A 57,671-nucleotide genomic window follows, 5' to 3' on the forward strand; every position below is an offset into this window, starting at 1 on the left:
CGTGGTGATTGGATTGGTGATCATTTAACTATTCGATATTTGGGATTTCCAACATTCTTCTTTTCTAAGACCGTGGATGGCTTAAACAATAAAATATTCCAAACTGAAGTGATTCCTGAAGAAAAAGTGGCGACGCTTTATCAACCGATGATGGATGAGAATCAACAAGCGACAACATCGAATCTAGAATCCGAGGATCAGTCTCAGCAACAACTGCCCAATATTATTTTTGTCATGAGTGAGTCGCATTGGGATGCTACAAAATTAGACAAAAGCATTCCTCGGAATATCACCCCAACAATCAATAAAAATCAGGTTTCTACTGTACTTTCTCCAAGCTTTGGGGGTGGTACTGCCAATGTTGAATTTGAAGTATTGACCAGTTTAAATACCTATTTAAATCACAATGAATTGGCTTATGTATCAAAGCTCAAACGCCCAACCTACTCATTGCCGATGTATTTAAATAGCTTAGGTTATGAAACAACAGCTATGCATAATAATGGTAAATATTTTTATAACCGTAGCGCTGTTTATCAAAATCTAGGTTTCAACCGTTTTACCTCGATTGAAAATATGATCAACATGGCTGACCGTGCCAAATATATCAATGCTGCAGGTTGGGCAACAGATGATTTGATTTATAGCAGTATTGAAAATCAACTGAAGAATACAGATAAACCGCAATTTATCTATGCGATCAGTGTTGAAAACCATCCGATGTATAGCGATGATCGTTTTGGTAAAGACCATTTTAAAATCACCAAAGACGGCATCAGCGATAACAGTAAACGTGCACTGAATACCTATTTAACAGGGATGCAGCGTGCAGATGATAAATTGAAAATGCTGATTGAAAATGTCAAACAGCTTGAGCGTCCTACGATTGTCATATTCTTTGGTGATCATTTGCCAAATTTACAAAAAGTATATGATGAATATGGCTTTTTTAAATCTGAACAAGAAAAAGCTGAAAAGAAAGATGTGCGTTTCTTTGAAACACCACTTGCTGTATGGGCAAACTTTCCTATTGACCGAAAGCAATTTAAAGGACCTTTTGTTGCTGCACACTTCCTTGCACCTAAAGTGCTTGAAGCAGCACATGTTCCCCTTTCACCCTATTATCGCTTTGTGAACAATGTCAGCTCTTGTTATCGCACTGTTCATCAAACAGGTATACAGACACAAAAATCTTGTGAATTTAATCAAGCTGAGATTTTACAGCAGTACAAAGACATGAATATGGATGTCTTGAATGGCAAGAACTTTACTTACCAGATTTTAAAATCGAAAGCTGAAAGCTAATGGTTGGTTCAGGAAGATTCTGCTGAATCTTTCTGATCAACTTTTTGTTCAATCTGCTGTTGTTGATCATTGTTTTTGACTTCAAATTCTTTGCTTTCAAAATCCTCCCGGCGAGGATCTCCTGCCATCAACATAAAAGTAATCACTGCAAATAGAAAAATCAGAATTTTCATAAAATGCCCCAACAACTCAATAAAATTTCACCTATTCTAAAAAGACTTGTTTCAAAACCCTTGAAGACTCTGTAGATAAAACATAGGACATTGTGCTGATTTATGTATCTATTGAAGTAAATAGATGATTGGAAGCTTAAACATGTAATTTTGCGCAAATAATGTGGTCTTTGATCAACTCAAAAAATAAGGTGCAAAACGCACCTTATTTCAAGCTGAACAATCAAATACTGAAAGATTAAGACTCGATAAATCCCATATATGGATCAGAGAAAGAGTCTTTACCCGTTTCAATACGTCCAGCAAAACGGCGTTTAAAGGAACTGTCGCCCTCGATCGTGACAGTAAAATCATACCAACCACCAAAATCAGACATATTCCAGTTCAATTCCTTTTCCGTTGATGCTGTTTCAATATTCCACGTTTTATTCGGCAGATAGGCATTGGCTTTTACCATCAGTTTTGCAGGTTTACTTGCATCATGACGAACTTTTAGATAGATCTTTGGATCACACTCTTCAACACACACCCGCACTTCTGCCAACGACTCAACCTGTGCAGATTTAGTCAAATCTCCAGCAAAACCACGGTGAAAACCGTTAGGTCCCAATACCCACAAATCATATTTTCCAGTGGTGGTGTTCCATACGTCATCCAACTGCTTTCCTGCTTCAACCATATAACGGCGAGGGATTGCTTCAAGATTCAACTGATCATAAACATGGAATACTGCTGCGTGTGTTCCGGTATTAGAAAACATTAATTTGACTGTTTTTGCCGCCAAATCGACTTTCGCACTGCTATGTAAAATGTAAGGTAATGCACGGGATAAACGTGTTCCGATCTCTTGAACTGGGTAAACCTGACTCAAAGGGCGTGAAACTTGAGGCAATAAAGCCTGTGCATTTCGAATTGCATCCGCTTCACTTTTGGTTTTCTTACCCATCAATTCTTCAATCGCAAGTGTATTTGGATTCTTAAAATCAAATGCTGTTGTCAAATCTCCACATACTGCCCTGCGATATGGACTAATATTGGGTTCTTCTACCCCAAAACGCTGTTCCAAGAATCGGATCACCGAAGAGTGATCAAAAACCTGTGAATTCACCCAACCTCCACGACTCCACGGCGATATCACATACATCGGCACACGAATTCCCGGACCATATACCCCAACACCATTACTGATTTTTGGGTCAGTAAAGTTTGGTTGCCCAGCTGAAGCTTTTGCATGTGTTGCATATTCATAAGAAATTTGTTCATCGGTCAATGTGGTTTTACCTTGCATTTGACCTGAACTGTCTTTAGATGGCGCACTTGGTGAAGGAACATGATCAAAGAATCCATCATTTTCATCAAAATTCACCAATAAAACGGTTTGACTCCAAATTGCAGGATTTTCGGTCAACGCATTTAGCACTTCTTGAATATACCAAGCACCTTGAACAGGGCTTGATGGTCCAGGATGTTCACTGTAGGTTGCAGGAGCGACCATCCAACTCACTTGTGGCAATTGACCTTTGGCAATATCTTCTTTAAAGGAACCCAGAAATCCACCATCAGGCATGGTATTGGCAATCCCTTTATACAAAGGCTGTGTTGCATCAATTGTAGGATCGTAGGCTGGACAAACGGTACTATTATTGACGGGTTTACCTGACAACTCATTGGCACGACGATATTGCTTAAATCCAGCCAAAGGATTGTCGGTAAAGTTATCTGGCATATTTTGATAAACTTTCCAAGTTATACCTGCTTGTTGTAAACGCTCAGGATAGGTCGTCCAATCATAGCCCGTGGTTGATGGACCAATACTATCCAAATCATTCACCACACTTGCCACACCCGCAGCTTTAGGACCATTCGAACCCGTCCATAAGAACATACGGTTAGAGTTCGTACCTGTGTGCATGGCGCAATGGTATGCATCACATAAGGTAAAGGCATTGGCAAGTGAAAACTGAAATTCAACTTCTTTCTGTTTGTAATATCCCATTGATTGAGGCTGTTTATATTGCACCCAGTTGCCCATACGCCCATGGTTCCAAGCAAACTGACCATCAGTCCATGAATGGGGTGTACCACTGACACGTTGTGCATTGCCACGAGTACTATCTAAATGGTAAGGAAAAATTTTATTTTTATCTTTGTCGTATTGTTCCCAAACTTTGCGGTTGTCTGATAGTGGAATCGTAAAACGATCACCAAAGCCTCGAACGCCTTTGAATGTTCCAAAATAATTATCAAATGAGCGGTTTTCTTGAGTCAAAATGATGACATGCTTTACATCTTTAATTGTGCCTGTTTCGACTTTGGCATCAATCGCTAAGGCTTTTTGAATGCTGGCTGGAAAGCTAGCTAAAGCGGCTGTACCAAAGATTGTTTTTGTAGAATTGATTAAAAAATCACGACGTTTCATGTCTATTTCCTTATATTTTTATTATGGTGCGCAATGTACTTTACAAGTGGGTGCTGGCGGATTCGTCGTTGATGTTTCGTTGTTATCATCATTACAAGCACTGAGCAGTACACTCAGACTCGTCACTGCAATCAAGAGGAAATTTCGCATTGTCCTATCCATGAAATAAATGTAGCCATAGTCAATATGATCCCAATGACAATAGGGTGAAGTTTTAATGGCAATTTCATGACGATCAAAATACACCACTATATTTTTCACATAAAAAAACGCATCCGAAGATGCGTTAGATTTATAGCAATTTAGATGATGAAGGAATTACCAACCCAAGGCTTCTTGCTGCTTTTTGACCAACTCTTGGATTCCTTTTTCAGCCATTTCTAACATTGCATTGGATTGAGCACGGGTAAAAGGTTTATCTTCTGCTGTACCTTGAATTTCAATAAATTCACCCGCTTGAGTCATCACTACATTCAAGTCAGTTTGACAGTTAGAATCTTCTTCATAACAAAGATCAAGTAACACTTCATCTTGATAAATCCCGACTGAAATTGCAGCGACCAAGCCTTTTAGTGGGTCTTGTTTGATTTTTTTCTTTTCTAACAACACATTCATCGCATCAATCAATGCAACCGCAGCACCAGTAATTGAAGCAGTACGTGTCCCACCATCCGCTTGAATCACATCACAGTCAATTGTAATCGTATTCTCACCCAACTTTTTCAAGTCAACCATTGCACGTAAGCTACGACCAATCAAACGTTGAATTTCTTGAGTACGCCCTGATTGCTTTCCACGAGCCGCTTCACGATCACTACGGGTATGGGTAGAACGTGGCAACATGCCATACTCAGCAGTTACCCAACCTTGTCCTTGTCCTTTTAAGAAACGAGGTACTGAATTGTCAATACTTGCAGTACACAGCACTTTTGTATGACCAAATTCAACCAATACAGAACCTTCCGCATAACGTGTGTAGTTACGAGTAATTTTAACTTCACGTAATTGATCTAATGCACGTTGGTCGATACGCATAGTGTGTCCTTATTGGATTCAGAAATAATGCGGCTAAGTATAACAGATACTCTAGTGTTGGTTTTGTTACAAGATGGTGGTTTTTGAAATTGCTGAGTCTACGTTGCTGACTGACAGATTGGTCCAAACCACTTGCATGCGACGGAGCATCATCTTAAAAATAATTGGATCAATGTGAAAGTTTTCATACATCACGATGCCGAAATAAATTTATGCATAAAGTCGCCACACTACAAATCAATAATACTGCTGCCAAATTTTGTCCCCAACCAGCCAAAACTAATCCCCCACCTAATAATAAATAATACATCAAGCCCAACAGTGCGCCTGCTGTACCTAAACATTCAGCATAGTGTTTAAGTGCTGTCGCAAGAAGATTAGGGATGGCAAGCCCATATGCAACCATGATCAACAGTACAGGAAAAATAAATAACCAACTCTTGATGGCTAGAGTGATACAGATCAAAATACTCCCCAAAATCGCAATCAATGCCGCAATGGACACCAAAGTATGGGGATTTACATTTTTATTAAGCAAAGATTTATTCAGTAATGCGCCAAAAATGGCGCCTAAGGTCAAACACAGACCGCTCAATCCAAACACCCATGATGAGGCTTCTAATATTTGAAAATAGAAAGGAGACAACTGATAGTAAGCAAAAAGATTGATATTAAAAAGTGCAACCAAAAATGCGTTTTTCCAAATCTCATTATCTTTAAGCATGGCAATAAGAATATGAAGAATAGGAACTTTTTTATTGTTTTTAACAAGCGTCTCAGGGAGCTCAAATACACACCAACACATAAGCAGGATTGAAAATAGCGCTAAACCTAGAAATACACCTTGATATCCCCACCATGTTGTGATGAATGCACCAAATACCATACCTAGAGCTGGGCTAAGCGCAAGTAGAATACCAATAATGGAAAAAATCTTGACCAGCTCCTTGCCTTTGAAAGTATCTCGAATAATGGTTTGTGTTCCGATGGAACCCACAGCAGCGCCAAATGCCGAGAACATTCTGGCAATGATTAGATCATCAAAAGTACGACATAAAATCGCAGCAATCGAGGCAATCGCATAAATCAATAATCCACCCAATATCGATTTTCGTCTTCCTAAAATGTCACACATCTGCCCCCAAAAGACGATACCCAACGCAAAGGCAATGAAATATAAAGAGATCGTTTGACTCGCCTTTTCAGAACTTATATGGAATCCATGTGCAATATGAGGCAGTGCTGGGCTGTAGATCGTCTCAACAACTTGGGGAAACATCATCAAAACAGCCAGTAAATAAAATATAGATTTCTTTAACATTTTCTTTTGAATACGTTGAATTGAACCATCGAGAAAAATAACAAAATCAAATTTTGAGAGATATAATCATAAAAGACATATTATTTATAAAATCGGACAAACAATGGCATGGTTAGCAGCGGATGCTGATTTTAATCCCGATCAACTCGGATTAAATGTGATCGGTATTGCTTCGGAAATTGCTCGACATGATTCGGGAGAACATGCCCACAAAATGGGACAACTGCTATTTACCAACAGTGGCAGCATTAGAATTACCTTATCTGGTCAGCTATGTATCCTGCCCCCTGCACATATCGCATGGATTCCACCAGACACAACTCATCGTGCTGAAATGAGCCAAGTGACTGGCTATCGCTCGGTATATATTAATACCGTTCAATACCCAGTACTTCCTAAAGAAGTCAAAGTCTTGCAAGTTAGTGCTTTATTAAAAGAAATATTGGAGAGAATCGCTTTCGCTGATTTTGATACGGACTGGAGCAAACGACCTTTTTTGGATTTATTTAATGTTGGATTGAATGAAATTGAAACTGCACCATCAGTATCGGTTATTCTACAATTTCCAACTGATCGTCGATTAAGAAAATTTTTAGGTACTGAGCTATTACCGCATTTAAATGTATTTGCAGATCTGGTTGGACTCAGTGAAAAAACCATTGGCAGAATTTTTTTACGCGAAACAGGTTTGAATTATCAGCAATGGCGACAACAATGGCGTTTTCTGAAAGCGATAGAATTATTATCTAAAAATGAAAAAATATCCGTGATCAGCCATCACTTAGGTTTTTCCTGTGAGAGTGCCTTTATCGCCTTTTTTAAAAGAATCTCGGGGAAATCACCAAGGATGTTGATTAAAAAAGATCAGTCATGATTGGACCCAAAGCTGAATTTTAAAGTTGAGTTTTTATATTTTAAACAAAAGAACCTTGTCGCTCTCAACAAGGTTCTTTTGGACTTTCGCCACCACAAAAGGGCTTTGTAAGATAAAATCTAAGCAAAAATCCCTTTCACTTTCTGCACTGATTGACTAATGCTTGTGGTCCAGTGATTAGGTAAAGAACATTTCGCTAAACGTACCCACACACTACCAAACTGTTTAAAGAAATTCGCTTCATTATAATTGATGTCATATTCTGCACATAACGCCTTAATTTTAGGAGCAACTTCCGCATAACGGTTCGCAGGCATATCTGGAAATAGATGATGTTCAATCTGATGACTTAAATTACCACTTAAAATATGCAACCAATCGGTTCCAGTAAAATTGCTCGAACCACGAATCTGGCGTAAATACCATTCTGCACGTGTTTCATTTTCAACATTATCCGCTTCAAAGGTTTCGGCATCCTCAGTGAAATGACCATTGAAGATCACTGCTGAAGACCATAGGCTACGAATCACATTGGCAATCGCATTCCCTGCCAAAACAGGTAAAGCATTTGGTCCTGCGATCAATGGAAAAAACACGTAATCTTTTAAAATCTGACGGCGCGCTTTTTTACGAAATTTTGTAGCATCTGCCCAAACTTGTTTCCACGTTTTGGTTTTGTAAACCAAAGCATCTTCTAAATGCAGATTCTGTACACCGACATACCATTCAAAAAATACCATCAATTGAATCGCCAATGGGATATTGAATAAAAAGCGCGGTTCCCACTTTTGTGACTCACTGACTCGGAGTAACCCATAGCCAACATCATGGTCTTTCCCGACAATATTGGTATAGGTATGATGCACATAATTATGGGTATATTTCCAATCATCACCTGTTGCCATGGTATCCCAGTCATAGTTTGCCCCATTCAAACTTGGATCATTTAACCAGTCGAATTGTCCGTGCATGACATTATGTCCAAGTTCCATGTTTTCAACGATCTTGGAAATACCCAACAACCCTGTGCCAATGACCCAAACTGGTGGAATCCAACCCCCAAACATCAACATTCCACGGGATGCTATTTCACTATAACGCACAAAATTTCGGATTTTATAAATATACTTGGCATCTTGTTCCCCCAAGCTTTCCATCACTTCACGGCGGATTTCATCCACCCGACGACCAAACTCTGCTGTTTGTTCAGGGTTTAAATGTTTCGATTTACTGTTTGGAAAATTGACTGACATATTCATTGTTTTACTCCTCAGCGCTTCATTTTTAGAAGCTTTCGCTGAATTTTGGGTACAACTTCCTACACCTAGCTTCAACAGAGAAAGAAGTTGCTTAAATTTATTTAAATTTATTTAAATGATTACTTTAATTTACAGATTAATGACCACAGGACTAACGGCCTGACTGATACACAATTTAATTTGAGTGTTGCTGTCATGGTCAGTTTCACCCGTGAGTATATTCTTGGTTGAACCACTCACTTTAGTACATGTACAGGTATTGCAAATCCCCATACGGCAACCATGGGTTGGTTTTAACCCGGCATATTCAGCACTCTCAAGAAGGTTAGAACGCGCTTCAAACTCTTGTTGTGAGCGTAAAAAAACGATTGGTTGTGCTTCTAGGCTTTCGTCTACTGCAATCTGGAAATATTCCTGTTTTAAGCGCGCTGTAATATTCAAATCCTGATAAATTTGATTGATGCTTTGCATCATGGCATTCGCACCGCAGGCATAAGTTTGACGTTGCTGAAAATCAGTAACTAAACTTTGCAATAGCTTGATGTTTAAATGCTGTTTTTGCTGAACTGTATTGATGTAATGATAATTAAACTGTGGGTATTGCTGAAAAAGCTGTTCCAAATCTGCATGATATGCTTCATCCCGACTAAAATAAATCAGATCTACAGGACGATTTGAATCAGTCAATGCTTCAAGCAACAGCGAGTAAATTGCGGTGATTCCACTCCCAGAAGCCACCAATAATAATGGGGTATGATCTTGGTCTAAAACAAAATCACCTTGAGGTTGAGACAGTTCAACCACACGTCCAAAAGCCAACTGGCTTAATGCAGTAGAAACCTTACCTTGTTGCTTAACAGCGATAATAATGTCGCCATTATTCAAAAATTTCACGACAGAATAACTGCGTTGTTGACGTACACCTGCAATTTCTACAGTGACTAAAACACTTTGACCTGCTTTAAATTGCTGATGTTTAAAATTACGATTTGGTCGTAATTGAATTTGATAAAAGTCAGTGCTCAACGCACGTGTTTTAACCACTGTGGCTTTGACCTTTTTCCAAGCCCAAATAGGATTGATTTTTTCTGCGATAAAATCGACAAAATCCTCACGAACCCATTCTGGCTGATACTGCATATAGCTACTCATGTGACGTTCCTCTTTGTGCTTGCTATTTATTGAGTGAACAAACGTTCTTTTAGTGAACATATGTACACTATAATCATTTTTTTAATTCAGTCAACACCTGTACACTGACATTCGTCGTTTAATTTGTTTTTATTTTTGATAGACTCATCACAACAAAAATCTTTGGATATCCAAATGTCGATACGCGATGAACGTAAACAACAGAGCCGTCAGGCTTTACTTGATGCTGCTTTAACCTTAAGCACATCGGGTCGTTCATTTTCGAGTATCAGTTTAAGAGAAGTTGCCCGTGAAGTAGGTTTGGTACCAACAGCGTTTTACCGCCATTTTCAAGATATGGATGAGTTAGGTAAAGAGTTGGTCGATCAAGTGTCCTTATACCTTAAAAACGTGTTACATCAATTGGGCAAAGGACTTGCTCATCCAGAAGCTAAGACCAAAACCAGTATGGAACTATTCTTTGAAGCTGTAGACAGTAGTCCCCAACAGTGGATTTTTATGATTTCAGAACGTTGGGGTGGTTCAGAAATTGTTCGTCGTGCCATTTCACGCGAAATCGATTTTTTGAATGATGATCTTGCCAGTGATTTAAAAAAATTTGAAGTGATTGATAATTTTCGAGATGAGAGTGATTTAAAAGTCATCACCAACATTCTGATTAATCTATCTTTTACTTGGGCAATGTCTTGGATTAGCCTGTCTCGCCAGTATTCAGGTATCGAACTTGAATTACAGAAAATGGTGTTAAAAAAGCAAGCTGTGACTCAAATCCACTTAATTTTCAAAGGGATTGAAAATTGGGAAGTCAAAGCATCTTAAACACCCTCACTTAAATTTCTAGACGAAGGTTGACACTGGCTTAAGTTAGTGCAAAACTTATTGGAACAATCGTTCCAATAAAAACATTCTATGCGTAACAAAGAATTTGAACCAGATGAAATTGCCGATGCTGCCATGCAAGTCTTTTGGCAAAAAGGCTATGCTGCAACTTCTGTACAAGACCTTGTAGATGGTACAGGGCTGTCACGCAGCAGCTTATACAATACCTTTGAAAATAAACATACACTTTATCAAGAAGCATTAAAACGTTATCAGGCAATCACTACTGCAAATATTCAAAAACTGACTGGAGATGCGTCTGTTCAAGAACGCATACATCAATTATTGCTTTCAATTCTTGAGGATGAATTAAAAGATCCACAACAGAAAGGCTGTTTGGTTGCCAATGCTGCTTTAGAACTTGCTGCACATGACTCAGATGTTGCTCAGCAAGTACAACATAATTTTCAACGTCTTCAGCAAGCTTTAGCACAGATCATTGTTGATGGACAACATAGCGGTGAGATTTCAATTGATAAAAATCCAAAAGCATTGGCTTATTTTTTGGTCAATACCATTCAAGGAATGCGAATACTGGGTAAAGGTAGTGATTTAGCAGAAAGACAAAAAATTTTACAACATGTCATTGATATAACAATGTTATCTCTCTAATTCGACAAGTCAAAATGCTTTCAAGATTTTGGCTTTTTATTTCAATCTTTTTGGAACAATCATTCCAATAAAAAGACAACAACACAGTGATGTTGCTATAACAAGGATTAAATATGATGAAAATTTTCACACCCAACCATATGAATAAATTTAATTTATCAATATCTATTGATCATGCAAGGGAGATCACAACAAACCCATTACAAGCTCAATGGACTAGACAGGCATGCCACCTTATCACAGCACAGGAAATCCCCCATGTCTGATCATCAAAAATCTCAAAAGCAGCCATCACCCAACAAAACTGTTGAAAAGTTACCTGTATTGCAATTGCTTGCTTTTACCTTAGCAGGCTTTCTCGCCATCATGACAGAAACCTTACCTGCTGGATTACTACCACAAATCAGTCAGGGACTGGCAATCACAGAAGCTCAAGCAGGTCAATTTATTACGCTTTATGCCTTAGGGTCTGTGATTGCCGCAATCCCTGTCATCACCTTGACACGAGACTGGAACAGGCGCCCTTTATTTTTATATGCAATTACAGGTTTATTGATCTTTAATAGTCTCACCGCAATTTCAATGCACTATTATTTTATCTTGGTGGCGCGCTTTTTTGCAGGTATGTCAGCAGGTGTGATTTGGGGACTACTGGCAGGTTATGCACGGCGCTTAGTTCCTTTTCATCTACAAGGTAAAGCATTGGCGATTGCCAGTGTCGGTCAGCCTTTAGCGCTTTCTCTGGGTGTACCCTTAGCAACATGGTTTGGTCATTTGTTTGGCTGGAATCAGGTCTTTTGGGCAATGTCTGTACTCGCACTGATCCTAATCATTTGGGTACGTGCCATGATTCCAGACTTTCAAAGTCAGCCCCAGCAACACAATAAGTCGATTTCACAAGTATTTTTCAGTGCTGGGATTTTGCCGATTCTGACTGTCTTACTATTTTGGATTTTGGCACACAATATTCTCTATACCTATATCGCTCCTTTTTTAACGTCTGTGGATTTAAGCCAACACCTTGATCTTATACTGATGCTGTTTGGGGTCTCTTCTATTCTTGGTATTTGGTTGGTGGGATTATGGATAGATCGACATTTAAGAAAGCTCACCATAATCAGTTTGATTGTTTTTGCTCTAAGTACGATATTGCTTATTTTGAGTCATGATGCGCTGATCATTGTGGTTTGTATCGCAATTTGGGGAGTAGCGTTTGGTGGAGCACCAACGCTATTACAAACTGCACTTGCCGATGCTGCTCAGGAAGATGCCGATGTTGCACAATCGATGTTGGTCACTGTTTTTAATTTAGCAGTCGCAGCTGGTGGATGGCTCGGTGGCATAATCTTGAATCACACAGGGGCTTCAACCTTCCCACATTATATGTTGGGTTTGCTTATTGTTTCGCTATTGATTGTGAGTTTGAGTCATCAACATGCTTTTAAAAGCGGTCAACGAAAACTGGCTTAAACATCGTCTAAACACTTTAGATATAAAAAAACCCGCAAACATTTGCGGGTTTCTGAACTGATCAGGCTTATTTTCCTGTACGTTCTTTATTTACAAGATAGTCAACAACTTGTGTCACTTTAGCATCTTCACCTTGAACCACATATTTACCGTTGACCACAACTGCCGGTACACCAGAAAGTTGATATTGTTGTGCCAACTGGTTTGATTCAGCAATTTTTGCTGTGATCGCAAATGAACTATACATGCTGTTGAATTTTGCTTCAGGTACGCCATATCGCGTAAAGAATTTAGCAAAGGCATCTTTTTGGAGAACTTGTTGATTACCTGAAAAGTTAGTATGGAACAAAGGCAAATGTGTACGTTTGCGTACACCTAGTGCTTCACTGACATAGTATGCACGTGCACCTTGTTCCCATAATGGATTCATCGCAGCAGGTGTACGAATAAAGTTAACATCCTTAGGAATCTTCTTTAACCACGTTTGCATATGTGGTTCTAATTTGAAGCAATGTGGGCATCCGTACCAAAAAAATTCACGTACTTCAATTTTACCTGGTACTGCAACCTTTCCAGGATTTTGAACAACGGTATAATCTTTGCCTGCAACAAAATCAGCGGCCATGGTGTTTGCAGAAAATGCCATCACCATTGCGGTCATGCCACCTAAAATAAATTTTTTCATTGACTTTATTGTCCTCTAAGTCGTCTTGTATAGCTTATGCATTCACTATAAAACAAATATGAGAAAATCGTTTTCCTTCTGTGAAGTTTTTTACACGATTCATCGCTTTTTTCGGATTTATGGTTACACTAGGGTCTGTCGAGAATGAATCTATGGTTTCAACAATCGGTATTTTTTAGTCATACAAGGCATTCATAATGAAATTTAGTTATGCTAAATAAATTATTCATCACCGAGTCATGTCAAAACATACCATTGTTTCCAAGACTTTTGGCAAAGATCACCCAAACCTCGCTATGGAACTCGGTAAGGGAATAGCCCTTAACTCGGTTACATATCTGTTTGAATAAATTTTAGCCTAAAGTACAACCAAGGTATCAAATCTCAACAGACCCTAACATAACTGAACTTAATTTTTGATTAAAACAATTCACTTAGAGGTGACGAACATGTCGCAACTTAATGTTGATCCACAAGAAATTGCTAAATTTGAAGCATTAGCTGCTTTATGGTGGGATCAGCACTCTGAGTTCAGACCCTTACATCAAATCAATCCATTACGTTTAAATTGGATTGACGAACATGCCAATGGTCTTACTGGCAAGAAGATCCTCGATGTTGGTTGTGGTGGCGGCATTTTGGCTGAAAGCATGGCTCGTCGTGGTGCAGATGTTTTGGGTATCGATATGGGTGCAGCGCCACTCAATGTGGCACGTTTACATGCAGAACAGGAAAATGTTTATAATATTGAATATCGACAAATCCCTGTAGAACAACTGGCTGAAGAGCAAGCAGGTCAGTACGATATTGTGACCTGTATGGAAATGCTGGAGCATGTGCCTGATCCTGCTTCGATTATTCAAGCATGTCAAAAATTAGTTAAGCCCAATGGTCATGTGTTTTTCTCCACCATTAACCGTAACCCAAAATCGTATTTATTTGCGATTATTGGCGCAGAATATGTCTTACGTCTATTGAAAAAAGGCACGCATGACTATCACAAATTCATTAAGCCTTCAGAACTGGCTCATGACATTCGTCAATCTGGCTTAACACTTAAAGATATGACAGGTTTACATTACAACCCGCTCACCAAACACTATTGGCTCGCAGCAAATGTAGACGTGAACTATATGGTATATACCGTGAATGAAGGTGTCTGATGCAAGCTGTTCTTTTTGATTTAGACGGCACCTTGATTGATACTGCCGCAGATTTTATTCGTATCATCCAAGACATGTGCCGAAATGAAGGACGTGCTGTCGTCGATGCAGATTTGATTCGCACTCAAGTTTCCGAAGGCGCGCGTGCGATGGTCAAACTGGTTTATCCAGAACTTGAAGTTGATGACCCGGTTTTTCTCGCTCATCGCCAACATTTTTTGGATTTATATGGTGCAGACATTGCCGTTGATACAGATCTCTTTGCAGGTATGTATCCGCTTTTAGCGGAGTTGGAAAGCAATGAGATTCCTTGGGGTATTGTGACCAATAAGCCTCGATGGCTTAGTGAGTCGTTACTTCAAGCACTCAATTTAACTGAGCGTTGTGCTGTATTGGTTTGCCCCGAAGATGTGAAACAGACTAAACCTGACCCTGAGCCAATGTATTTAGCTGCAAAACAGATTGAAATTGCCCCAGAACAATGCATTTATGTAGGCGATCATCCTCGTGATATTGATGCTGGACGAAATGCGCAGATGTATACCATCCTTGCTGCTTATGGTTATTTACCATTACAGTACAAAGATGATTTAGGTGCTTGGCAAGCGGATTGTATTGTGGATAATGTTGATGAATTACATCAAGTTATCAAGAAACTTGTCAACATTTAGAATTGTTAAAAATTCTTTAATTGTTCTAACAAGATAATAAAAAGGCACTGAAACATCTTGAATATGATGTTTCAATGTTTTTATATTGAAACTCAAATCACATCATAACAACTATAGGAGGTCTCCCATGAAATATTCAGAATATCAACCTCGCCCAGATTTATTGAAGGATAAAATTATCCTGATTACGGGTGCGGGAGACGGTATTGGGCGTGCAGCAGCACTCAGCTATGCCTTACACGGTGCCACTGTCGTTTTACATGGTCGTACGCTCAATAAACTTGAAGTCATTTATGATGAAATTGAATCATTAGGTGCGCCGCAGCCGGCGATTTTACCTTTACAACTCTCAACTGCTTCCGCTCGAGATTACGAACTTTTGGTTGATACGCTTGAACAGCAATTTGGACGTTTAGACGGTATTTTACATAATGCGGGTATCTTAGGCGAACGTGTGGAACTGGCAAACTATCCCGAAGAAGTTTGGGATGATGTGATGGCAGTGAATTTACGTGCTCCTTTTGTTTTGACCCAAGAACTCCTGCCTTTATTACAAAAATCTGAACATGCCTCGGTGGTCTTTGCAAGCTCAGGTGTTGGACGAGAAGCACGTGCACAATGGGGTGCTTATTCGGTATCAAAAATAGCGATTGAAGCGGTGAGTAAAATTTTTGCCAAAGAAAATACTTATCCGAATATTCGCTATAACTGTATTAATCCCGGTGGTACACGTACGGCAATGCGTGCCAAAGCCTATCCTGATGAAGATCCAAAAGTGCTACCGTCACCAGAATCGATTATGCCAGCATATCTTTACTTGATGGGTGATGACAGTCTTTCATTAAATGGCGAAAGTATCGACGCACAAGACTGATTGATTTTCCCCTCACCGCGTTTTTGATCAGTGAGGGGAAAATATTGTTGAGTGAATTTTTTATAAACATCATCAAAGTTTAGATTTAGAAAACAATTTAAATCGATTTATTCAATTAAAAATATAATTATATCCAGTTTTTCAAATTACATAAGGTCCTTTATAGTTTTCCTCAACAAAACCAGATCTGGAGAGGAATGAATCATGACTGATTTAAAATATAAAGTAGAGATCATCCGTTCAATCGAACAATTACAACTGCCAAATGATTTTATTCAAGCACTGGATGATGCTTATCAAGCAGAAAATATTATCAAAGCGATCAATTGTCTCAAGGATATGAATGACCAATGGTACTAGACCGTTTGATCAAAGCTGAGTTAGCGCTACGCTTCAACTCAGCTAAAAACAATATTTATAAATATTTACATTTTTTTAATCATAAAATGTGCACTAAAGAAAAGTACATGAGCGTTTGTGGTTCAAAGCATTACGATAACCCTTTTCACTTTTTCAGAAATATGTTTTGATTATGTCTGTATTTTTTAATGAAAAACTGAATTATCTTCACAGTTTCTCTGCAATTTAGCAGTACAGTAGTGAGGTCAAAATAAACACACTGGATAAGCGAGGATGATTATGAAAAAGATTTTAGCGATCATCGCAGTCTCTCTATCAACACTGCTGACGACTCAAATTACCATTGCAGGTCCTCATTTTGACAATGACCATGGTTATGACCAAGGTAAGCGTGATCGCGGTGAGCGTGGGCGTAATTTTCGTGGGAATGACGATGATAATATTCAAGAGCAACGTCGGGAGCGAGAAGAACGTGGTGTAAAGCGTTTACAGCAACATAAATGGCAAATGGGTTATGTAATGCCACAACATTACAGAGGAAACAGCTATAAAGTTGATTATAAGGATGAGAATCTACCAAAACCCTCACGTAATCAACAATGGTATAAAATTAATAATGACTATATCCTAGTTGATTCTGATAACAATAATATTGTGAGTATCCGTGGTATGTAGTCTGTGTAACACTGATCAATATTTAAATTTCATAAGCTCAAACACCTTTTTCGTTTGAGCTTTTTTTTTGCTCAATTTCTGCTTTTACAAGCGATGAGAATAATTTATAGAACTTGCATGCAAATTCACAATTCAATGATATTTCTCCATTTTTTATCTCAAATTCGGGAGTAATTTTGAATCATCGGATAGATCATCCGTTTTATAAGGTCAATTCAAATGAAAAAAGTTATCAGCGCAATCACGCTCTCTCTCAGTGCCTTAATCGCAACCTCAGCAATGGCAGATTGGGATCATGGTCGTGATCATCGCCCTATGGCTAGTCATGAAAAATTTGAATGGCGAGAAGGTGTAATTTTACCTGAACGCTACCATGACAATCATTACTATGTGAATGATTATCGTGTTTATAAAAACCTTCACAAACCAGCCAAATTTGAGCGTTGGTATAAAGTTGATGGTCGTTATGTACTTGTGAACGAACGTACCCACCATATTATTCGAGTCATCCGTTAATATTAAAATGATCAAAAGCACAGTCCCTATTCTGTTTGCTTTATCCATCCGTTAAAACTCAACGCCTTCCTCACCCTCCTTTTCCCAAGGAGGGTTTTTTTATTAAAATTAACTTCAGATTGTTCGTTTTATTTTCAAGCTCATTGAGCAATTGATCGTTTTGCGTATCAAGCCTCTCATTTTGTCGATTTCCACAGCAGAGATACGACTTTGAGATTTCTAAGGACCGAGAAAAATAAGGATATTGGCTGCCTTCATCAAATCTTCATACATTTCACAATTCAACTAAATCATCCTCACCATTTATCTCTAATTTTTGCGTAATTTGAAAGCATCAAAGGACACAAGTTAAATTCAGGTGAATCAAATGAAAAGCATTTTAACCACGATCACACTTTCGATGGCGGCACTGATAACCACTTCAGCTATGGCAGCCCCACATGTAGACCATCGAGATCAACAGCACCGTTATGAACAACAGCGTTGGGATCATCGAAATGATCATCGTTGGAACAACAATAAGCATTATGGCAATACCGTTATTCCAAGTCGTCATTGGCGTTCAGGTCAGTATTTACCTTCTCAATTTGGCTCTTCTCGTTATCACGTCAACTATAAAAACTATCGTCATTTATCCAAACCAGGAAAGTATCAACAGTGGTATAGAATCAATGGCGACTATGTATTGGTAAACCAAAAAAATCATCGCATTATTCGTGTCATCGGCTGATATTTTTAACATAAACTAAAACCCAACTGTGCTTGGGTTTTTTTAATATTTTGAGAAATACATGACAATTCTATTGAATTAACAATGCTTTCAACTACATATTTTCATGGATATCTTCATTATTTCTCTATATTTCAGGATTAAGTTTATCCATAGATCGAAAGGAAATGTGTTGATACCGGAGCTTCAAATGCAATGTCAATCACTTCCTTTTTAATATGTGAACTTTCATCTTATATTCAAGATTTAATTGTGAAATGAATAACCCTTTTGCACTCGTCCTCCCACGTTCGAGTGCTTTTTTTATTTTGACTATTATTTCTCAGTTATTTTTGTTTAGAATCATCATATAGCAATCAACAATACTGAGATAGGTATGCAAACTGACAATCCAGAAACAACGCAAAGCATAGCGCAAGAATATGTGCATTGGTTTCGTCATTCTGCACCTTATATCAATGCCCATCGGGGCAAGACCTTTGTATTGATGTTTGGTGGTGAAGCCGTTGAACATCCAAATTTTCAGCATATTATTCATGATATTGCACTATTGCATTCACTAGGTATCCGACTCATTTTGGTCCACGGCGCGCGCCCGCAAATCAATGCAAATTTGCTCCAAAATAAAATTCAGAGTCCGATTCATATCAATCGTCGCATTACCACACGTGCTTCTTTACCCTGTGTGATGAGTGCTGTAGGTTCGATTCGACTACAAATTGAAGCCTTATTGTCTATGGGGCTCGCCAACTCACCGATGTTTGGTGCTCGCATTGATGTTGTATCGGGTAACTTCGTGACGGCAAAACCTTACGGTATTCGAGATGGGATTGATTTTCAGCTCACTGGTGAGGTTCGAACCATTGATACTGAGGCGATTCAACGTCATCTAGACAATCAAAATATTGTGCTATTAGGTCCAACAGGCTATTCAACCACTGGTGAAGTGTTTAATTTACTCGCAGAAGAAGTGGCAACAAAAACCGCCATTCACATGCAAGCGGATAAGTTGATTTTCTTGGGTAGTCAACAAGGCTTGATGGATGAGTACGGTCAATTAAAACGTGAAATTACCCCACACCAACTTGATAGACACATTGAAAAATATCAAGATTCAAATTTTGAAATTGCATTGCATTTACACAATGCCAAACAGGCATCCTTAAAAGGGGTCAATCGCGTGCACCTCCTTTCATATGCATATGATGGCGCTTTAATTGAAGAACTCTTTACCCGAGATGGGCATGGCACCATGATCACAGATGCACATTATGAAGAAGTGCGTATGGCAAATATCGGTGACGTAGGTGGTTTAATCAATTTATTACGCCCATTAGAAGAAGAAGGGATTTTGGTCTATCGTTCACGCGAACGACTTGAAACTGAAATTGATAAATTTGCTGTCATCGAGCGAGACGGTACAATTTTAGCGTGTGCCGCACTCTACCCAATTCCTGCTTCAAATGATGAAGTAAGCTCCGCTGAAATCGCCTGCGTTGCTGTCCATCCTGGCTATCGTAAATCGAATCGAGGCAGTCAAATTCTCCATTTCCTAGAAGAACATGCACGCCAGCAAAGCATTCAACAACTGTTTGTTCTCACTACACGAACAGCACACTGGTTCTTAGAGCATGGTTTTGACTTGGCGAATGTGGATGACTTACCAGAAGCGCGGCAAGCCCTATATAACTATCAACGTAATTCAATGGTATTTAAAAAACGGATTGCCTGATCCTCAAAACAAACTGAGTTCTATGAATTATCACATTTACATCTAAACTTATCTAAATAGATTCCATGACTGAGATGTTTTGCTTATGCATGATCATGGAATCTATATTCCTAATCTAAATAGAAACAATAAATTTATACTTTTCATATTCTTATAACTTTCTATTTTTATAGAATATTAATTTTATATTTCTAATTTAACGATAACTTTAGCATTTAATCATTTATCTTTTTTTTTCATTAGCAATCATCAAAAACTTATTTTTTTGAAAATACAAAGCCTTTTAAGCTGATGCTCATTCTTTTTACATTACACAGGCATCGTGACTCATGGCGCACTTATTTCAACCTTCATGGAAAAAAATCTCCTTTCTAAGTGCAAGCCTTGCCACCATCATGATGCTGACTGGATGTTCTAAACCACAAGAAAGCACGACTTTAAATATTGGTTTTCAAAAATATGGTGTATTGCCGATTATCAAAGCTCGTGGTGACCTAGATAAAGCACTTAAAGAAAAAGGGGTCAATGTCAAATGGGTTGAGTTTCCTGCTGGTCCACAATTGCTAGAAGGTTTAAATGTGGGGAGCGTATCTTTTGGCGAATCAGGTGAAGCACCTCCTATTTTTGCTCAAGCGGCAAATTCCAATCTGGTCTACGTTGCCAATCAGCCTGCTGCACCTTTGGCTGAGGCACTGATTGTCCCTAAAGATTCACCTATTCAATCGGTACAAGACCTCAAAGGTAAACGTGTGGTCCTGAACAAAGGCTCTAACGTACATTACCTTTTACTCAAAGTATTGGAGGCAAATCACTTAAAATTGGATGATATCCAAGTGGTCTACTTACCGCCTGCCGATGCACGTGCTGCTTTTGAAAAAGGTGCAGTCGATGCGTGGGTTATTTGGGATCCGTTCTTTGCTGCTGCTGAAAAACAGCTCAATGCAAAAGTGATTGCTACTGGTCAAAATGTGGTGAATAACCATCAATTTTATTTGGCTGATCGTAAATTTGCAGAACAACACCCCGATGTTTTAAAGGTCGTGGTGAATGAATTGAACACCACCACACAATGGGTATCTCAACATCAAACTGATGCAGCAAAACTTTTAGAAAAACCAACAGGCTTACCGCTTGATGTACTCAATACATCCATTTCACGGATGGGTTTTGGGGTAAGTCCGATTTCTAATGATGTGGTGAAAAAGCAACAAGATGTCGCTGATGCTTTTTATCAACAAAAACTTATTCCAAACAAAATCAATATTCAAGCGGCTGTATTAGCCCACTAATTTCGCACAATGCGATGTAATGAGGACATCAAAATGACCCAACACTTTGTACAACACAAAACATCATCATGGTTCAATGCTCCTACACATGCAATGACAACAATGTTGATCTGTAGTGCAATGCTTGGGTCAACTTCGGTGTGGGCAATCGACCCAACAGTGAAAGAATTGCGTATTGGTTTTCAAAAAAGTTCGATTAACTTTGCAATTGCCAAACAACAGAAACTCTATGAAAAGGAATTTCCCAATGCCAAGATTTCTTGGAGTGAATTTCCAGCAGGACCACAGATTCTTGAAGCTCTTGCCGTTGGTTCACTGGATGTAGGTGTCACAGGAGATACGCCACCAGTCTACGCACAAGCAGCCAATAAGCCTTTGTATTATATTGCCTATGAAGCGGCCAAACCGTTGGCTTCGGCAATTTTAGTACCGAAAAGCTCAAAAATAACCAAACTCGGCGAATTAAAAGGTAAGCGTATTGCACTACAAAAAGGTTCGAGCGCTCACTATTTACTGGTTCAAGCTGTACGTAAAGCTGGCTTGCAATGGTCGGATATTCAACCCATTTGGCTCACTCCTGCTGATGCACGCGCCGCTTTCCAAAAAGGAGCCGTCGATGCTTGGGCGATTTGGGACCCATTCTTTGCTTCTGCGCAGATTGAAGATCAAGCCCGTGTACTTGCTTCAGGGCAAGGTTTAAGTCCGAATTATACTTTTTACTTGGCGTCACCTGAATTTTTAAAAAAATATCCTCAAGCAGTCAAAGGCATTATCCAACAAATTAATGTTGCAGATAAATGGGTGCAGACCAACCGTGTTGCCACCGCACAATCAATTGGTCAAAGCACGGGCTTAAAACCACAAGTCAGTCAGACTTTTATTGATCGACGCCCTCGCCCCTCAGGTGCTGCTCCACTTTCAGCCAAAGTGATTTCAGACCAACAACAACTCGCAAATCGCTTTAGCGAACTCAAAATTATTCCAAATAGCATAGAGATTAAACAAGCTGTTTGGACTGCGAAATAGTATTTGAATTTTTTTAAGGATGCATGATATGAAAATCTTCTGGTTTATTCCCACTCACGGTGACAGTCGTTATTTAGGAACCAGCAAAGGCGCACGACAAGTCGATCATGCCTATATGAAACAAATTGCTGTTGCAGTCGATAATTTGGGTTATGAAGGTGTACTTATTCCAACAGGTCGTTCATGTGAAGATCCATGGATCACGGCAGCAAGCTTAATTGATGCCACTAAAAATTTAAAATTCTTGGTTGCTTTGCGCCCAGGTGTAACCACACCTGCCCTCGCAGCACGTATGGCGGCTACTTTTGACCGTTTATCCAATGGTCGTGTTCTACTTAACCTCGTTACAGGTGGTGATGAACAAGAATTAAAAGGTGATGGTTTATATGAAGATCATGCTACACGCTATAAAACAGCAGCGGAGTACACCACCATTTGGCGTGAAATTTTAAAGCGTTCACATACGGGTGAATCTTTTACATTTCATGGTGAACGCCTGAATGTTGATGATGCCAAACTGCTTTATCCTCCTATTCAAGCCCCTTACCCACCGCTTTGGTTTGGTGGCTCTTCTGAAGACGCCATCGAATTGGCAGCTGAGCAAGTCGATACTTATTTAACTTGGGGTGAACCACCTGCTGCGGTAAAAGAAAAAATTGCAGTGGTTAAAGCACGTGCTGAAGCCAAAGGACGCCAGTTAAGTTATGGTATCCGTTTACATGTGATTGTTCGTGAAACCAATGAACAAGCATGGCAAGCAGCCAATGAACTGATTCAGTATGTCGATGATGCAACCATCGCAGCTGCTCAAAAGAAATTTAAACAAATGGATTCTGTCGGTCAGCGTCGCATGGCAGAACTACACAATGGTGATCGTAGCAAACTTGAAGTTTCTCCAAACCTTTGGGCAGGTGTTGGATTGGTTCGTGGTGGTGCAGGTACAGCATTGGTGGGCGATCCACAAACAGTTGCAGACCGTATCCAAGAATATGCAGACTTGGGTATCAACACATTTATCTTTTCTGGCTATCCGCATTTGGAAGAATCCATTCGTTTTGCTGAGTTGGTATTCCCATTGCTTCCATTGGAAACACGTAAAAAACTCACCCAACCAAATTTAACTGGACCATTTGGGGAAATTGTTGCCAACAACTACACACCTGAGGAAAATAAAAAGCCCTTAAAGGAGCTCGCATGAATGCCATAGCCAAGCGGAACCCTAACAAGGAAAGTCATATCGTTTCACGTGGAACAAAGCAATTTGGGCAGCGCTTGCTGCCTTGGATTGTTCCAATTTTACTCATTGTCATTTGGCAAATCGCCTCGAAAACTGGCTTACTTGAAAGTCGTGTTCTTCCAGCACCTACAGCTGTTGTATCGGCATTTTGGACATTATTGGTCAGCGGTGAACTTTGGCAACATGTCAAAGTGAGTGCAGGACGTGCCTTACTCGGGCTATTGGTTGGGGGTGGCTTAGGTCTGATTTTAGGCTTACTCAATGGCTCTTCGAAAGTTGCATCCAATCTACTTGATACGACCTTGCAAATGATTCGAAATATTCCTGCTTTAGCACTCATACCGCTTGTGATTTTATGGTTCGGTATTGATGAATCTGCAAAATTATTTCTAGTGGCTGTTGGTGTATTTTTCCCTATTTATATCAATACCTATCATGGCATTCGCTCAGTCGATCCTCAGTTAATTGAGATGGGGAAAAGCTATGGTTTAAATCACTGGCAATTGTATAAAGAAATTATTTTACCAGGCGCAATGCCATCCATTTTGGTTGGTTTACGCTTTTCATTGGGCTTAGTTTGGGTCTTACTTATTGTTGCAGAAACTATTTCTGCTCAATCTGGAATTGGTTATATGACCATGAATGCCCGTGAGTTTCTACAAACAGACATCGTCCTTGTCGGTATTTTACTGTATGCCCTTCTCGGCAAGCTTGCCGATGTATTCGCACAATTCTTAGAAAAATATCTATTGCGTTGGCACGCAGGTTATCAGAAATAGGAGCTTAAAATGACCGATTTAAGTATAAGCCAATATGCCAATGATCTTCTTCCAAACCCAGACATTATTGAACAAGATCAGACAAAAATTGGCGCAGAAATTTCGATTGAACACCTGCATAAGTACTATGGTGAAGTTAAAGTTCTTGAAGATTTAGACTTACATATTGAAGCAGGAGAGTTTGTTGCGATCGTAGGGCGCAGTGGCTGTGGTAAAAGTACACTCTTGCGTTTAATTGCTGATTTAGAACAACCGAGTTACGGTGAAATTAAATTTAAGTCATTGTTGAATTTCCGTGAAGGTATTATTGCAGATGATATCCGGGTGATGTTTCAAGACCCGCGTCTTTTACCTTGGAAAAACATTTTAAAAAATGTGCAATTGGGTCTCACCAAAGATCAATTTCCCAAAGCTGAGCAATTATTAGAAAAAGTCGGGTTAAAAGAAAAGTCTGGATTATGGCCTTCTCAACTTTCAGGTGGACAACGTCAACGAACAGCACTTGCACGTGCCTTGTCGCACACACCACGAGTATTGCTTCTTGATGAACCTTTGGGAGCTTTGGATGCATTAACACGCCTAGAAATGCAAAGCCTGATCGAAAAACTGTGGTTAGAACAAGGATTTACTACTATTCTGGTCACCCATGATGTCAGTGAGGCTGTGCAATTGGCAGACCGTATTATTCTTTTGGATAAAGGGCATATCGCACAACAGTTTCAAGTTGATTTAGCCCGCCCACGTCAAAAAGGAGTTGCCTTTGCTGAGCTTGAACAACAAGTGCTTGCTGCGGTGCTTGCGACTTAAAAATAGCGTGCTGAAAATTTATCTATAAAATATAAGGGCATAAAAGTTCGTGCCCTTATTCCAGATTGAATCCTATATTTTTATCAATATACCGAAGTTTTATCCATTTTTATCGGCGAAAACTTCATTATTAAATAAATAAAATCATCCGTAGAGATTTTTCATTCAAATATAATCGAGTGCTTTTAAATCAAAATGACTTTCTTAAATTAAAATTAAATAACAGCATTCATGGTTCATTATTTTGTAAGTGACTCAAAAAATAGCCTTATACTAAAAAATGTCACAAAATTTAAATAATAAGCCATAACTGACATAATTTTTATATTAATTTTGCTCTAGTTTAGTGCAATTTTAGATAATAGTGAATTACGATTGATTTAATAATAAAACTTCATAATTATTTATCAGAAATATACCAAAATAATGTTGCTTTCTGTGCACAAATCAAACATTTTACCGTACAATTTAATAATCATTTATTTGATTTAAAGATGCGATGGAACAAAAAAAGAGTGCTCAAAAACGGCAGCAGTTACTTAGTGCTGCACTTGATGTGTTTTCTGTCTATGGTTTCAACGGTGCAAGCCTAGACGAAATTGCGCAGTTAGCAGATATGCATAAGTCGAATATTTTCTATTACTATGAAAATAAAGAAGCTTTATACGTTGAAGTCCTGACTACCGTGATGCAGAAATGGTTAGCACCATTACAATCGCTTGAATCGGAATTGGAACCAGCTGAGGCTTTGTCACATTACATTATGACAAAGATCGAAATCTCAAGAACTCAGCCCAAAGCCTCTAAGCTTTTTGCCTTAGAAGTAATTCAAGGTGCGCCACATATTTTATCCATCCTCAAAGGTCCGCTTAAAAAGTTATTTAAACGCAAAGCGAAGGTCATTTTGAATTGGCAAACTCAAGGTAAAATCTCAGATCAGATTGATGCTGAATTACTGATTATCAATATTTGGGCATTGACTCAAAACTATGCTGATTTCAGTACTCAAATCGAAATGGTTACAGGTAAAACTTTACGCAATAAAAGTATGTGTCAACGTGCAATCGAACATACGATTCACATGACTTTATATGGTGTTTTACCGCGTAATTAATCATCCAATATAACAATATTGGTTATTTTGGCAAACGACCATAGTTCCCTATGGTCGCCTGAACTTAAATTGAAATTCTAAAGATATTCAATTTGTTGTTTTTCTAATCTAAAGACTGATAAAGTTTTAATAATTTCTGTGCGCCTAATAATAAATTTTCTTCCCAATCTAAATGCGCAGTATCGTTGGCACCATCGGTAATATACTTCACGGAAATTAATCGCACGTTGAGCTTTTTACATACTTTCGCCAATGCATAACCTTCCATATCAACTAAATTACAATTGACCTTTGGCTGCCCTGTTTCAAAACTATCCCCTGTACCACAAATGCCTTTTGATAAATGAGGAAAATAACAGTCTAAATGAATTTCTTGAGGAAAATGCTGATCCATTGGCGTCACACCCACTTCAAAGCCGAGTGGAGAAACATCCATATCTCGCTGTACAAAGGTTTTTACTTCGATCAATTCATGGGCATTAAAAGTTGAGCTTCCTGCACTTCCGAGGTTCAATATGGTTTTGCAACCTGTTTTTTGAATGACATCATAAGCTGTGAATGCTGCATTGATTTTGCCAATTCCACTATAGTGAATGGGAATTCCTGCTTGTTCAAACAAACCTTTAGATTCATTGGGTAAAGCCATGATTAATGCTAAATTATCTTTCATCACTGTTCAAAATTAAAATTTTACTTATTAAAATTGAAATTTTATCCTAGATCAATTTAATTCTTTTTTAAAACAATCTGCCCACCACATTCAATTTAAAATCATATACAAATCACTACGATACTCTACATTTTGATTGTTCATAATAATGATGAAATACATAAATAGAGATGACAATAAATGAATATCCAAATCATTGTGGGCAGTATTCGAGAAGGTCGTGTTGCAATCAAAGTTGCAGAATGGCTACACAAAGAAATTAACAAACTTGAATTTAATACTTTAAATGTTGAAATCGTAGATTTAAAAGAATGGGATTTGCCTTTCTTTGCAGGGAAAAACTCACCTGCATCTGGTATTTATGACCAACCTAAGCAGCAGGAATGGGCAAAAAAAGTCGCTTCGGGAGATGCCTTCATTTTCATTACCCCAGAATATAATCATGGATACAGCCCTGTACTGAAAAATGCAATTGACTATGTATATAAGGAATGGCAAAGCAAACCTGCAGCGTTTGTGAGTTATGGTGGAACCAACGGCTCTCGTTCTATTGATCAAATTAAACAGGTATGTGCCTTTATTGGTATGGTCGACTCCAATGCTGTCATCGAAATTCGTGATATTGGTCAACGTGGTAAAGCTGAAATTTTTAAAGGTAATGAATTTGATCAGAAAGCTGTAAAATCTGTAGTCAATAAATTGATTCAATATGCCAATGTTTAAAGTGATTAATGTACGCTTTAGCTTACAATGATTGTTTGATTTTACGACTTGGACGATCTAAAGAATTTATCTATTCTAGAGTCATAGGGAACAGGAAGTTTCCCAGACACAAAACAACAATAATCGGTCTGAGCATCAGGAAGTGAGGTAGAACAGGAGTTTACCTAACGAACCAATACGAAAAAGCCCCGTCAGGATGATGGGGCTTTTTTTATCCCTGAAGAATCGTTAATTCTGCCCAACTGTTAATGATTGATCACCAATACATTTACAACCACATGATAAAGGTGAATTGTGTTGTGCCGCAGCCTTGCCCATCACCAACATATGATTATCACCTGCCACAATCGTAGCTACACACTTATGCTTAGGGCATGTTGCTTTGTCTCCGACACAGGCAATTGCCTTTCCATCAATCAAAAAAGATGATTGGGCAGAAATGATTTTTCCACCACCTGTGGTTGGAGATCCTAATGTAATATATGGAAGTGCCATAAATTTTACCTTTTATTGTTTTGTTATTCAGAAAGCATTTTATAAAACATCAAACTCAATACGGCGGTTCTTTCTACGCCCCTCATCCGTTGCATTGTCAGCAACAGGTTTAGTCGAACCTAATCCTGCAGTACTTAGGCGAGTTGGTGCAATACCTTTAGTGGTTAAATATTGTTTTACAGCTTCAGCACGTTGCAAGCTTAATGCTTGGTTTTTTTGTGGATCACCCTGACTATCAGTATGCCCAACAATCTTAACATTCTTACCCTGAACCTTATTTAATGCAACCACCATCTCGTCTAAGATTTGTGTACCTGCTGGAGTCAAAACTGCTTTACCAGATTCAAATTCAATAATTCGATTTTTTAATGCATTATCAATAACCGATTGCTCCGCAGCATTCACGGTAATTTGTGCATTGAGTCGGTAAGGCGGTTGAACCAATGACTGAAATAATGTGGTGGTAGGTTGAATATCAGTTTGAACACCCATTTTCCCCATCAGTTCAACTTGCGTACCTCGTACCGAAAGCTTACCTTGGCTAATTTTTTTTAGATCCGGTGTGATGACTCGGGTCACTGAATCGCTCCAGCCATTCGGCGCAGATACAGGACGAATTTGAATTTTATCAACCACCTGATCATTACCATATACCGCTTTTAACTTGGCTAAAATCGCTTGTTTGGTCATATCATTGGGTACAACACCCTCAACCACGATCGGTGCAGCAAATACCTGTAGTGAATAAAATAAGCTCGAAATAATCGCAAATTTTTTCAATATTTTTACTTTTTGATTCTTCATATCATTATTCATCTATAAAGGTTTGCCGAAAAATTTTCATACCTTGCGTTAAACTTAATTGACGCTGGCAGAGCGATTGCTCAAGCGCTGCAAGACCTGCATTCTGTTCAAGATAAGCATCAATCCATAATGGTTGTACCAAAGACACCCAATGATCATTTTGCATATTTTGAGTAAAAATATTACTTAATGCAGTAATGTCAGCACCTTGGAATCCAAACAATAAAATCGGTGACTCTTGGTGCAAAATACCGATCAAAATCTCTGTATTGTTTTTTTCCAAGAAACGTCCAATTAAATTGACCCAAAATGCAGCAATTTCATAGCAATAACTTTGGTTATTGATGGGTAAAATTAATACTTTTGATAATTTACTGGTGCCATGTTTCAGTACAGGTTGCAGCAATAAACCCAAGCCCAGCATACTTTGCGCCAATTCATAAGGCGTGATCTTCATCATTTGCGCAAATGAATGCATTGTATGATGTTCGAAGAAGTCTTGTGTTTTTAGCTCAGACAGTACCTGAACCTCGCGATCAATCAAACCGAGTTTATTCACCAATAACTCAGGATCAGTTATGGTTCTAAACATGCGATTCTTTTGAAAAAGATCAATCAGTACAGGTTTATATTTAAACGGCGCATACAATAAGTTTTGAAAAGGATTTTCAATTTCCAATAATTGGCTCAAAACCATTGGAAACTGGCGCCCTGAACTGTCTTCACTGGTCACCATATTGGCGGCAAGAAACATTTTTTCTTTCGGATTGGCAATAAAGAAATCTAATGGTGCTAAAGATTGATAGGCTTCATTAAAATTTTCTTCCCGCATCGCCATTTCTAGTGCTTCAGTAATCCATTGATCAATCACTTGGATCAATGCATATTGCCCTTTGGTTTTTAAAAAGTCACCGCGCGCAGGGCATTTTCCATAATACAATGGTGTAGACTTTAATGTTTGCATACTTTCATCCCTCGCACTAAATCGTTCCCTAAGATCATTGAGCTCCCCCATTTGTTGCAGGCTGCGGTGCTGCATTTGCTGCAGGCGCCTGCGGTTTAGGCGCTGCTGCCGATGATGCTGCGCCACCAAATGGCGATGAAGCTTGTGGATTAGATGCTGTTGCAGGTGCTTGCTGTGCTGCAACCACCAATGCCGCTTTAGGGCTAGTGACTCGATCTACCAGTTTTAAGCCCACATAACCACGATTTGAACCAATTGGGTTAGAAGCATTACCACTAATCAAACGGAACTGAAGTTTCACAAACAAATCACTGTTTTGTTTGCTGGTCCATGTCATTTCAAAACTACCATTGAGTGGCTTACGTTGTGCACTGTCAATTAATTTGTTGATACCATACTCGCCTGGTTCTTCAAAGATCGTATGAGTTTGACCATCTAAATCAATTGCTGTGATGCGCGCACCCGGAATTGCTCCAGGATTTGGCCACATAAAGTTCACCCATTGTTGAATACCATTTTCATAAACTAAACGCTGTCCATCAATATCAATGCTATAAGACAACAATTTGTTATTTGGAATTGGATAGAACTGGAAGTTTGATTGGTTGGCTGCTGGGGCACCACCGCCTGCCGCACCAGCTGATGCACCATTGATCGGTGTAGTATATTGCTCAAAATTCATCACAAATTCTGGGTTCAGCCCCACACCCATATTCTTCCAAGTTTTTGAAGATAAGGTATAACCACGACGAATCACGAATGGGTCTAGCGTCTCTTTAACAAACTTGGAAATACTTCCGTTGTCACCAAAAATTTGGCTAATTTCATTACTGGTCGCTTGAATTGTTCCTGATGAATTAAACGGAACTTTTTGCGAAAGTGTTTGACTAAATGGTTGGTACGCTTGTAAGGTCCAAAGTTTGTTGATCTCATCTTGTGCTGGGGTCAATAAGCTATCGAACGATTGCGTCAGTGGGCTAACCAAAAGCTTTTGAACCATTTGCTGATCTAGCTCGCCCAAGCCTACTGTGAGTTTTTCATCGACAACTTTTTGGGTCGCATTAAAGACTGAACTTTGATCATTGATTGTTTGTTTCGCTAAAGCCAAAGCACTTGGACCAAAATCACCCGCGCTACGAAGGTCATTCAGTTTACTTCTCACTTGAGCCATGTTCTGTAAATAGTCGTCGAGCAAGGATTTGTCTTGTAAATCATCACGCTTACGTACCAATTGATAGAACACTTGGAACTGTTGAGAAATTTGTCCTTGTGTCTGGTTAGACGCGCGTTGGATTTCATCCGATTTACCCTGACCGAGTACTTTACGTTTGAACCAAGCAACAAAACCTGTTTGTGGTGCGGCAAGCTCTGCTTGAACCACAGGGTTATCCCAGCTGGTTTCTTTCGCGACACGATCAATATAAGTTCGGATTGGAGAGTTTTGTGGTTCACCCAACACATCCATGATCTTCGCTTGCTGAACAAAATCAGGACCTTTTGCATAATGGGTAGCGTTAATAAACTTTTTCCATTCTGCAATATATTCTTGTTTATACAGTTGCGTCAGCTGTTTACGAATTTGATCTGGACTGCCACTAAATGTTAAATCGTCAGACTGAGTACTATTCAATACCCAATCTTTGGTATCTGTTGGTTTGTTTGCAGCTTCTTCAATGGCTTTGTCAACATATTCATCCCAAGCTTTCTGGGTGAATATTCCTGGTAAAGCATAACCACCCAACATCACGTTACGATTGGTTTCACCCACAATTTGTGCCACAGTGACAGCAGGATAACGTACGGCTGCACGCATTTTGATTTCGTTATAAACACGATCACGTGCTGGCATTCCTCGAACCACTGAGAGCAATACTTGACGAGTTTGATCCACGAGCTGAGCATCTGACTCTAAAACTGGGAACTTTTTATCATTGGCTAATGTCATTGAATAGCTCAAGATTTTTTCAGCTTTTTGAATCATTTCTCCACGCGGCATTTGTCCACGGTTGGCATCTAACCACGAACGCCAGAAGCGGGTAACTTGATCACTTAAATGACTTGCGTCCATATATTGTGGATTACTCATCATAAGATAAGCTTTCAATGCATTATAAGCATCTTGCGGATTTGTGTCTGAAGGCTCTGATGCAATCTGTGTAGAAGAGGTTTGTTTAATTTCCACATTAACATGATTTTGCTTGAGTGTTTGCTCATTGCCTTTAACACGTTGCAAATACTGCGCAATGTTTTGCTGACTCGGCGCTAAGACAATCTGTCTCACCCCTTTTAAATACTCCGCTTTTAATTTTTCTTTTAACTCATTGCCTTGATATAAACCAAACGAGAATTTTAAAGGGCGATGCTGATCAAAGTCATCTAGCTGCTCTAACCGTTGTTGCAAAATCAGTAAAGCATCAATTTGGGTTGAAAGCTCTTGACCTGTGGTTTGTTCCATTTGAACAACTTTATTGAGATCTGCTTGTACATCTGCAATTAATTGCTGGTTATTTCGATAAGACCAAACCCATAAGCCTAAAATAATCGACACACCCAATAATGATGCGATAAATGCCAAGTAGCGCTTACGTTTTGTATTTGGATTAATATGTTGTTTAACTAAATTCTTATCTTTCAGAATAACTTCTGAGAATAAACCCTTTAAGAAATAACCATGATTCTGAGAGATTGAATTTTGTGGAATACCATGTTCACTGTTGGGGATCTTAGCCAGTTGAAAATCATCAACGATTTGTTCTGTCATTGGACTTTCAATCACACCCTCTTGTAAAGCACTGGTGAAATAGAAACCACGGAATACAGGTTTAAACTGGTATGGATTTTCTTCAAACAATGTCCCGATAAAAGTTTTTAATACAGGTTTTAACGTCTTAAATTCAAGCGGGAAAGTCATCACACTTGGAGAAATATTTTGTGCATGACGGCGACTTAAATGGGTTGTACTTACGCCTTTTAAGCCATCATATAAAATGTTGTAGTGTTTCTCGAAGTGTTCAGCTGCATTTTGTGATGATTCTGGATCATAAGGTAAAGTCGCACCCCAGACTTGATCAAATTCTGCTGCCTCATAGCATTCAAAAAACTCGGTGAAGCCTGCGATCAAATCCATTTTAGAGAAAACCAGATACACTGGCGCAAAGATCTCTAAGCGTTCAGTTAAGTCTTGGATCCGCGCTCTTAAACTTTTCGCTAATTTAATTGATTTTTCAGGGCTTTGACTGACCAATTCAGCCACACTTACAATCACAATCAATCCATTGATCGGTGCTTTTGAGCGATTCTTTTTCAGAATATTTAAAAAACCTAACCATTCTGAATGATCTTCTGAATATACAGAATAGCGCCCTGCGGTATCGAGCAACACTCCTTCTGTAGAGAAGAACCAATCACAGTTTCGCGTACCACTGAGCCCTGAAGACACCACTTTTTGATGGGTTTCTTCGAATGGGAATTTCAAACCAGAATGATAAATTGCTGAACTTTTCCCCGCGGCAGGGTTACCAATCACCATATACCACGGTAATTCATAAAGGGCAGCGTTTCCGCTTTTGTCACCCAATTTAGATTTACGAATCAATTGGATCGATTCTTTCATCTGTTGGTTGATCAGGTTTAATTCTTCTTTGTCTTTTTGTTTTCCGTATTCAGCTGTGTTGTCTTGCTCAATGGCTTCAGCCAAAGCTTCACCTTGTTCAGCATGCTTACGGCGTTGAATCAACCAGTAAATTCCGTAAATCACCAACCCAAGGATATAGGCAGCGAGCATCATAAAGAAATACTGACGTGGTACCACACTGTACGAAGAAATTATCGCAACAAGGATTGAAAGCGCAATCACAAGCTTTGGATTTGTGATGTATTGCCATGCATAGCTTAAAATTGTTTGTATCATTTTCTCGATTTCTTTCTAAATTTGTCTGTAATCTCTATGCAAACTCAGTCCCAACAATTACTTGGGTTTGCTGATGTTCAGCACTATAAACATAGCCATACAACTCATCTTTAAGGTGCAGACCCAACATAAAACCAAAAACTTTGGCTAATGATTGGGTATGACCTAAACTACTTTTACAATAAAGATAGTGATGTGCTTCAATCGGTGTTTCTGCAAAATTCTGTTCTAATCTTTTTAACAGTTTGACCTCTTTAGGATCATCTAAAACCAAAACAAAAGGTTGTTCTTGTTCAAATTGTTCTACTTGAGCCAAATTCAACTCTTTTAAGGACCTAGATGCCTGATCAGAATTTAGTGCAATTCGAATATACTTTGTTGGCTGTAAATTTTGCAATTCAACCTTTTCATTGGTCATACAACAGGTACTGATATATTCAGAAGGAATATATTTTTCTGTCATCCATGTTCGATCATCAATGGTTTCTTGATCAATTTCAGAATCAACTACAATAAATAACGAAACTTCTGCATCTAATGATTGTGTTCTTTTCAGCAATTTCATCCAATCATGATATGCCGTTGTTTCCCCCCAGTAATGATATTCAGTATGAAACTGCTGATCAATGATACCAAGCTCTGTAAAATACTGTTGAATCAATTCTGCACCTGAGTTTTCATCCCATGTGTGAAATAAATTTTCAGGCAAAATAAGATGAATATTGAGGCGATTCAATTGTGGTACAGCTTCTGCAACCTGTTGTTCTACAGGTTCATCTTCATATTCTTGATGCGGGTTAATCCAGGCAGGATGCATACGATATTCATGTGCAAGTTTAGCATCATAGAACAGTGCTGAATTCTTTAAATGCTCCGCAATTTGGTGAAGCATGTCGGTATTCTGTTCAAGCTGTTGCTGAATTAAGGCTGTGATCCGTTTCTGACGACCCGATAAACTTGATGAATCTTCTTCTTGTTCTTCAAGTGTTTGTATACGCAATGATAAGATGGGTAAACCATAACTATTGATGAGTGCTTGATCAAGTTGGGGGCTGACCACATCTTGCAGCTGCTCAATATGAACTTCATTTTCACCCATTGCACTTAAACTGGTTGTTGAATAGACCTTTAAATTTACCCATTCAATTTCTGCATCTGGCGTTTCAACGATATTTTGCTGTTCTGAGCGTTGCTCTTGTTCAAGTTTTTGCTGCTCTTTCTTGTCTTGACGACTTTGATAGAACTTCTTCAGCAACATCGGTGTCACAAGCAACAATGTAATTGCAGCAGGGATTAGTCCAAAGAAAATGACAAAATCCTGTCCACTTGGATTGTATTTAATATCACGCCAATAAAATACGACAATTGCTGAGACCAGTAAAATGACACTGATCAATGTTGCTAAAATTATTTTAATCATTTATGAAGCTCCAATCAGCGCATAACAGGTTTCATCATTATCACTTTGCATCTTCGGCATCACAAAAGCACCTTGTGCCAAACCGACTTGTGCTGTTGAACTCAACTGCAAAGGCTGAACTTCTTCTTTAGCAAGCACCAACCGCAAATCAACCAATAAGGTTGGACTACACCAACTCTGAAGTATTTTTTTTAATTTTTTACTTAACTTCTTCTTCGGTAAAAACTCTAAATATTGAGCATGAGTTAATGGACCAATTTGAATTTCTATTTTTCCATCTATTTGTCGAATAGTTTCCCCACAAAAAGTATTTACCCCCAAAAGAAAGGGTTGTTTGCCCCCTAATTTGGTTCTCTGCTCATCGCCTAGCTTAAACTTCTCAGTAATATATTCTTTGACTTCAACAGGATGATTAAAGACACAGGTCAACATCGTTTTCAACGCATGTGCAGTATTGTTTTGTCCCTGCATCAATCCTGAAAACTCAGCAAAATAATCGTCTAAATCATCTTGCTGATGCTGTGTTCGAATATATCCATTTAACGCATGTAAAATTTCTAAGTAATTATTTTCTTTTTCAATTTCATAACGTACAGGCAGGTTATAACTCAGACTTGCATCGACAAATTGGGCTGTAAGTTTATGGTTAAATAGCCCTAAGAACTTTTGTACCTCGACACGTTGTTTACGAGGTGCTTGCTTGACTTTATTGGTATAGGTATAAGGCATTGCACCCTGCATACCCGTTAAACCTACTACCAAATTGGTCATATGGATCTTATCCTCAACTTGTTCTAAGGATTCAATCTCATGCTTGGGGAAATTTAGATTTAGTGAACTTTCAAAAAGAAAATCATCTGACCAACTTTTTAAAGTGGTGATGGTGGGTGCATGTCTAAATAATCGGGTTGACTGCACAAATTCAAAAGCTGTAGGGGTTTTGAAAAGCTCGTCAACTACAGAAGCTTCTTGCCACCAACGTTCTGTACGCATTGGTATAACTCCTGTTTTGTATTTAAATCTCTCACAAAAACATCAACAAAGCTGTTCATTTGTACTTTTAAATTGAAAATATGACTAATCAATTCACTGAAAATATAGAGACTATGTCCACGGAAAACTTGAACATCCACATCCATCAATACCTTAACGCCACGTACAAACATCGGGAAAGGTTTTGCTTCAACAAGTTTATGGGTAATTTCAAATTCGATCTGTTTAATCGCATCAATAATCAAATGATTTTCTTTCGATTTTGGTAAGTTATAAAGTTCAAGTAACTCTTTGATATGACTGACGGCATCCCCTTTCATTAACGCCAGCGTATTTAAAGAAAGATGTGAAATAATCCGCCATTGTTCATTTTTATTCATTTCAAATTGATAAGGCTCAGTTGGTCTTTTTAATATCAAAGCACGGCGAGCAACTGTACTGTCATTCAAATTCAAAACATTATTCGATTGACCTAAAGCTTCATACGGCAATTCACGGTTTGAACAAAGTAATCTGCAACTGACAAAATCCGACTTAATACTCTGAGGCTCGAGTTGTTTTGAAATAATTGAATAGCCTGTTTCCACATATTGATTTTGTAAAACAGTCGGATTTAAGGCATAAAAAAACTGAATATCTTCACCATGATAATGACTCATTGCGAAGAAAGGTAAAATAGGATAAACCACTTGATCCTGATTACTTTTTTCACGAATCAAATTCATTTCAAGTATTGAATACACTTGATAAAATTCAGGATGGTGCGCATCTGTGATGAGAGGGTATTCTAAGTTTTTATGATTGATTTTTTGCGGTTCAGCCTGTTTTTCAAATAGGTTGACCACTGGGCTGGTAAATAATTTAAAATTCGCCACATTCAATTCTGAATAATTTCGAATAATGGCTTGATCGTTTAAATTCAGCTTCAAATGAATTTGAATTTCAAAAGTTAAATTTTCATCTTTTAATAATTTTAAAAAATCTAAATTTACATTCAGATAACTAAATTTTTCTGGAAAACAAAAGTATTCGATCAACAAACGATAGGCATGATGAGTATGTTGATCTATAGGTAATAGACTTTCATCTTCACGGAATCCCATCACTTCAAAAGGATTATTTATTGCTGTAACTTTTTTATTGATACGCAGACTAAAGCTGGTATCCTGATGAAAAATATGATCTAAAACTTGCAATGGAAAGTTAGAAATCGCATCTAAATAAATAGGAAGCTTTTCATTTTTCAACCAATTTTTACATGGATTTAATAGCTCAAATTTTAAACTAAGTGTCGCATTTTGATTCAAATGAATATGCGCACTTGGCGTGGTTTGAAAACTTAAACTTTCCAGCTGGATGGGAAGTAGTTTCACTTCAGTGCTGGTATTAAATTCGCATTGGACTCCTTTAAAACTTCTTGATTTTAAAGTTGTTCCTTTAGGAATAATATGAACATCTGTTAATTGTTTTTGTTTATTTAAATCTTCAAAGCTCACCACAGAACAGGCAGGAAAATGTCGCAAATACTGCGGGAACATCACTTCAAATAATGAGCGAGTAAATATGTCATAACTATCGGCTAATTTTTTATCAATACGTGCTGCAATTAAAGAAAAAGCCTGAATCAGGCGCTCAATATGAGGATCATCAATTTGTTCTTGGTTTAAAGATAATCTTTGCGCAATTTTAGGATATTTATCTGCAAATGCACGTGACTGCTGACCAAATTCTTGTAGTTGCTTTTCATAATACGGTAAAAGTTCTTCTATCACGACATACCTACATTTTTAAGATCTGGCAGAGATTACATATTGCTGTGTTGTTGGCTTGAGTAAGGCATCAAAAATTACAGGTTCATAAAGCGGATGAATATTTAAATAGGCTTGAATGCTTAAGCATAAAGAACCAACATTCTGATCATCTAGCTGCATTTCTACTTTAATCTGTTTTAATCGTGGTTCATGTGCAGCGATCGACTGCTCAATGGACTGGCAAATAACATCTCGATCTGTGGGATTTGCAGTTGAAAGCCCGACAAAATCAATAATTCCAAACTGTACAATCGATTTTTTGGCTAAAGCATAATCATCAATATCCACATCTAGTTTAGCGATTCGGGTATTTAACAAATCTTCCAAATCATGAGCAACAGACTCTCTTAGCTCGTGTATGGAAAGCCCTTTTACATAATCATCTTCAACAATCAAACGATCAAAGAGTGTAGACCGAAACCCATAGGGATAAAGTTGATCTAAGTTCATAACTGATATTCTAATGATATGAAACAGATAGGGACTGTGCAGTCCCTATCTGTCTCGACCAACAATTAAGCAGCGTAAGATGCTGTATTGTTAGAAAGAGACCATTTCTTAGTAACGGCACCTTTAGCAGAACCGTTAATATCTTGTTGATTATAAGTCCACTCAACTGCAGCATATTTCAAACCAAATGCTTCAGTTGGAACACCTTCTTCATTTACAGTAGGTGTTACACTTGAAACAAGAACATGCTTCAATTTGATTTGGAGGTACTTGATACGTTTGTCACCGTTTGCACGGTAAAAATCAATTTGAACTTCGTCAAAAGTATAACCAGCAGAACAAGCTTCCCAAAGTTTTGGACTAGTCGCATCCAAATCTTTAACGAAAAGCATGTCTGAATGTTCTACACGTTCAGCAGTATGACCACCAACGCTTGAAGAAGTAGCAGATTTTGGTTGACGGATGTTGTGAGACCAAGAATTAACTTCTAGCCAGTTCTTGTGCTCAGAATCACGTGACTCACCATCAACTTTGTACTTGCCTTGAAATTGAACGTATATGTCTTTCATTAGATTTACCCTTATTTTTTAAAGTTATTATTTAGCCACGCTCTATTTTAATTCGAGGACTGAGGTAACTCAGTGACAAGTCGCAGAGAAACTGACAACTCATCTAGCTGGAAATGCGGTCTTAAAAAGACCACAGACTTGTAGTGCCCTGGCTCTGCAGGATTCTCTACAACTTTTACAGAAGCTTCACGCAGTGGATACTGTGCTTTTGCTTCTTGAGACGCGCCATCATCAAGCAATACATATTGTGATAGCCATTCATTTAAAAATGCTTCTACGTTTCCAGCCGATGCAAAACTTCCGACTTTATCTCGCATCATTGCTTTTAGATAATGTGCAATTCGAGAAACTGCCATGATGTATTGGATTTGGCTAGAAAGTGATGAGTTTGCATTCGCAGTATCACTGTCATATTTTTTCGGCTTCTGCGTAGACTGTGCACCAAAGAATGCTGCATAGTCTGTATTCTTACAATGCACCAGTGGAATAAAGCCCAAATCACTTAATTCTTTTTCACGACGATCAGTGATAGCAATTTCTGTTGGGCATTTAAATACCACTTCACCATCATTGGTTTTAAAGGTATGCACTGGTAAGCCTTCGACCATACCGCCACCTTCTACACCACGAATAGCCGCACACCAGCCATGCAAGTCAAAGGCATTGGTCAAACGTGTACCGAACGCATAAGCTGCATTCATCCATAAATATTCATCGTGATTTTGACCTGAAACTTCTTCAACGAAGTTAAAGCCTTCAGTTGCCCATCCCTCTTTAGGATCATAAGGCAAGCGTCCTAAAACACGTGGCATGGTCAATGCAACATAACGCGCATCATCGCTTTCACGGAATGAACGCCATTGCACATATTCAGCTGTTTCAAACACTTTTGAAACATCACGCGGACGATCAATATCAGTGAATGATTCAAGACCTAACATATTGCTGCTTGCAGCAGAAATGAATGGTGCATGTGATGCTGCTGCAACATGTGAAATTTGTTCTAACAAATACATATCTGATGGTGTACGATCGAACTCAAAGTCACCAATCAAAGTAGCATAAGGTGCGCCACCAAATGAACCATATTCTTCTTCATACACTTTTTTAAACAATGTACTTTGATCGAAATCTGTTGCACCTTGGAAGTCTTTGATCAACTCTTTTTTCGTCGTGTTTAACATACGAATTTTGATCAACGGATTAGACGGTGACTCTTGGCAAAAATAGTACAAACCACGCCAAGTCGATTCAATTTTTTGAAACTGCTCGTTGTGCATGATTTTGCTAAGTTGTGTCGAAATAAGTGCATCAATTTCAGCAATACGCTTATCAATAGACAAAGACATGTTTTCAGAAACAGTAATTGTTCCTGCCATGACTTCTTTCGCCAATTCGCTAATTAAGCTTTTCGCACGATCATGTTCTTCGTCATTACGTGCAATTCGGCTACGCTCCACAATAGAATCAAGTAAACTTACTTCTTCTACAGCTGTATCTTGTACAGTATTGGTTTGTAAATTACTCATTTTCTGGACCCGCCTCAGCACTTAATTTACGAATCTGATCCGTATTTTGTAAAACCTCATCAAGCAAGTCTTCCAAACGCTCACTGTTAGAAATCTTATTTCTCAAGTCTGTTAAACGCTCACGCGCTTCAACCAACTTTTTAAGTGGTTCAACTTGCTGTACAACTTGTTCAGGGCGAAAATCTTCCATTGACTTAAATGTTAAATCAACTGACATGCGACCACCTTCTTCAGTCAAAGTATTTTCAACTTGGAAGGCTGCACGTGGAGATAATGATTCCATCACTTCATCAATGTTTTCTAAGTCAACATTGATAAATTTCTTGTCTTTTAACTTGGTTCTTTCTAACTCAGAAGCTGCAGAGAAATCGCCGAGCACACCAACAACAAATGGTAATTCTTTAACTTCCTTGCCATCACCCACTTCAACATCATAAGTCAGCTGAACACGTGGTGGTCTGATTCGCTGTAATTTTTTCTGTACACTTTCACGTTTTGACATTTTTTTTATCCATTAATTTGAGCAAATAAATTATGTTGGGAAATTCGGTCTAGCTGCTGGTGTCGGCTTCGGTTTTGCTGGAGTAGCAGCGGGTTTAGATGATGCAGGCTTAGATGAAGAAGGTGCAGAACGTGTCGGCGAAGTACGGTTCACTTTCTGAGGACGGCTCACTTTCTGAGGGCGAGAACTACGCTCTACACTCGGCGCAGTTTCCTGATTTTTTTCAACCAAAACTGCTGCAGGCATTGCTTGTCGAACAGCATCTGTAAAACTTTTCGCAACTGGATAAGTTTTGGCTTCTGTCAAGTAACGCATTTCACTGGTACGCATCTTGGTTAGCGCATCTGAAGCCAAACCAAGACCAGCAAGGAACTTAACATCAGTCAACTCATTGCTTTGAATATTCAAAGTTTCTAAATAACTGACAATTTGAAGCGCTTTTTCATTTTTCCCAAGCTGTTGGAATTTCTCCGCAGCTGAGACCAACAGTTTGTTTTTATAGTCTTTGTTCTTCTTATCACACAATTGCGCATAAATCCCCAGAAGCTCAGGATTCGTCTCGCCTTCAACCATTGGATAGTCTTTGATACATGATCTTTTTAGTTTGATCTCATCGTTTGCGCTAACAAATGTGCTCGCAAATGATGCTCCAAGAACTAAAATGTACGGGATATAATTCTTCAAAATCTAACCTCAATTCACTTGATTCAGTTATTCAATAGATTTACTTTTGATGTTTTATAAATATATATAATTAAAGCAACTTCGTTTAAAATCTTAGAAATAAAACTAAAAAAAACACTTTTAGTCAAGTGAAATTTCGTATCAACATTTTAAACGATTGATAAAAAAAGTTTTTTAAAGCGTTTGGATAATATCAATAATATCTTATCTTCACAAAAGTTTTTTTTTCTGTAAAATATTTCTTGAGATTTTTAAAAAAATATTAAACATTTGATTTTAATATACTAATTTAAATGCCAAATTGATAGGCTAGAAAATTAAAAACTGACTTTGTGCCAAAGTAAAGTTTTTGAGAGAGACAAAAATGACCGATTTAAAAGTTTTGATTAAAAAGTTATCTGCATCTTCACGTACAGCTTTAGAACAATCCGCCAATCTATGTGTAAATCATCAAAATTTTGAAATTGAAATTGAACATTTTTTTGTCAAATTACTTGAGCAGCATGGCAATGATCTTGAAATATTACTAAACAAATGCAAAATTTCAAAAGATGCATTGTTAAGTGATTTGTTAGAATGCATTTCTCAGCTTCCGAAAGGCAATACCCGAACGCCAATCTTTTCAAAATCAATTGTTCGACTTCTGGAACAAGCATGGTTGCTTGCTTCAGCTGAACAAGATTCAGTGATTCGCAGTGGACACTTACTTGTTGCGTTACTTACTGCCTCGGACCTCTATCAAATTGCAATTCGAGCTTCAAGCTTATTTGATCTTTTCCCGATTGATATGATGAAGCATAAATTCTTGGAAATTTGCGTGAACAGTAACGAAAATGTTCCCGTGAATACCACAGAAAAAGAAGCCAAATCTGAAGTAAATTCAGGTGATCATTCAGCCTCACTTAAAAAAACGCCGGCACTGGATCAGTTCACTATTAACCTCACTGAAAAGGCTCAAAAAGGTGGAATAGACCCTGTTATTGGTCGTGAATACGAAATCCGTTTGATGCTGGATATTTTGATGCGTCGTCGTCAAAACAATCCCATCTTAACAGGTGAGCCTGGTGTCGGTAAAACTGCTGTAGTTGAAGGTCTAGCACTTAAAATTTCACAAAACCAAGTTCCCGATGCGCTTAAAAATGTTCAACTGCATTCTTTAGATATGGGCTTGTTACAAGCTGGTGCAAGCGTCAAAGGTGAGTTTGAAAACCGATTAAAACAAGTTATCCAAGAAGTGCAACAATCAGCTCACCCAATTATCCTGTTTATTGATGAAGCTCACACCATGATTGGTGCTGGTGGTCAAGCAGGTCAAAATGATGCAGCAAACTTGTTAAAACCTGCATTGGCGCGTGGTGAATTAAGAACAATTGCAGCAACAACATGGGCGGAATATAAGCAGTATTTTGAAAAAGATGCCGCTTTGAGTCGTCGCTTCCAAGTGGTTAAAGTTGAAGAACCAACCGAAGAAGTGGCTATCGATATGTTACGTGCCATGATTCCTGTGATGGCAAATCACTTTAACTTACGTATTGATGATGAAGCCATTGTTACCGCTGTACATTCATCACACCGTTATATCAGTGGGCGTCAACTCCCAGATAAAGCCATTAGTGTATTAGATACAGCGGCTGCACGAGTTGCACTCACACAAAATGCCCAACCTGTGAAATTGGATCAACTCAAAGCTCAACAACATAATTTAAATTTAGAATTCAATATCATTGAAAATGAGCATAAGCATGAGTCAATTCATGAAGAACGCTTAGCACAACTTAAACGATCTTTAGATACACTTGAGCAAGAAATTCAAGAAACAGAACAACAATGGCAAGCTGAATTGGATTTAATTCAGCAAATCAAAGTATTAGAAAGCGGTACCGATACGGAACAAGCATCACATAAAGATGAAATCCTAAAACTTCGTAACAACTTAGCTGAACTGCAAGGTCAAGAACCTCTGGTTTTTGAACGTGTAAATGCACAAATCATCAATGAAATTATTTCAGATTGGACTGGTATTCCTGTTGGGAAAATGGTCAATGATGAAATTAAACAAATTCTCAGCTTGGAAGAAAAACTCGAACAACGTGTAATGGGACAAGATTATGCATTACATCAGCTGGTTCAAGGGATTAAAACATCGAAAGCACGCTTAGAAGATCCGAATAAACCACAAGGTGTCTTCATGCTAGTTGGTCCAAGTGGTGTCGGTAAAACGGAAACCGCCTTAGCACTTGCCAATGAGCTTTATGGTGGTGAATCGCATTTAATCACCATCAATATGTCTGAATACCAAGAAGCACATACTGTTTCCTCTCTCAAAGGTGCACCTCCAGGGTATGTAGGTTATGGTCAAGGTGGTGTATTAACGGAAGCTGTTAGACGTAATCCTTATAGTGTTGTTTTACTGGACGAGATTGAAAAAGCGCATAGCGATGTTCAAGAATTGTTCTACCAAGTTTTCGACAAAGGAACACTTGAAGACGGTGAAGGTAGAGTTATTGATTTTAAAAATACCACGATTTTGTTGACCTCAAATACAGGTTCAAACGCCATTATGCAGGCATGTTTAAATCAGCCTGTAGAAGAGTGGCCAAGCGCTGAAGAGCTTACCGAGCAACTTAAGCCAAGTTTATATAAGCAATTTAAACCTGCATTTTTGGGTCGTATGCGGATTGTGCCATATTTCCCATTACATGATGATCTTCTGGTCAGAATTATTGAACATAAAATTGGCAAAATTACTGCACGACTCGAAAAACAATACGAAACCAAAGTGACATATAGCGATGATTTGATCGAGTTAATTCTCAGTCGTTGCACAGAGGTGGATAGTGGTGCGCGTAATGTTGACAATATTTTAAATGCTTCTGTCTTACCTGCATTAGCAACAGAAATGCTGGTTGCGCTAGCAGAACAAAAAATTCCTAAATTGATTCATATCGACACCAAAGATGATGAAATTATTTACCTTTTAGATCCACAAGCCAAATCTGCAAAGAAGAAATCGAGTAAGAAGCCAAAGGTTGTGGAAGCTTAAATTCACGAGTATAGAGAATGGATATTAATTTAGATACCTTACTAAAACCTATTTCAGATGAACATCCATGTGGAGAAGATTTATCTTTTTCCAATGAGTTTCATGAAATAAAAAAAGCACGAACACATGATGATCCACTATTAGATCAGGGGGATTGGATCTCTGAACCTAAGCAAGCGGATTGGTCATTTGTTGCTGAAAAATCTGTTCAATTATTAACAGATAAAACTAAGGATATCCGTTTACTGACTTGGCTGACCGAAGCTTGGACAAATCTATATGGTTTTGAAGGTTTAATTAAAGGACTAGAGCTGAGCCATCGCGTCTTAGAGCAATTCTGGTTAAAGCTCCATCCTGAAATTGAAGATGATGATTTAGATCAACGTCTCGGGTTGCTACAAGGCTTCACAACACAATTACCCGGCTTGATCAAGAATGTTCCACTCATCAACATTCAACCATTCTACTCACTTGCCCAATACGAAAAATTTTTACATTTACAAAATGTGCGTCGTAAGCAAGCTGAAGATTCTGACAGTGTGGAAGCATCGCTAGAATTAGACCAATTCAACCAAGCTTTATTCAATACATCTCGGACATTTCAATATCAAAATTATCAGCAATTTCAGGAAATTTTGCAGCATTGGAATATCATTAAACAAGTGCTCGATTCTTTGATGGAGTTGGAAGCGCCAAGTTTTGCCAATGTAGATTCTCAACTTGAAAATATTCAAATGAATCTAAAAAAAATCTATAAAGCAGAATCTTTTGGCAGCAACACCAATACAGCGCCTATGGAAAATACAGATACTCAAGTTCAAATACCAATTGCATCAGCTACAGAGTCCTATGCAGCTCCAGTTGTTCAAACACAAAGTTTTCAGCCACAACCACAAAGTCACTTACAGAACCGTGAACAGGCAATGCGTGTTTTACAAGATATTGCTGATTATTTTCAAACCAATGAACCACATAGCCCTGTAAGTTATATGCTGCAAAAAACCATTAAATGGAGTCAAATGCCTTTACACGAATGGTTAACTCAAGTCATTAAAAATGATAATCCCCTTGATTCTATTCAAGAATTACTGGGCGTCAACCAAAATAATGAATCTTCTGAGTGGTAATCCAATATGTTTAAAGCTGAAAAAGTTCTTTGGGGTGAAGGTTTATTTTTAAGACCACAGCATTTCCAACTACAAGATACCTATCAAGAACAACGTTTAAATCATACCGTTCGTTCTACTATTCCCTATCCTTATGGGATTAAAAATCTTCGTTTTGACGAAACTCAATTGGGTACACATGTACTGGCTTTAGAACACATTGATATGATTTGGCAGGATGGCGAGATTTATCAAGCACCAGCTAAAGATCTTTTGCCACAACCGATCTTATTGGATGAATTGAATTTGCGTGGTGAAATGCTCATTTATTTAGCATTGCCGATCTTACAACCCAATAAGAAAAACATTTCAGATGATCAGGATAAGCAACCTGCGCGCTATCATTCTTATTTGAATGAAACACATGATCTGTTTACAGATGCAACACCTGCTGAAATTACTTTTCTGAGACGTCGTACTGAATTCAAACTTTTTGATATTCAAGCTGATCCGAATCAGGATTTAGATGGCTTTTTGTATTTAGCGATTGGAAAAATCAAACGTCATAGTTCAGGTAATTTTGAAATTGATTCAAAATATATTCCGCCAATTTTACATATTCAGTCGAATGAAACCCTGTTGGCGAATTTGAAACGAACTTTAAATGTTGTTCGTGCCAAAATCAAAATGATTCAAACCAATAACCGTGAAAATGAACAGAAACTGATCGAGTTTAGATCGGGAGATATTGTGTCTTTCTGGTTGGTGAATGCACTCAATACTGCTCATGCAACATTAAACCATCTTTTGCAAAATCCTCAAATTCATCCTGAGAAATTGTTCTTTGAGTTGTTACGTTTAACAGGTTCATTGCTCACCTTCTCTACCGCATATGAAGTTGAGCATTTACCACAATATCAACATCACAACCTGCAAGATAGTTTTACTCAATTAGATAAAATCTTACGTGAACTGTTAGATACGATTATTTCAAGTCGTTATATCAGTATCGCATTGAAAGAAATTCGTCCATCGTATTGGGTAGGCAGTTTAGAAACCGATAAAATTACTAAAGAATCAAGACTTTATATCGCAGTCTCAAGTGGTATGATGCAGACACACGAATTGATTCAAATCGTACCTTTACGTTTCAAAGTTGGTAATACGGTAGATGTAGAACAACGTGTTGTTGCAGCACTTCCTGCAATTCCAATTCATCATTTGGTACAAATTCCAACGGCCATTCCAGTACGATCAGGGGTGAGCTATTTCGAAATTGAGCCACACCACGAGATGTATCAGCGTATGCTTGATTCTGAAACCATTTGTATTTATGTACCAGCAGGTTTCCAAGATATCAGTATTGAGCTGATCGCAGTGATGAACGGTTAAGAGGATGAGCAAATGAGTCAGAACAATAATATCGCCCCTTCACTGTTTGATGATGGACAAATTGGGGCAGGTTCTTTACCTCAACCGACTAAAAATACACAAGCAACCAATTTGGTTGATCTTTTGCACGACGGTTTTTATATCGTCTTTTTATTAAGAAATCAGTACGTTCCTGAAAATGCTGATCGCTTTAAAGATAAGATTTTAGATTTACTCAATCGCTTCGAACATCAAGCCAAGAAACTACAGTTTTCAGCAGAAGATATTCAAGACGCAAAGTATGCCTATTGCGCTTTACTTGATGAAACGATTGTTACCCAACAAGATCCTTCTTTTTTCAATCTACAAAATCATTGGTTAATCAGCCCATTACAGTTGACCCTGTTCGGTTCACAACTGGCGGGTTATCGTTTTTTTGAGTTTTTAGAGCTGATTCGTGCCCGTGGTAAAGAAAGACTCGCATCACTCGAAGTTTATCATTATTGCTTATTGCTCGGTTTTCAAGGTAAGTATCGTATTGAATCTATTGAGAGTTTGAATCACTTAGTCGCACGAGTCGGTGATGAAATTGATTACTTAAAAGGTAAAAAAGCTGCTTTTTCACCTTTTGCTGCGCTACCTGATCAGATCAAAAATATTATTCATCGAGAATTACCTTTTGTTTGGATTCTAATTTTCCTGTTGTTATTTGCAGTGCTTGCTTTTGCAGGATTAAAAATTATGTTGAATAAGAATGAAGATGCTTCGCTTGCAAAATTTAATAATGTAATTGCAGCGCCAGCAGAACAAGCGCATATCACGATTCTATTGCCTTGACGGTAAAATTATGACACAAGAAAAGCAAACATCTATTCGTATATTACAAAGTAAGCCTGTTAAAAAAACTTGGGGAAAATCATCAATCTTTTTACTTGGCTTATTAACCGGGATCATCCTTTCAGCGATCTTTTTCTTTATTTTTATCAATTTTAACCAGCCTGAAACTTTAACTGACTCAGTTGAAACAACATCCGCTGTACAAGAACAAGATGTACAAGCGCATACTGAAGAAGCTACAAACAATCAACATGATGAAAGCGCTGGTGCTTATAAACAACATATTAATGAGAAAGACTTTAATCAAATTTTCAAACATGAAAATAAGCCTGTACCTCAACCAGTTCCAAAGAGCGGCTCACCATTTGAACAAATGCTCAAACCAGAAGTGAAGCCTGCTCCTGCAGTAGCATCTAAACCACCAGTTGTACCTGCAAAACCTGTAGCCGCTGCAACAGCCAAACCGAAAGTTGAGGCAAAAGCAGCTGAAAAAGAAGCTCCAGCGAAAAAGGAAGAAGTTCAAGAGATCTCTCCTGAAGCGACTGTCAAAATGACCATAGAAAGAAAAGAGATAGAAAACAAACCATGATTTTGTTTGTTGTTATTTGTTTTCTCTTTTTGGTGATTGGTCTTACTTTTTTAATGTCTTATGAGATCAGAAACAAAACTTTAGACTATTTAAAAGCACTGCTACCACAGGGTAAGAAAAAACTAGCATCTGCAAAACATTTCGCAGAGCAAATGAACCAAGCAGCTTCTGCACATCAAACTCAGACCCATTGGCATTTACAACAATGGTGGATTTTGATTGCAGGTTTTTTTCTGCTTTCCAGTATTTTAGTTTTTGCCTTTACTCGACCCATTGACCCGACAAAAGTAGAAGCAGAATACTTAAGACAGACAGATCCACAAATCTATGCATTGCTTAATGGTGAGGTCTTAAGCCCTCCGCCTGCTGTTGATGACAGCTTAATTGATGCCGCAATTGTGCAAGCTCAAATCCTAGAGAGAGAAAATCCACTTCCAAATCATCAATTCCCAAGTGTGAATCCATCAGCGATTGATAACGAAGGAGTTGGGGATCAGAGAAGCAGTTTTGATACGGCAATGGTTGACCGTAAATGGGACAAAATGCATCCAAGTTATAAGCAACGTTTGCTGATGGTCTTTAAAATCATGAAAGAACGTCACGGTTATGAAATGGTTCTTTTAGAAGGTTATCGTAGCCCTGAACGTCAAACACGTTTATCGGGCAATACAGCAACCACTTTAGCCAAAGCCTATCAAAGTTATCATCAATTTGGTTTAGCTGCTGATGTAGCCTTTAAACGTGATGGCAAAGTAGTGATTTCTGAACGTGATCCATGGGCTTGGAAAGGTTATCAACTGTATGGTGTTGTCGCTGAATCAGTAGGTTTAACCTGGGGTGGTCGTTGGACAAGAATTCATGACTATGGTCATACTGAATTCCGAATGCCTGGGCTACGTAAAAACCGTGAATCTGCTGAACGCTTAATTGCAGAAGCACAAGGTAAAGGTCTCATGGCAAATAATATTGAGGTCAATTAATGAAAATTTTATTGTTGTAGGAAATTGCTTACAACAATCACAGCGATTGTCATCTATACGATTAGTGATCAATTTTATATTCTATGGTCATAGGGAACAGGAAGTTTCCCAGACAAAACAACAATAACCAAGTGTCTGAGCATCAGGAACGTGAGATTCGACAGGAGTCAGATCTAACACACCAATACGAAGAAAACCCCATCAGGATGATGGGGTTTTCTTTTTATAGCCATACCATTTTTTTGATTTATAGTTTCTTTAAATATTCGACTATTTCTTTATTATTCGCCATTTCTGCCAGTTCCAAGGCTGTAAATTGTGCTTTATAGTGGACATCAGCACCCTGACTCACTAATAACTTCAAAATGTCTAAATGATTATTTTCGGCTGCGGCTTGTAATGCACTATAACCTTCTTCATCCATTTGATTGGCATCAATCCCTTGTGATAAAAGCTGTTCGACTTGTTCAATATCGCCAAGTGAAGCAGCATACACCAGTTCAGGAAGATAAAGTTCTTCATCATCATTAGGAATGGGAGAGAATGAGTTCAGTTTCATAAAAAGATCCTATTTGACTGAATTATTACCCGCAAAATTTTAAATGACAACATCAAATTTAAATTATTCTGAAAGGATTACCAAAATTTCCACCACTTTTGTGTGTTTAAATTTTGATGTATTTGTGGTGCTGTATTTTGAATTTCTTCGCCCTTTTCATTATATATCTCATCGCCATCACCACGAACACTTGCTTTAAAATACTGTGCAATTTTATACATTTTTATTAGAATTTCACGATCTGGATTTTTCACGCTAATACTATTTTTAGACGGAGAAAAATAAACATTTACCCCCTCTGGATATTTAGAATAGCCCTTCCATATACATAATCCTTCAATTTTAAAACTTAAAACCTCATTTTCAGGACCAATAATTTCAATTTGGTCGTTACGATCCATTTCAGGATCATTTTCTATATATTCTAGCCATTTATCTAATGTAATTTTATTTTGTGGTTCAGAATCAATCTGCTCAATATGAATAGAATATCCCATATGATTTCCCTTAATTTGTAATAATTATTCTTAATAATTTTAATAGAAAGCTTATAAATAGGATAGATGTATTTCCATTTCACATAAAAAAACACCCTCAACATTTTAGTTGAGGGTGTTTTAAGAATTAAAAGCTGGCGATGACTTACTCTCACATGGGTAACCCCACACTACCATCAGCGCTAAGAGGTTTCACTTCTGAGTTCGGGAAGGGATCAGGTGGTTCACTCTTGCTATTGTCGCCAGCAAACTGTTATGGACTTTTTCGGGTCTTATGGGTATGCCTTACTTTGTTCCAAATGAGTTTAACAGAAGAACATTTGAGTTGGTTATTGTAACTAGCTTTACAACTAAATCAAGTTTCTTTGATCTTTTATGAATCAAATGATGCTTCACATACAACTGCTTGGGTGTTGTATAGTCAAGCCTCACGAGCAATTAGTATTGGTCAGCTTCATGCGTCACCGCACTTCCACATCCAACCTATCAACGTCGTAGTCTTCAACGGCTCTTTAGAGGACATAAAGTCCTAGGGAAATCTTATCTTGAGGTAGGCTTCCCGCTTAGATGCTTTCAGCGGTTATCCCTTCCGAACATAGCTACCCGGCGATGCGACTGGCGTCACAACCGGTACACCAGAGGTTCGTCCACTCTGGTCCTCTCGTACTAGGAGCAGATCCTCTCAAATTTCCAACGCCCACGGTAGATAGGGACCGAACTGTCTCACGACGTTCTAAACCCAGCTCGCGTACCTCTTTAAATGGCGAACAGCCATACCCTTGGGACCTGCTTCAGCCCCAGGATGAGATGAGCCGACATCGAGGTGCCAAACACCGCCGTCGATATGAACTCTTGGGCGGTATCAGCCTGTTATCCCCAGAGTACCTTTTATCCGTTGAGCGATGGCCCTTCCATACAGAACCACCGGATCACTAAGACCTACTTTCGTACCTGCTCGACTTGTGGGTCTCGCAGTTAAGCGCGCTTTTGCCTTTATACTCTACGCGTGATTTCCGACCACGCTGAGCGCACCTTCGTACTCCTCCGTTACTCTTTAGGAGGAGACCGCCCCAGTCAAACTACCCACCAGACATGGTCCTCGTCCCGGATAACGGGACAGAGTTAGAACCTCAATATTACCAGGGTGGTATTTCAAGGATGGCTCCATAGCAACTGGCGTCGCTACTTCTAAGCCTCCCACCTATCCTACACAAGTAAGATCAAAGTTCAATGTCAAGCTGCAGTAAAGGTTCACGGGGTCTTTCCGTCTAGCCGCGGGTACACCGCATCTTCACGGCGATTTCGATTTCACTGAGCCTCTGCTGGAGACAGCGCCCCCATCATTATGCCATTCGTGCAGGTCGGAACTTACCCGACAAGGAATTTCGCTACCTTAGGACCGTTATAGTTACGGCCGCCGTTTACTGGGGCTTCGATCAAGAGCTTCGCTTACGCTAACCCCATCAATTAACCTTCCAGCACCGGGCAGGCATCACACCCTATACGTCCACTTTCGTGTTTGCAGAGTGCTATGTTTTTAATAAACAGTTGCAGGGGCCTGGTTTCTGTGGCTGCCAATAGCTCAAGGAGCAAGTCCTATCACCGTCAGCAGCGTACCTTCTCCCGAAGTTACGGTACCATTTTGCCTAGTTCCTTCAGCAGAGTTCTCTCAAGCGCTTTGGTCTACTCGACCTGACCACCTGTGTCGGTTTCGGGTACGATTCCTGTGTAACTGAAGCTTAGAGACTTTTCCTGGAAGCATAGTATCAGCCACTTCACGAGTAAACTCGCTTGCTATCAGTTCTCAGCATAGAGCACCCCGGATTTGCCTAAGATGCATGCCTACAACCTTCCACCTGGACAACCAACGCCAGGCTGACTTAACTTTCTCCGTCCTCTCATCGCATTACACAGAAGTATTGGAATATTAACCAATTTCCCATCGACTACGCCTCTCGGCCTCGCCTTAGGGGTCGACTCACCCAGCCCCGATTAACGTTGGACTGGAACCCTTGGTCTTTCAGCGAACGGGTTTTTCACCCGTTTTGTCGTTACTCACGTCAGCATTCGCACTTCTGATACCTCCAGCATGCTTCTCAACACACCTTCATCGGCTTACAGAACGCTCCCCTACCACGTATACAATGTATACATCCGCAGCTTCGGCATATAGTTTTAGCCCCGTTACATCTTCCGCGCAGGCCGACTCGACTAGTGAGCTATTACGCTTTCTTTAAAGGGTGGCTGCTTCTAAGCCAACCTCCTAGCTGTCTATGCCTTCCCACATCGTTTCCCACTTAACTATAATTTTGGGGCCTTAGCTGGCGGTCTGGATTGTTTTCCTCTTGACTACGGACGTTAGCACCCGCAGTCTGTCTCCCGGATAGTACTCATAGGTATTCGGAGTTTGCATCGGTTTGGTAAGTCGGGATGACCCCCTAGCCGAAACAGTGCTCTACCCCCTATGGTATTCGTCCGAGGCGCTACCTAAATAGCTTTCGGGGAGAACCAGCTATCACCGAGTTTGATTAGCCTTTCACCCCTATCCACAAGTCATCCCCTGGCTTTTCAACGACAGTGGGTTCGGTCCTCCAGTTAGTGTTACCCAACCTTCAACCTGCTCATGGATAGATCACCCGGTTTCGGGTCTATACCCAGCAACTAAACGCCCTATTAAGACTCGATTTCTCTACGGCTCCCCTATGCGGTTAACCTTGCTACTGAATATAAGTCGCTGACCCATTATACAAAAGGTACGCAGTCACCGAACAAGTCGGCTCCCACTGCTTGTATGCATGCGGTTTCAGGATCTATTTCACTCCCCTCACAGGGGTTCTTTTCGCCTTTCCCTCACGGTACTGGTTCACTATCGGTCAGTCAGGAGTATTTAGCCTTGGAGGATGGTCCCCCCATATTCAGACAAGGTTTCACGTGCCTCGCCCTACTCGTCATCATTATATGTGCACTTTCGTGTACGGGACTATCACCCTCTACGGTAGCACTTCCCAGAGCTTTCCGCTAATACACATATAACTTAATGGGCTGATCCCCGTTCGCTCGCCGCTACTGAGGGAATCTCAATTGATTTCTTTTCCTAAGGGTACTGAGATGTTTCACTTCCCCTCGTTCGCCTCGCATGACTATGTATTCATCATGCGATACCTACCTTATGGTAAGTGGGTTTCCCCATTCAGAAATCTCCGGATCACAGGATATTTGCCGCCTCCCCGAAGCTTATCGCAGGCTATTACGTCTTTCATCGCCTCTGACTGCCAAGGCATCCACCACATGCACTTAATTACTTGACTATACAACCCCAAACAGTCGTTAATCCCTACAAGGAGGATCAACAATGTGGATTTAACCACTTCTATTTGTTGCTTGTGAACTTAATCACTGTACAGCTTCAATTTAATTCATATACCAAAACGCTTGATTCAGTTTTATCGCTAGTTCTCATTTCATTCCGCTTTAACAATTGCTTGTTAAGCTTCATAAAACGAGTTAAACAATTATTTCAACTCAAATATATTCTGTTAATGATTCACTACCGCCTCGTCAGCAAGTAGTTCACTGTGATAAATCACAGAAGTTAATAAACTCTATAAACTTCAGTTCATTAATTTCTATAATCAATTTCATCTTTCAAATGGATGCCTGCGCGAAGCACAGCTCCTTGCTTAAATTCTCGGACAAAGCGTTGCTTTGTTTTCCCTCAAATTTGGTGGAGACTAGGAGAGTCGAACTCCTGACCTCCTGCGTGCAAAGCAGGCGCTCTACCAACTAAGCTAAGTCCCCAGCTTAAGATCTTAATATATCTGCTCTTCTGTATTCAGTAGACTTGGTGGGTCTGACAAGACTTGAACTTGTGACCCCACGCTTATCAAGCGTGTGCTCTAACCAACTGAGCTACAGACCCTCAGATACATCAATGAAGAACAACTTGTTGTGGATTCTTACCAATCGTCAATCTTTCGTTAAGGAGGTGATCCAGCCGCAGGTTCCCCTACGGCTACCTTGTTACGACTTCACCCCAGTCATCGGCCACACCGTGGTAAGCGTCCTCCTTACGGTTAGACTACCTACTTCTGGTGCAACAAACTCCCATGGTGTGACGGGCGGTGTGTACAAGGCCCGGGAACGTATTCACCGCGGCATTCTGATCCGCGATTACTAGCGATTCCGACTTCATGGAGTCGAGTTGCAGACTCCAATCCGGACTACGATCGGCTTTTTGAGATTAGCATCCTATCGCTAGGTAGCAACCCTTTGTACCGACCATTGTAGCACGTGTGTAGCCCTGGTCGTAAGGGCCATGATGACTTGACGTCGTCCCCGCCTTCCTCCAGTTTGTCACTGGCAGTATCCTTAAAGTTCCCATCCGAAATGCTGGCAAGTAAGGAAAAGGGTTGCGCTCGTTGCGGGACTTAACCCAACATCTCACGACACGAGCTGACGACAGCCATGCAGCACCTGTATGTAAGTTCCCGAAGGCACCAATCCATCTCTGGAAAGTTCTTACTATGTCAAGACCAGGTAAGGTTCTTCGCGTTGCATCGAATTAAACCACATGCTCCACCGCTTGTGCGGGCCCCCGTCAATTCATTTGAGTTTTAGTCTTGCGACCGTACTCCCCAGGCGGTCTACTTATCGCGTTAGCTGCGCCACTAAAGTCTCAAAGACCCCAACGGCTAGTAGACATCGTTTACGGCATGGACTACCAGGGTATCTAATCCTGTTTGCTCCCCATGCTTTCGTACCTCAGCGTCAGTATTAGGCCAGATGGCTGCCTTCGCCATCGGTATTCCTCCAGATCTCTACGCATTTCACCGCTACACCTGGAATTCTACCATCCTCTCCCATACTCTAGCTTCCCAGTATCGAATGCAATTCCCAAGTTAAGCTCGGGGATTTCACATCCGACTTAAAAAGCCGCCTACGCACGCTTTACGCCCAGTAAATCCGATTAACGCTCGCACCCTCTGTATTACCGCGGCTGCTGGCACAGAGTTAGCCGGTGCTTATTCTGCGAGTAACGTCCACTCATCTTGGGTATTAACCAAAAGAGCCTCCTCCTCGCTTAAAGTGCTTTACAACCATAAGGCCTTCTTCACACACGCGGCATGGCTGGATCAGGGTTCCCCCCATTGTCCAATATTCCCCACTGCTGCCTCCCGTAGGAGTCTGGGCCGTGTCTCAGTCCCAGTGTGGCGGATCATCCTCTCAGACCCGCTACAGATCGTCGCCTTGGTAGGCCTTTACCCCACCAACTAGCTAATCCGACTTAGGCTCATCTATTAACGCAAGGTCACAAGTGATCCCCTGCTTTCCCCCGTAGGGCGTATGCGGTATTAGCATCCCTTTCGAGATGTTGTCCCCCATTAATAGGCAGATTCCTAAGTATTACTCACCCGTCCGCCGCTAGGTCAATTACCGAAGCAATCTCCCCCGCTCGACTTGCATGTGTTAAGCCTGCCGCCAGCGTTCAATCTGAGCCATGATCAAACTCTTCAGTTAAAATCATTAGTGACTTAAGGTCACAATTCTGGCTCATCAATGTACTGACAAATTCTCTCAAATAAACTTCGAGTAATTTAAACCAATCAATCAATGATAATATTTCGATCAATCAATCAGTAAAAATCCACACAAGTTGTTCTTCATATTCTCTTAATGATCAATTTATCACCTCGTCAGTGACAAATAAGACGCAATAAACATTCAACAACTTAACCCTCTAAGCTAAGTTCGTTTGCTGTATCGCGTCGGGATGAGCTCATTATAGGGCAATTTCTTACACACGCAAGTGCTTTTAACTGATTGTTTTATTGAGTGTTGTATTTTTACGCACTATTTTGGTTCATTTTTAGACTTATTATAGCGTAAGCTTTTAATAATAAAGCAGAAATATGACCAAAATATTTCTGCTTTATTTTTTAATTATTTTTTGACATTGCTCTTTATGGTTTGAATACTGATGATTTTTACAGCTTGTTTAGGTACATCTTGATACATCCCAACTGTTGCTGTAGGGCTTTGCACTATTTTATCTACGATATCGAGCCCTTGAGTAACTTTACCAAACACGGCGTAACCTGGGTTACCCGCAGACTTATTTAAAAAGTCGTTATTTGCAACGTTAATAAAGAATTGACTGGTTGCTGAATTTGGTGCATTGGTTCTCGCCATTGCTAAAGTGCCACGAAGGTTCTTTAAACCATTACTCGATTCGTTTTGAATCGGCGCCTGCGTTACTTTCTCTTTCATATTACTATCGAAGCCACCGCCTTGGATCATAAAGCCAGGAATAACGCGATGGAAAATGGTGCCATTATAGAATTGACTATTTACATAGCTCTTAAAATTCTTAACGGAAATTGGAGCTTGATCATCATATAGTTCAATATTGATGTTGCCCAAGTTGGTTTTGATTTGCATATCTGTATTGGCAAATACAGGATGCATGAGAATGCCCAAAGCAACACCCATACCGATTTTCTTAATCATTGTCTTTTTTTCCTTAAATTGATTTGATAAGTTTGCGCTTATATTAGTGTGCTTTTATATGATTGAAAAATGACATTTCACCACCTTTACCAATACCCTACATTTATCTGTTGAGATAAAGTTGAAGTTCGAATTGTTTAAATGGTCTCAGTATCTTTATATATGGTCAGCTTAGTTATCTTATGTATTTTGCTTTTTACTTGGTTTGATTGTTTTTTAATCAATAACTATTGTTTCACGTGAAACAATAGTTATTGATACTCAATATGCGATCGGCTTTATTGTTTATCCCAAAATTTACGAAACTCTTTACTCATTTCAATGACGTATTTTTTTGCTTTTCGTGATACTGGCGTTAGGTTGATAAAACCGTGAGTTTGATCTTCATAATCATGGTAATGAACTTTGACACCATTTTGTCTGAGTTTGTAGGCGTAAATTTTACCTTCATCATGCAATACATCATGCCCTGCTGTGACCACAAAGGCTGGTGCAAGTTTC

At 39.1% G+C, this 57,671-nt stretch carries 51 protein-coding genes, 2 tRNA genes and 3 rRNA genes (2 of these 56 only partly in view); 26 read left to right on the forward strand and 30 right to left on the reverse strand.

Translation table 11 applies throughout. The annotated features are described in order from the left end of the window. Nucleotides 1-1,305 carry the 3' portion of an LTA synthase family protein gene (locus F938_RS20270; RefSeq protein WP_005034739.1) on the forward strand. Its footprint begins 570 nt before the window's first position, so the window shows 1,305 of its 1,875 coding nt (coding positions 571-1,875); the start codon falls outside the window, past its left edge; it ends in the stop codon at nt 1,303-1,305. Nucleotides 1,306-1,313: 8 nt separating this feature from the next. Here F938_RS20270 and F938_RS24555 read toward each other — a convergent pair whose 3' ends face one another. The 5 genes from F938_RS24555 to F938_RS20285 all read right to left on the reverse strand — a co-directional run bounded on the left by F938_RS24555 (nt 1,314) and on the right by F938_RS20285 (nt 6,253). After that, nucleotides 1,314-1,478, reverse strand: coding sequence for an ABZJ_00068 family colistin stress protein (locus F938_RS24555; protein ID WP_005034741.1), 165 nt, complete (start codon nt 1,476-1,478; stop codon nt 1,314-1,316). 238 nt (nt 1,479-1,716) lie between these two features. Then, the gene (locus F938_RS20275) at nt 1,717-3,897 is read right to left on the reverse strand and encodes a phosphocholine-specific phospholipase C (protein WP_005034742.1); all 2,181 of its coding nucleotides are present in this window, start codon (nt 3,895-3,897) and stop codon (nt 1,717-1,719) included. A gap of 21 nt (nt 3,898-3,918) precedes the next feature. Next, nucleotides 3,919-4,047: a hypothetical protein gene (locus F938_RS24890; protein ID WP_257790579.1), complete on the reverse strand. Its 129-nt coding sequence runs from the start codon at nt 4,045-4,047 to the stop codon at nt 3,919-3,921. A gap of 168 nt (nt 4,048-4,215) precedes the next feature. Then, entirely contained in the window at nt 4,216-4,932 is a 717-nt protein-coding gene (gene rph, locus F938_RS20280) for a ribonuclease PH (RefSeq protein ID WP_005034744.1), read from the reverse strand. Nucleotides 4,933-5,116: 184 nt separating this feature from the next. After that, on the reverse strand, nt 5,117-6,253 hold the full coding sequence (locus F938_RS20285) for a Bcr/CflA family efflux MFS transporter (protein ID WP_005034745.1): 1,137 nt from the start codon (nt 6,251-6,253) through the stop codon (nt 5,117-5,119). Nucleotides 6,254-6,356: 103 nt separating this feature from the next. Here F938_RS20285 and F938_RS20290 point away from each other — a divergent pair, with 103 nt between their 5' ends. Next, on the forward strand, nt 6,357-7,127 hold the full coding sequence (locus tag F938_RS20290) for an AraC family transcriptional regulator (RefSeq protein WP_005034746.1): 771 nt from the start codon (nt 6,357-6,359) through the stop codon (nt 7,125-7,127). 119 nt (nt 7,128-7,246) lie between these two features. Here F938_RS20290 and F938_RS20295 read toward each other — a convergent pair whose 3' ends face one another. Beyond that, nucleotides 7,247-8,386, reverse strand: coding sequence for a fatty acid desaturase family protein (locus F938_RS20295; RefSeq protein WP_005034747.1), 1,140 nt, complete (start codon nt 8,384-8,386; stop codon nt 7,247-7,249). A 129-nt stretch (nt 8,387-8,515) separates the two neighbouring features. Then, a complete protein-coding gene (locus F938_RS20300) occupies nt 8,516-9,538 on the reverse strand; it encodes a flavin reductase family protein (RefSeq protein WP_005034748.1) in 1,023 nt (340 codons plus the stop codon). A 174-nt stretch (nt 9,539-9,712) separates the two neighbouring features. On the opposite strand from F938_RS20300, the gene F938_RS20305 reads away from it, so the two are divergent. The 3 genes from F938_RS20305 to F938_RS20315 all read left to right on the forward strand — a co-directional run bounded on the left by F938_RS20305 (nt 9,713) and on the right by F938_RS20315 (nt 12,499). Beyond that, the gene (locus F938_RS20305; protein ID WP_004832185.1) at nt 9,713-10,357 is read left to right on the forward strand and encodes a TetR family transcriptional regulator; all 645 of its coding nucleotides are present in this window, start codon (nt 9,713-9,715) and stop codon (nt 10,355-10,357) included. A 90-nt stretch (nt 10,358-10,447) separates the two neighbouring features. Further along, on the forward strand, nt 10,448-11,029 hold the full coding sequence (locus F938_RS20310) for a TetR/AcrR family transcriptional regulator (protein WP_005034749.1): 582 nt from the start codon (nt 10,448-10,450) through the stop codon (nt 11,027-11,029). A 258-nt stretch (nt 11,030-11,287) separates the two neighbouring features. Beyond that, complete coding sequence (locus F938_RS20315) at nt 11,288-12,499, forward strand: MFS transporter (RefSeq protein WP_005034750.1); 1,212 nt, start codon at nt 11,288-11,290, stop codon at nt 12,497-12,499. Between the two features lie 67 nt (nt 12,500-12,566). Here the strand turns inward: F938_RS20315 and F938_RS20320 are convergent, their stop codons facing one another. Next, nucleotides 12,567-13,184 (reverse strand): thiol:disulfide interchange protein DsbA/DsbL, encoded by a 618-nt coding sequence (locus tag F938_RS20320; RefSeq protein ID WP_005034751.1) that lies wholly within the window; start codon nt 13,182-13,184, stop codon nt 12,567-12,569. Nucleotides 13,185-13,633: 449 nt separating this feature from the next. Between F938_RS20320 and ubiG the strand changes: the two genes are divergently transcribed. The 14 genes from ubiG to F938_RS20385 all read left to right on the forward strand — a co-directional run bounded on the left by ubiG (nt 13,634) and on the right by F938_RS20385 (nt 26,157). Beyond that, a complete protein-coding gene (gene ubiG / locus F938_RS20325; RefSeq protein WP_005034753.1) occupies nt 13,634-14,347 on the forward strand; it encodes a bifunctional 2-polyprenyl-6-hydroxyphenol methylase/3-demethylubiquinol 3-O-methyltransferase UbiG in 714 nt (237 codons plus the stop codon). Next, nucleotides 14,344-15,018, forward strand: a complete 675-nt coding sequence (locus tag F938_RS20330) for an HAD family hydrolase (protein ID WP_167539474.1) — start codon at nt 14,344-14,346, stop codon at nt 15,016-15,018. Before ubiG ends, F938_RS20330 begins: the two co-directional genes overlap by 4 nt. Before the next feature lie 127 nt (nt 15,019-15,145). Next, nucleotides 15,146-15,892, forward strand: coding sequence for a YciK family oxidoreductase (locus tag F938_RS20335; RefSeq protein WP_004832201.1), 747 nt, complete (start codon nt 15,146-15,148; stop codon nt 15,890-15,892). Nucleotides 15,893-16,096: 204 nt separating this feature from the next. Next, nucleotides 16,097-16,252, forward strand: a complete 156-nt coding sequence (locus F938_RS24560) for a hypothetical protein (RefSeq protein ID WP_004832203.1) — start codon at nt 16,097-16,099, stop codon at nt 16,250-16,252. Nucleotides 16,253-16,531: 279 nt separating this feature from the next. Beyond that, nucleotides 16,532-16,927, forward strand: a complete 396-nt coding sequence (locus F938_RS20340; protein WP_004832208.1) for an RcnB family protein — start codon at nt 16,532-16,534, stop codon at nt 16,925-16,927. Nucleotides 16,928-17,146: 219 nt separating this feature from the next. After that, nucleotides 17,147-17,443, forward strand: a complete 297-nt coding sequence (locus tag F938_RS20345) for an RcnB family protein (RefSeq protein WP_005034756.1) — start codon at nt 17,147-17,149, stop codon at nt 17,441-17,443. A 367-nt stretch (nt 17,444-17,810) separates the two neighbouring features. Next, nucleotides 17,811-18,173: an RcnB family protein gene (locus F938_RS20350; protein ID WP_005034758.1), complete on the forward strand. Its 363-nt coding sequence runs from the start codon at nt 17,811-17,813 to the stop codon at nt 18,171-18,173. 376 nt (nt 18,174-18,549) lie between these two features. Beyond that, nucleotides 18,550-19,905 carry an amino-acid N-acetyltransferase gene (argA, locus tag F938_RS20355; protein WP_005034759.1) on the forward strand — a complete coding sequence of 452 codons (1,356 nt, stop codon included), beginning with the start codon at nt 18,550-18,552 and terminating at the stop codon, nt 19,903-19,905. A 329-nt stretch (nt 19,906-20,234) separates the two neighbouring features. After that, nucleotides 20,235-21,194 (forward strand): sulfonate ABC transporter substrate-binding protein, encoded by a 960-nt coding sequence (locus tag F938_RS20360; RefSeq protein WP_005034761.1) that lies wholly within the window; start codon nt 20,235-20,237, stop codon nt 21,192-21,194. Nucleotides 21,195-21,287: 93 nt separating this feature from the next. Beyond that, nucleotides 21,288-22,220, forward strand: coding sequence for a sulfonate ABC transporter substrate-binding protein (locus F938_RS20365; RefSeq protein ID WP_227561129.1), 933 nt, complete (start codon nt 21,288-21,290; stop codon nt 22,218-22,220). 28 nt (nt 22,221-22,248) lie between these two features. Continuing rightward, nucleotides 22,249-23,418 (forward strand): FMNH2-dependent alkanesulfonate monooxygenase, encoded by a 1,170-nt coding sequence (ssuD, locus tag F938_RS20370; protein WP_005034766.1) that lies wholly within the window; start codon nt 22,249-22,251, stop codon nt 23,416-23,418. After that, a complete protein-coding gene (gene ssuC, locus F938_RS20375; RefSeq protein ID WP_005034767.1) occupies nt 23,415-24,236 on the forward strand; it encodes an aliphatic sulfonate ABC transporter permease SsuC in 822 nt (273 codons plus the stop codon). The genes ssuD and ssuC overlap by 4 nt, the downstream gene beginning before the upstream one ends. A 9-nt stretch (nt 24,237-24,245) precedes the next feature. Beyond that, nucleotides 24,246-25,043: an ATP-binding cassette domain-containing protein gene (locus tag F938_RS20380; protein WP_005034769.1), complete on the forward strand. Its 798-nt coding sequence runs from the start codon at nt 24,246-24,248 to the stop codon at nt 25,041-25,043. 499 nt (nt 25,044-25,542) lie between these two features. Then, the gene (locus F938_RS20385) at nt 25,543-26,157 is read left to right on the forward strand and encodes a TetR/AcrR family transcriptional regulator (RefSeq protein ID WP_004832227.1); all 615 of its coding nucleotides are present in this window, start codon (nt 25,543-25,545) and stop codon (nt 26,155-26,157) included. Nucleotides 26,158-26,260: 103 nt separating this feature from the next. On the opposite strand, the gene F938_RS20390 is transcribed toward F938_RS20385, so the two are convergent. Next, nucleotides 26,261-26,827, reverse strand: coding sequence for a phosphorylase family protein (locus F938_RS20390; RefSeq protein WP_005034771.1), 567 nt, complete (start codon nt 26,825-26,827; stop codon nt 26,261-26,263). A gap of 180 nt (nt 26,828-27,007) precedes the next feature. On the opposite strand from F938_RS20390, the gene F938_RS20395 reads away from it, so the two are divergent. Further along, nucleotides 27,008-27,550 (forward strand): NADPH-dependent FMN reductase, encoded by a 543-nt coding sequence (locus tag F938_RS20395; RefSeq protein ID WP_005034773.1) that lies wholly within the window; start codon nt 27,008-27,010, stop codon nt 27,548-27,550. Between the two features lie 228 nt (nt 27,551-27,778). Here F938_RS20395 and F938_RS20400 read toward each other — a convergent pair whose 3' ends face one another. The 12 genes from F938_RS20400 to F938_RS20455 all read right to left on the reverse strand — a co-directional run bounded on the left by F938_RS20400 (nt 27,779) and on the right by F938_RS20455 (nt 41,570). Continuing rightward, nucleotides 27,779-28,045: a PAAR domain-containing protein gene (locus F938_RS20400; RefSeq protein WP_004832234.1), complete on the reverse strand. Its 267-nt coding sequence runs from the start codon at nt 28,043-28,045 to the stop codon at nt 27,779-27,781. A 39-nt stretch (nt 28,046-28,084) separates the two neighbouring features. After that, complete coding sequence (locus tag F938_RS20405; RefSeq protein ID WP_009584266.1) at nt 28,085-28,849, reverse strand: OmpA family protein; 765 nt, start codon at nt 28,847-28,849, stop codon at nt 28,085-28,087. A 4-nt stretch (nt 28,850-28,853) separates the two neighbouring features. Continuing rightward, nucleotides 28,854-29,813, reverse strand: a complete 960-nt coding sequence (gene tagF, locus F938_RS20410) for a type VI secretion system-associated protein TagF (protein ID WP_004832239.1) — start codon at nt 29,811-29,813, stop codon at nt 28,854-28,856. A gap of 34 nt (nt 29,814-29,847) precedes the next feature. Continuing rightward, nucleotides 29,848-33,720, reverse strand: a complete 3,873-nt coding sequence (tssM, locus tag F938_RS20415) for a type VI secretion system membrane subunit TssM (protein ID WP_171067121.1) — start codon at nt 33,718-33,720, stop codon at nt 29,848-29,850. Nucleotides 33,721-33,757: 37 nt separating this feature from the next. Next, the gene (locus tag F938_RS20420; RefSeq protein WP_005034777.1) at nt 33,758-35,143 is read right to left on the reverse strand and encodes a hypothetical protein; all 1,386 of its coding nucleotides are present in this window, start codon (nt 35,141-35,143) and stop codon (nt 33,758-33,760) included. Continuing rightward, nucleotides 35,144-36,136, reverse strand: a complete 993-nt coding sequence (gene tssG, locus F938_RS20425; RefSeq protein ID WP_004832247.1) for a type VI secretion system baseplate subunit TssG — start codon at nt 36,134-36,136, stop codon at nt 35,144-35,146. Next, nucleotides 36,100-37,908 carry a type VI secretion system baseplate subunit TssF gene (gene tssF / locus F938_RS20430; protein WP_005034780.1) on the reverse strand — a complete coding sequence of 603 codons (1,809 nt, stop codon included), beginning with the start codon at nt 37,906-37,908 and terminating at the stop codon, nt 36,100-36,102. The genes tssG and tssF overlap by 37 nt, the downstream gene beginning before the upstream one ends. Nucleotides 37,909-37,923: 15 nt before the next feature. After that, nucleotides 37,924-38,397, reverse strand: a complete 474-nt coding sequence (gene tssE, locus F938_RS20435) for a type VI secretion system baseplate subunit TssE (RefSeq protein WP_004832251.1) — start codon at nt 38,395-38,397, stop codon at nt 37,924-37,926. 65 nt (nt 38,398-38,462) lie between these two features. Further along, complete coding sequence (locus tag F938_RS20440; RefSeq protein WP_004723558.1) at nt 38,463-38,966, reverse strand: Hcp family type VI secretion system effector; 504 nt, start codon at nt 38,964-38,966, stop codon at nt 38,463-38,465. A gap of 47 nt (nt 38,967-39,013) precedes the next feature. Beyond that, nucleotides 39,014-40,495, reverse strand: a complete 1,482-nt coding sequence (gene tssC / locus F938_RS20445) for a type VI secretion system contractile sheath large subunit (RefSeq protein WP_004832253.1) — start codon at nt 40,493-40,495, stop codon at nt 39,014-39,016. After that, nucleotides 40,488-40,997: a type VI secretion system contractile sheath small subunit gene (gene tssB, locus F938_RS20450; RefSeq protein WP_004832255.1), complete on the reverse strand. Its 510-nt coding sequence runs from the start codon at nt 40,995-40,997 to the stop codon at nt 40,488-40,490. Before tssB ends, tssC begins: the two co-directional genes overlap by 8 nt. Nucleotides 40,998-41,027: 30 nt before the next feature. Further along, nucleotides 41,028-41,570 carry a hypothetical protein gene (locus F938_RS20455; RefSeq protein WP_227549028.1) on the reverse strand — a complete coding sequence of 181 codons (543 nt, stop codon included), beginning with the start codon at nt 41,568-41,570 and terminating at the stop codon, nt 41,028-41,030. A 475-nt stretch (nt 41,571-42,045) separates the two neighbouring features. Between F938_RS20455 and tssH the strand changes: the two genes are divergently transcribed. From tssH to F938_RS20485, 6 genes are read left to right on the forward strand one after another with little or no spacing between them, the layout of a single operon-like run. Further along, complete coding sequence (gene tssH, locus F938_RS20460) at nt 42,046-44,724, forward strand: type VI secretion system ATPase TssH (RefSeq protein WP_005034785.1); 2,679 nt, start codon at nt 42,046-42,048, stop codon at nt 44,722-44,724. A gap of 17 nt (nt 44,725-44,741) precedes the next feature. Further along, nucleotides 44,742-45,851: a type VI secretion system protein TssA gene (gene tssA / locus F938_RS20465; protein ID WP_005034788.1), complete on the forward strand. Its 1,110-nt coding sequence runs from the start codon at nt 44,742-44,744 to the stop codon at nt 45,849-45,851. A gap of 6 nt (nt 45,852-45,857) precedes the next feature. Then, nucleotides 45,858-47,222, forward strand: a complete 1,365-nt coding sequence (tssK, locus tag F938_RS20470; RefSeq protein WP_004832262.1) for a type VI secretion system baseplate subunit TssK — start codon at nt 45,858-45,860, stop codon at nt 47,220-47,222. Between the two features lie 12 nt (nt 47,223-47,234). Then, complete coding sequence (gene icmH / locus F938_RS20475; RefSeq protein ID WP_005034791.1) at nt 47,235-48,038, forward strand: type IVB secretion system protein IcmH/DotU; 804 nt, start codon at nt 47,235-47,237, stop codon at nt 48,036-48,038. Nucleotides 48,039-48,048: 10 nt separating this feature from the next. Beyond that, a complete protein-coding gene (locus tag F938_RS20480; protein ID WP_005034793.1) occupies nt 48,049-48,627 on the forward strand; it encodes a hypothetical protein in 579 nt (192 codons plus the stop codon). After that, nucleotides 48,624-49,607: a M15 family metallopeptidase gene (locus tag F938_RS20485; protein ID WP_004832269.1), complete on the forward strand. Its 984-nt coding sequence runs from the start codon at nt 48,624-48,626 to the stop codon at nt 49,605-49,607. Before F938_RS20480 ends, F938_RS20485 begins: the two co-directional genes overlap by 4 nt. Nucleotides 49,608-49,854: 247 nt before the next feature. Here F938_RS20485 and F938_RS20490 read toward each other — a convergent pair whose 3' ends face one another. The 9 genes from F938_RS20490 to F938_RS20530 form a co-directional block, all read right to left on the reverse strand. Further along, complete coding sequence (locus tag F938_RS20490; protein ID WP_005034797.1) at nt 49,855-50,166, reverse strand: ankyrin repeat domain-containing protein; 312 nt, start codon at nt 50,164-50,166, stop codon at nt 49,855-49,857. A gap of 77 nt (nt 50,167-50,243) precedes the next feature. Further along, the gene (locus tag F938_RS20495; protein ID WP_005034800.1) at nt 50,244-50,663 is read right to left on the reverse strand and encodes a hypothetical protein; all 420 of its coding nucleotides are present in this window, start codon (nt 50,661-50,663) and stop codon (nt 50,244-50,246) included. A gap of 132 nt (nt 50,664-50,795) precedes the next feature. After that, nucleotides 50,796-50,910 (reverse strand): 5S ribosomal RNA (gene rrf / locus F938_RS20500). Nucleotides 50,911-51,080: 170 nt separating this feature from the next. After that, nucleotides 51,081-53,971, reverse strand: a 23S ribosomal RNA gene (locus F938_RS20505). 414 nt (nt 53,972-54,385) lie between these two features. Further along, nucleotides 54,386-54,461 (reverse strand) — tRNA-Ala (locus F938_RS20510). 44 nt (nt 54,462-54,505) lie between these two features. Next, a tRNA-Ile gene (locus tag F938_RS20515) sits at nt 54,506-54,582 on the reverse strand. Nucleotides 54,583-54,641: 59 nt separating this feature from the next. Continuing rightward, nucleotides 54,642-56,180 (reverse strand): 16S ribosomal RNA (locus tag F938_RS20520). Together the 16S, 23S and 5S rRNA genes with 2 tRNA genes alongside form the textbook arrangement of a ribosomal RNA operon. Nucleotides 56,181-56,603: 423 nt before the next feature. Then, nucleotides 56,604-57,170 carry a peptidylprolyl isomerase gene (locus F938_RS20525; RefSeq protein ID WP_005034803.1) on the reverse strand — a complete coding sequence of 189 codons (567 nt, stop codon included), beginning with the start codon at nt 57,168-57,170 and terminating at the stop codon, nt 56,604-56,606. A 278-nt stretch (nt 57,171-57,448) separates the two neighbouring features. Continuing rightward, nucleotides 57,449-57,671, reverse strand: the 3' portion of a protein-coding gene (locus F938_RS20530) for an alpha/beta hydrolase (RefSeq protein ID WP_005034805.1). It continues 845 nt past the right edge of the window; the window shows 223 of its 1,068 coding nt (coding positions 846-1,068); its start codon lies off the right edge, out of view; the stop codon is at nt 57,449-57,451.

Origin of the sequence: Acinetobacter bereziniae LMG 1003 = CIP 70.12, from assembly GCF_000368925.1 — a bacterium.
Lineage (GTDB): Bacteria > Pseudomonadota > Gammaproteobacteria > Pseudomonadales > Moraxellaceae > Acinetobacter > Acinetobacter bereziniae.

Excerpts from the sequence above, each read along its gene's own strand:
- F938_RS20455 (WP_227549028.1), bottom strand. The coding sequence starts at position 41,570 with ATGGTTGAAGGCGAGACGAATCCTGAGCTTCTGGGGATTTATGCGCAA.
- F938_RS20335 (WP_004832201.1), top strand. The coding sequence starts at position 15,146 with ATGAAATATTCAGAATATCAACCTCGCCCAGATTTATTGAAGGATAAA.
- ssuD (WP_005034766.1), top strand. The coding sequence starts at position 22,249 with ATGAAAATCTTCTGGTTTATTCCCACTCACGGTGACAGTCGTTATTTA.
- F938_RS20305 (WP_004832185.1), top strand. The coding sequence starts at position 9,713 with ATGTCGATACGCGATGAACGTAAACAACAGAGCCGTCAGGCTTTACTT.
- tssH (WP_005034785.1), top strand. The coding sequence starts at position 42,046 with ATGACCGATTTAAAAGTTTTGATTAAAAAGTTATCTGCATCTTCACGT.
- F938_RS20365 (WP_227561129.1), top strand. The coding sequence starts at position 21,288 with ATGACAACAATGTTGATCTGTAGTGCAATGCTTGGGTCAACTTCGGTG.
- F938_RS20300 (WP_005034748.1), bottom strand. The coding sequence starts at position 9,538 with ATGAGTAGCTATATGCAGTATCAGCCAGAATGGGTTCGTGAGGATTTT.
- ubiG (WP_005034753.1), top strand. The coding sequence starts at position 13,634 with ATGTCGCAACTTAATGTTGATCCACAAGAAATTGCTAAATTTGAAGCA.
- F938_RS20385 (WP_004832227.1), top strand. The coding sequence starts at position 25,543 with ATGGAACAAAAAAAGAGTGCTCAAAAACGGCAGCAGTTACTTAGTGCT.
- F938_RS24560 (WP_004832203.1), top strand. The coding sequence starts at position 16,097 with ATGACTGATTTAAAATATAAAGTAGAGATCATCCGTTCAATCGAACAA.
- rph (WP_005034744.1), bottom strand. The coding sequence starts at position 4,932 with ATGCGTATCGACCAACGTGCATTAGATCAATTACGTGAAGTTAAAATT.
- F938_RS20295 (WP_005034747.1), bottom strand. The coding sequence starts at position 8,386 with ATGAATATGTCAGTCAATTTTCCAAACAGTAAATCGAAACATTTAAAC.
- F938_RS20420 (WP_005034777.1), bottom strand. The coding sequence starts at position 35,143 with ATGATTAAAATAATTTTAGCAACATTGATCAGTGTCATTTTACTGGTC.
- F938_RS20405 (WP_009584266.1), bottom strand. The coding sequence starts at position 28,849 with ATGAAGAATCAAAAAGTAAAAATATTGAAAAAATTTGCGATTATTTCG.
- F938_RS20315 (WP_005034750.1), top strand. The coding sequence starts at position 11,288 with ATGTCTGATCATCAAAAATCTCAAAAGCAGCCATCACCCAACAAAACT.
- F938_RS20495 (WP_005034800.1), bottom strand. The coding sequence starts at position 50,663 with ATGGGATATTCTATTCATATTGAGCAGATTGATTCTGAACCACAAAAT.
- F938_RS20320 (WP_005034751.1), bottom strand. The coding sequence starts at position 13,184 with ATGAAAAAATTTATTTTAGGTGGCATGACCGCAATGGTGATGGCATTT.
- tssG (WP_004832247.1), bottom strand. The coding sequence starts at position 36,136 with ATGCGTACAGAACGTTGGTGGCAAGAAGCTTCTGTAGTTGACGAGCTT.
- F938_RS20290 (WP_005034746.1), top strand. The coding sequence starts at position 6,357 with ATGGCATGGTTAGCAGCGGATGCTGATTTTAATCCCGATCAACTCGGA.
- F938_RS20525 (WP_005034803.1), bottom strand. The coding sequence starts at position 57,170 with ATGATTAAGAAAATCGGTATGGGTGTTGCTTTGGGCATTCTCATGCAT.
- tssE (WP_004832251.1), bottom strand. The coding sequence starts at position 38,397 with ATGAACTTAGATCAACTTTATCCCTATGGGTTTCGGTCTACACTCTTT.
- F938_RS20390 (WP_005034771.1), bottom strand. The coding sequence starts at position 26,827 with ATGAAAGATAATTTAGCATTAATCATGGCTTTACCCAATGAATCTAAA.
- F938_RS20310 (WP_005034749.1), top strand. The coding sequence starts at position 10,448 with ATGCGTAACAAAGAATTTGAACCAGATGAAATTGCCGATGCTGCCATG.
- F938_RS20285 (WP_005034745.1), bottom strand. The coding sequence starts at position 6,253 with ATGTTAAAGAAATCTATATTTTATTTACTGGCTGTTTTGATGATGTTT.
- argA (WP_005034759.1), top strand. The coding sequence starts at position 18,550 with ATGCAAACTGACAATCCAGAAACAACGCAAAGCATAGCGCAAGAATAT.
- F938_RS20490 (WP_005034797.1), bottom strand. The coding sequence starts at position 50,166 with ATGAAACTGAACTCATTCTCTCCCATTCCTAATGATGATGAAGAACTT.
- F938_RS20340 (WP_004832208.1), top strand. The coding sequence starts at position 16,532 with ATGAAAAAGATTTTAGCGATCATCGCAGTCTCTCTATCAACACTGCTG.
- tssK (WP_004832262.1), top strand. The coding sequence starts at position 45,858 with ATGTTTAAAGCTGAAAAAGTTCTTTGGGGTGAAGGTTTATTTTTAAGA.
- tagF (WP_004832239.1), bottom strand. The coding sequence starts at position 29,813 with ATGCAAACATTAAAGTCTACACCATTGTATTATGGAAAATGCCCTGCG.
- F938_RS20380 (WP_005034769.1), top strand. The coding sequence starts at position 24,246 with ATGACCGATTTAAGTATAAGCCAATATGCCAATGATCTTCTTCCAAAC.
- F938_RS20395 (WP_005034773.1), top strand. The coding sequence starts at position 27,008 with ATGAATATCCAAATCATTGTGGGCAGTATTCGAGAAGGTCGTGTTGCA.
- F938_RS20485 (WP_004832269.1), top strand. The coding sequence starts at position 48,624 with ATGATTTTGTTTGTTGTTATTTGTTTTCTCTTTTTGGTGATTGGTCTT.
- tssA (WP_005034788.1), top strand. The coding sequence starts at position 44,742 with ATGGATATTAATTTAGATACCTTACTAAAACCTATTTCAGATGAACAT.
- F938_RS24555 (WP_005034741.1), bottom strand. The coding sequence starts at position 1,478 with ATGAAAATTCTGATTTTTCTATTTGCAGTGATTACTTTTATGTTGATG.
- icmH (WP_005034791.1), top strand. The coding sequence starts at position 47,235 with ATGAGTCAGAACAATAATATCGCCCCTTCACTGTTTGATGATGGACAA.
- F938_RS20400 (WP_004832234.1), bottom strand. The coding sequence starts at position 28,045 with ATGGCACTTCCATATATTACATTAGGATCTCCAACCACAGGTGGTGGA.
- tssC (WP_004832253.1), bottom strand. The coding sequence starts at position 40,495 with ATGAGTAATTTACAAACCAATACTGTACAAGATACAGCTGTAGAAGAA.
- F938_RS20345 (WP_005034756.1), top strand. The coding sequence starts at position 17,147 with ATGAAAAAAGTTATCAGCGCAATCACGCTCTCTCTCAGTGCCTTAATC.
- F938_RS20480 (WP_005034793.1), top strand. The coding sequence starts at position 48,049 with ATGACACAAGAAAAGCAAACATCTATTCGTATATTACAAAGTAAGCCT.
- ssuC (WP_005034767.1), top strand. The coding sequence starts at position 23,415 with ATGAATGCCATAGCCAAGCGGAACCCTAACAAGGAAAGTCATATCGTT.
- F938_RS20360 (WP_005034761.1), top strand. The coding sequence starts at position 20,235 with ATGGCGCACTTATTTCAACCTTCATGGAAAAAAATCTCCTTTCTAAGT.
- F938_RS24890 (WP_257790579.1), bottom strand. The coding sequence starts at position 4,047 with ATGCGAAATTTCCTCTTGATTGCAGTGACGAGTCTGAGTGTACTGCTC.
- F938_RS20350 (WP_005034758.1), top strand. The coding sequence starts at position 17,811 with ATGAAAAGCATTTTAACCACGATCACACTTTCGATGGCGGCACTGATA.
- F938_RS20275 (WP_005034742.1), bottom strand. The coding sequence starts at position 3,897 with ATGAAACGTCGTGATTTTTTAATCAATTCTACAAAAACAATCTTTGGT.
- tssB (WP_004832255.1), bottom strand. The coding sequence starts at position 40,997 with ATGTCAAAACGTGAAAGTGTACAGAAAAAATTACAGCGAATCAGACCA.
- F938_RS20440 (WP_004723558.1), bottom strand. The coding sequence starts at position 38,966 with ATGAAAGACATATACGTTCAATTTCAAGGCAAGTACAAAGTTGATGGT.